Below are 57,671 nucleotides of genomic sequence, written 5' to 3' on the forward strand. Positions count from 1 at the left end.
TCAAGCGCCCGGACTCAAAGTACTCGCCGTCGGTCAAGAAACGGCAGCACGGACCCACCCGCCGGGTCCCGGCCAAGGTCATCACCTTGAAACCGGTGATGCTTCACTAACTCAAACAACGGCATTGTGTCCCCGGCGGCAGGTGGCAGACGCTGATCTCCAGGCCGGTCTCGGTGGCGAGAACGGCGAGATTGGCCTTGCACGCCTTGGCCCGGCTGCTGTTGGAGCCGCCGCCGTCCGCGGTGATCAGCAGTCGCTTTGCGTGCGGATAGGCGGTCCGTCCTTCCTCGGTCCACCAGCGGCGCAGGCCGGCCACGGCGAACGCGGCGGTGTCGTGGTCGGTGCCGACCACGACGAACCCGGTGTTGCGGCCCAGGTCGTAGATGCCGTAGGGGATCGCCGTGCCCGTGGCGTGGGAGGGGAAGTCGTGGTCGAGGACCTTGACGGGGGCGCCCGGCGGGGCCCACTCGCGGCCAGGCCGGGCGAAGAGTCCGATCTGTTCCTTCTTCTTGGTGTTCACGCTGATCACCGGGTAACCGGCCGTCAGGAAGTCGGCCACCGTGGCGTTGAGGTGCTGGAACTGGGCGTCCCGGTCCGGGTGGTGGCTGCCGGCCAGCACCCGCGCGTTGCCGCGCAGGCTGAACCCGGCCGCCTTCAGCAGGGCCGCGACGGTGTCGCGGCCCACCTTCCTGCCCTGGGCGGCGAGTTCGTCCGCGAGGCGGCGCAATGACTTCGTCGTCCACGTCAGCGGCTTTCATCGGATCGCCCTGCGTATGGTCCTCGACCAGCTCCAGCAGGGCCGGCACCAGACCCGTGTCCCGGTCTGCCAGAGCCGGGCGCCCTGCCCCCGGTCGCCGTACTCGCCCGTCCGGCTCCGCGTCGGCGTCGAGTTCGGCCAGGCCGCGGCTGACGCAGCCCTTCGAGACTCCCGCGGCCCGCGCCACCGCGGCAATCCCACCGTGCCCCAGCTGCCGGGCCTCCGCGCCGTACAAGATCCGGCGCTGCCGCTCGTTCAAGTGCGGCGTCACCGTCTCGAACTTCGCTCGTAACGACCCCGTCGATCCATCAAAGCGCCCCATACCGCATCAACGAGCCCAACTACCACAAGCAACCCACTAATTCATCGACGCCCCCCAGGGGGCGGGCGCCCTGCCGCTCAGCGCCCTACCCGCTCCCTGGAGCGCCCCCAAATCCCCTGCCGCGCCCGTGCGCCCGGTAACGGTGAGATAGCCGGAGCCTCCTGACGGTCCGTCTGGGGGCCTTCGGTGCCGACCGTTTCCGGTCCCGCTTGATGACAATAGGACCACTGCGGCCGCATACTCCCGCTGCTCGGTGGTCATCGGCCGGGTCAGCGCCCGCCAGTCACCGTGCAGCCATACCGAACCCCACGCTCCAGCGCTTGCATCCGCCCACGCCGCCGGCTGCATGTCGGTGGTGGCCTTGCCAGTGCGGGGCTGTGCCTCAGGAAAGTCGTCAGGATCCGTGATCACCGCGTCAGCTGGGGGTGGGGGAGCGGCAGTCGCGGCACAATCCCGGCTCCGGGGCGCGGAACGCCCGGTCGCATCCGTCGCACGTCTGCCATGGCGCCACCCTGGCACGGCTCGGCGTGGGCACGTACATCGGAGCAGCAGGCAGGTTGTCCCGATCGAGGCGATGGAGGTAAACCGCGGCGAGAGACTTCGCGTTGCCGGTCTCCGTCGTGAGCTGCTGGTGCAGCGACACCTCGAGCCACCCAGCGGCGAACGCCGCCTCTGCCCGCTCGATCAATTCTGCCCGCTGCTTCCGGCTCGGCATCCGGCCCGCGTACGGCAAGGCGTCGACGAACACCGCACCGCGCGAGTGGTCGTTCCGCTGCGTAGCTTTGCCTCCTCCTCCCACGCCAGGAGAGGCCGCAGCCTGCGCTGTTCCAGAGGGGGGTAGGGGGGAGGGGATCACTACGGGATCAATAAGGGATTGAGCGTCATCCTGGGGCTGGGTAGGCGTCACATTGCGCCGGGGACGGCTCCAATTTGACTCGGGGTAGGCGTCATTCTGACGTATCAGCAGGTCAAAAGGCTCCGGAGAGTCCGGAGTGCCAGCCAGCGAGCCGGCCGGGTCGCCCTGGCTGTCGTCGTCGAAGGTGATGGCCTCGAACAGGTTGTCCTGGTACTGCCGTGGCTCCTGCCGCATGGCCGCCAGCAGCGGCAAGTTCACCCGCGTCAGGTTCGAGATCGGCTCGCCCGTCCTCGGATTCACCCGGCGCACCGACTTCACCAGACCGCGCGCGGCCAGCTTGCGTTTGACCCGCTGCACCGTGCTGCGCGAGGTGCCGCAGTCAGCCGCGAGGCGGCCCTCGCTCGGCCAGCAGTAGCCGTATATGTAGGTGTAGTTGGTCAGTGCCAGCAACAGCAGCTTCTCGCTGCCGTCCAGGTCTTTGGCCTCGAAAACGAGACCTATGTGCGCAGCGCTCACCGTTTCGCCGCTTGGTCGATGGGCCAGCGGGCGCCCTTGCTACTGTGTGCCCACGGAGGCGGGTCGTGGCGCGTTCTGTCGGCGCGCGTGTGTACCATCTGTCCTGCCTTTGTTGTGCGGCGGGTTGCTCCCCGCCGTGGTTCTTTGAGTGGCCGCTGGGATCCGACCCCCGGTGGCCACTCGCCGTTTCAGGCGACCCTTTCGAGCCCCTGACCTGCATGACCTTGCCTTAAGTAAGCACAATTGTACAGTTGAGTTGTACAACTCTTGAGACGCACCGAGGCGGGAAGGGGTGCCCGTGGACGCCGTACTGCTCCTGAGACGGCTACCGTTGTCCCGTTCAATCGGACAACCCGGAGGGTGCGCAGTGACCGACGAGACCGACCCCTACCTCGAAATGGACGAGGTCGCGGATCTCATCGGAGTGGCCCACCCCACCATGCGCACGTACCACAACCGGGCGAAGAGGAAGCGCGAGAACGGCAAGGCCACTGAGAAGGACCTGCCCGAGCCCGACCGCATGTTCGGCCGTACGCCCGCCTGGAAGCGCTCCACGATCGACCGGTGGCGGCAAGCCCGCGCCGGCGAACCCAACGTGAGAGACGTCCCGCCGCCCACCGAGAGGTGATCTTCGCCAAGGCATTTGACTGCAGCTCTTGACACGCCGTAGGTTGTACAAGTCAATTGAACAACCCTCCGCAAGGAGAAGGCCCCACCCGGTGTTGGAGCACTGGGAGGAGCCGGGGCCTCGGCCGGTGTTGGAGCACCGGCCGAGGCTGGCCTGTTCGGTGTTGGAGCACCGGACGGGCCTTGATCACACCGCCTGCCGTCAACAGGAGGAATGACCGTGCCCAACGGTACCGACTCGGGGCGTGACTTAACGCCCCGCCCCAACAAGATCGCCACCGCCCCGGCGACCGTCGAGGCCTGCGCCGCCGACCGAGCCAGCCGTGACAAGACCGGCCAGGCGAACACCCAGCGCGGCGGCGTGTACGCGTCGGCGCAGAACACCATCCCACGCACCACTGGTGGTGCCCGCTGATGGGCCGCTTCTCTCGCCGAGCGAAGACCACCCGCAGCTATCCCGCTGCCGGAGTGTCCGTCACCGGCCGGGCCGACCGCTTCTTCCGCGCCAAGACCACCGGCGCCCGCCGTGCCGCCGACCAGGGCCAGGCGTGGGAGGACCGCGACCGGGCCCAGGACCGCAAGGGCCGCTGGTACCGGCCCGCCAAGTAACCCACTCAGACCGGCGCCCCCGTGACATCCCCCGACGGGGGCGGCCACCTCTTGCTCCGGAGAAGCACGTGAACGCTGACCAGCTCACACGGTGGGCCGCCGCCAGCCCTTGGGCATCCACCCTGGCCGCTGGCCTGCTGCTCCTCGCCCTCATCACCACCTGCTACCTGATCATCCGTCGCGTCGGCGGCTCCGTCTTCACCGCTGGCCTCGGCGCCCTCATCTGCACCGCATACAGCGCCGACACCTCCTGGCGGTTCGCCCGAGACCACCTCGGCATGCACGACACCACCGAGCGACTGGTCATGTTCGGCGCGGGCGAGGGGGCCCTTCTCGCCTGCGCCGTCATGGCACGCGCGAGCAAGAAGGCAACCGCCACGGACGTCAGCGCAGGCACCCCGGGAGTGCCCGGTGTCCTCGTCTGGTGCATCACCAGCGTGCAACTCGTGCCCGCGTTCGCCGAGTCGGGCTTCTGGGCCGGCATCGTGCGCGCCGCGTTCGGGCCCGTCATGGCCGCACTGCTCTGGCACGAGGCGATGGGCCTGGAGATCCGCATCAACAAGCCCAAGGCCCTGTCGTCCGGCCTGCTGGCGCAGATCGGTCACGAGCTGCGCGAACGGCTCCTGTCCTACCTCGGCGTGGCCGTCCGCGGCCGCACCGCCGCCCAGGTCACCCGCGACCGGGCCACCGCCCGCGCTGTCCGCCTCGCTTCCCGCCGCTGGCTCGGCCCCTGGGGAAGGGCCGCACTCAAGGCCTCTGTCGCCCGCTCCGCCGCTGGCACCAGCCCCGAACAGCGCCAACAACTCCTCTTGCTGCTCGCCGCCCGCCGCAGCGCCGCCCAGCTTCGCACCCTCGACGTCACCTCCCCGTGGACCCCCGAGCCCGCCCCGGAGCCGCACCCGGCTACCCCGCTTGGCGTTACGGGGGCGGAACTGCGCCGCATGGACCCGATCGACGCCATCCTTCACATCCGCGCCGCACACCCGGACGCCAGCCCGGCCGAACTCGCCTCTCTGAGCACCGAATACGGCATCCCGGTCACCGACACACAGGTCCGCATCGCCCTGCATCCGCGGGCCGCGGAACGCTCTGCGTATCCGGTGTTCACGGTGCAGCCGCGCCGCGCACTCGCCCCGGCCGCGCAGCCGCAGCCGGATGCAGCCGACGGCACCGCAACCGACGCCGCGCAGCCGCAGCCGGATGCAGCCGACGGCACCGCAACCGACGCCGCGCAGCCGCAGCCGGATGCAGCCGACGGCACCGCAACCGACGCCGCGCAGCCGCAGCCGGATGCAGCCGACAGCACCGGGGCCGACGCCGCGCAGCCGCAGCCGACTACGCAGCCGGATGCACTCATCCTCGACCTGGCCCCGATGCTCCCCCCGCACCTGGACGTGTGCGCACCCGCACTCGCGCAGACGACCCCGCCCCCGGTCCCTCGGCTGCGGCGCAGACCGGTCACCAGCGCCGCCGTAGGCGACCGCGAGGTCGTGAACCTGCGCCTCTCGGATGAGGATGCGGAGCTCCTCGAGCGGGCGAAGAAAGTGAATCTCCAATCGCTGCAGGAGAAGGGGCAGATGGCTTCCCAGCGGCGGCTGGAAAGGGAGCTCAGCATCGGGCAGCGCCGCGCCAAGCGCATCTACCCCCACCTCCCCACGACCCTCGCTGCCGCAGTCGCGGAAGCCCAGCCACACGCCAAGGAGGCGTGACGTGACTACACAGCCGGACGAGAAAGAACTGGCCGTCAAGGCCCGGCTGATCGCACTTATCGACGGGACCGGCACCACGGCTCCGCAGTCGACTACGGGTGCGGTCGACGCCGCCACAGCAGCCGCAGTCGCGCAGCCCGGTGCAGCCACGCGACCGCAGCCGGACAGCCCAGCCGACCCCGACGGCTGGTGGGATGCGCTGTACGCCGACGGCAGCCAGGACACGCACAGCACCGACAACGGCGAGACCGAAGCCCCTGGGCCGGATGCGCAGCCGCACGGCCGCCTTGACCGTCGCCGCATCCAGCCGTGGTGGACCGGCCGGCCCGTCGACTTCACCCCGGACAACGAGGAAGCGGCGGCAGAACCGGAGAACACCAGCACCACGGACATCGTCGACAAGGTCGACGACGAGAACGACGAGGCGGACGCGGCTGCGCAGCCGAAGAAACTGCACCAGCGGCTGCACCGCATCCGCATCCGTATCCCGCACGGCTACGTCACCGACTCCGCGGCCCGGCCCGAAGCACTCGTTGCAGCGCCCGCACCGCGGATGTCCCTCATCGACGCCTACACCAACGTGCCCCGGCGCATCCGCTGGCTGGCCCTCCACGGCAGTGCAGCCGCAGTCGGCTACAAGCTCGGTTGGGTGCAGTTCTCCACCCGCACCGCGGCCTGGATCGCCGACAACGGCTGGCTCAACATCAGCAGCGCGTTCTGGGCCGGCTGCGGCATCAGCTGCGAACTCCTGCGCCGCCGAATGCGCAACCGCCACCTCACTATTCGCTGGCTGGCCGCCGTCCCGATCTCATCCATCATCACCGGCACCCTCCTGTACGGGACCGGTTGGCAGAACCTGGAGCTCCCCCTGTGAACGTCTTTGGCGATCTCGGCGTTGTCGGACTCGCGGCCGCCCTCACCGCCCTGCTGATCTTCGGCATCCCCGGCGGCGGCAAGCTGAAGCCTCTCGGCTGGTGGACGACACTGTTCGTCGCGATGCTCGCGGGCAGCGCCTACGCGGCCGCGGGCGGGCTGTTCGGCATCGTGCCGGATTTGGCCGGTAGCGTCGTCCACTTCATCAACGGCTTCGTCAAGGGCATGACCATGCCTGCCCTGGCCCTCTGCCTCGGCATTTTCATCTTCTTCAAGAAGCTGACGACCAAGCAGCTTGCCGTCGTCGGCTTGCTGTTCTTCTACGTCGCGTCTGGCGCTGGTGGGAACTGGGCCTACATCAGCGACGCCATCGAAAACGCCCGGGTAGGCCTCCAGTGACGTTCATCAGCCTGCGCAGACCGGACCCGGAACCGGACCCGGACGACCCTCTTGAGGCCACAGAGCCGGACGAGGACACCGAAGACGACGGTGCGCAAGAGCAGGAGCCCGAGGGAACGTCCCTCGGGCTCCTGCCCGCGCTCTACCAGGGCGTATGCGGCTGGTGTACCTGGTGCAGTGCCCGAATCGGTGTCGGCTGGACGTACACCGTGCACGGCGTTGCCCTGTGGGCAGCGTGCTACTACGACGCGTGGGTCGCCTTTGGCGTGGCAGGCACTTTCGTACTGGTCACCGTCCTGTTCACGCCGCGGGAACCGTTCGACCGCCTCGCGGACCGCATCGAAGCCCGCGTCGAGGCCCGCGCGACTGGCCCCGACGAGTCGGCCGAGGACTACCTCGACGAGTCGGCCGAGGAGGGCGCCGAGGAACCGCCCGCCGACCCTCTGCTGGAGCTGATGTGGCGGCTGATCGGGGAGGCCCCCGGGGTGCACCTCAAGACGCTCAGGGAGGTACTCGCTGAGTCCTCGGCCAAGGAGGGCCAGCGACCCCCTTCCAAGACCGACGTGGAAGCCGCTCTCGAGGCCCGAGGGATCCCCCTCCGGCCGTCCGTCCGAGACGTCCGGGATAAGGTGAACAAGGGGGTGCACCGGGGCGACCTGGACGAGTGGCAGAAGGCCCTCTCCCAGCCCGAGACAACGCCCCCCGGTACAAGCCCGTAGCAGCTACGTAGTAGCCCGCTGACCTGCGGTGTAGCAAGCCTGCTACAGCCGTAGCAGCACCGTAGTAGCAGCCCCAGCCTGCCCTTCGGAGCGCGTCGTGCCACACCTCTACATCTGCCACCAGTGCCGCACTCGGGCGCCCAAACGATGGGACCGACGGGAGGGCGCCGAGGCCGATCAGCAGCAGCACCGTGACGACGCGCATGGCGGCCACGTCCCCATCGGGGGAGATGGCATCGAGACGGTCCACGCGGACAGCCGGGGCGATGGGCTCCTGCCCCGGCACACCTTCTTCGCCGTCCTGTTCCTGCTCGCCCTGGTCCTGGCGAACTGCTGGCGCGGTTGAGCCCCCTCCGGCCCCGCCGGGCCACGGCCCCGACTCCGCTCACTGCGCCGGCACCCGCGCCCGCCGCGCTGCCGGTCACGGCGGGACCGAGGTCCGCGTGGTTCTCGGTCCCGCGCACCAGTTCGCCGCCAGACTCGACACGCTGCCTGACAGGAGACCCCGCCGTAATCGATGCCCATGAGCCTGTAGACCTCGCCGGGCAGGTCATCTGCGAGGCCGTGACCTGCGAGCGACCCGAGTGCACGCCGGACGACCACCACCGGTTCGTCATCGAGAACGGGCGATTGCAAAGTCGCGGTGATGTCGTGAGTGTGCAGCTCACGGCGGTGTGACGATGCCGGGAGGGCGCGCGACCGGACGCAACGAAGCCCCGTTGTGGAGGTGCCTTGCCAAGTCGCCTGCGCCCAACGGAGCTTCGATGTGCCGTCAGTCTGCCTGGTCAAGTCGCCCACCCGTCAGCACTGTGCGACGGGCCCACTGGCCGAGCGGCTGGCCACGCTGGCCGATCCGCGGTGCCGGCGCGGAAAGCGTCACCCCTTCGTGGCAGTGCCGCAACCGGGGTGGTGTTGGCCGTCATCGGCATGCGGCGTCGAGTCCCATGTACAAAGCCCACCGGAGAGCATCGCCGAAAGCAACCAGGTCAGACCACGCAGCTGCCGTCCCTCAAGTTCTGCTTTCCGGGGGCGTTCAGAAGGTGATGCTCTGTCCTTCCTGCTGGTCTTACTGACCTTGGCGTTATAGCGTCTGGGTCTTCGTCGGGCCGGGTGACAGGGTCTGTCTGGTCTGGTAGCCCGGAAGTATGCGGTATCCGGACGGGGGCGGGCTGACCGCCGAGCAGCGCAAGCGCCGCGAAGAGGTACGCATGCGGGCCGCTGACCTCTTCGCGGAGGACGTGAAAGTCCCGTGCATCGCCCGGGAGTTACGGGTGAGTGAGAAGTCGGTCTATCAGTGGCGCCGTGTCTGGAAGGCGGGCGGGCGGGAAGCGTTGCGTTCTCAGGGGCCGCCGGGCTATGACTGCCGCCTCGGCCCTCACCTGCAGGCCAAGCTTGCGACATGGCTGGAGGAGGGGCCGGCCGCGCACGGCTGGACGGACGACCAGGTGTGGACCGCCGCACGGGTGCGCACGCTGATCGGGCGGAAGTTCCACCTCTCCTACAGCGTCTCCGGCGTCACGCGGCTGCTGCACCGGATGGGCTTCAGCGTGCAGGTGCCCGCCCGGCCCGCCGCCGAACGGGACGAGGACGCGATCACCGCATGGCGGGAGGCGACCTGGCAGGAGGTAAAACCCTCCGGGCGGCGACCGGCGCGTTCGTCTGCTTCGAGGACGAAGCGGGCGTGACCGGCCGTCCGCCCAAGGGCCGCACCTGGGGCCGACGCGGCATCACCCCGACGGTGCGCGTTTCAGGCCGTGGCCGTGGGCGCCTGTCGGTGGCCGGACTGCTGTGTTACCGGCCCGGTCTGCCCGCCCGCCTGTGCTACCGGCTGCGCCGGCACACCGGCCGCAAGGGCGAGCGTCGTTCACTCGGCGAGAGCGACTACATCCGCCTGCTGGATGGCGCCCACCAGCTACTGAAGGCCCCGCTGATCGTGGTGTGGGACCGGCTGAGCACCCACATCTCCAGGGCGATGAAGGCACTCGTGACCGAGCGGGAATGGCTGACGGTGGTTCTGCTGCCCGGGTATGCGCCTGAGCTCAACCCGGTCGAGGGCTTGTGGGCGCATATCAAGCGGAGCCTGGCCAATCTCGCCGCCCGCACCCTCAGCGAGCTGGAGACTCTACTGCGCAGGCGTCTCAAGGCATTGCAGTACCGGCACACCATCCTCGGCGGGTTCCTCGCCGGGACGGGCCTCGCCCTCGACAGACCGAACTGACCCTAAAACGCCGAAGTCAGTAATGTGCGGTGTAGGAGACGCCGTGGACTTTGAGGCCGGCTGGGTTGAGGAGGGTGATGGTGCCGGTGCAAGTCGCGGCATAGACTGTGTCCCCCGCAGCTCGTGTCGCTTTCCCCTCTCCGATTCCGCGGGTGCGTGTTGCATCCATTTCGGTGCCTCGTGTCGCTTTGCCAGAGACGCTGCGGCGCGGCGTCGTGTCGAGTTTCACATCGTCGTTGCCGGCTCACAGGCTGGAGTCAATGGGGGTTCCCACCAGCCGAGTCGCGCTCGCTGGCGTTCTGGCCGCGGGCAACGCCGCCGCCCTGACCTGCCGCACTCGCATCCCGGCAGTCATGCTCGGTCTGGGAGGCAGGCTTTCGTGCGCACTCCAGCGGAGGCGGATCCTAATACCGCTCGTACGGCCCGACGATCCCGTATTTCCTCTTCATACGTTCGCCGATCTTGAGGACGTCTGCCGGCGTCAGGGCCGGGTAGCCGGGGCTGGTGACGATCTCGAACCATTCGGCGTTCCACCCTGCCCGGTGGATCGCCTTGTGCTGCTCGACTCCGATGCTGACGGTGAAGTCGTGGATATCGATGCCCTTCTGCTTGAAGTAGGAGGCGAATGTCTGCGGGAAAACATGATGCTTCTCCCACCCGTTGGCCAGGTCGTAGGCTGTCGGGCCGCCGGGCAGCGCGGGATCGTCGTAGGGATCCGTGGTCCGGTCCGAGGGGAAGTCCGCCGGGGTGTGCGGTACTGGGTCGAGGACGGGCAGTTCCTGCGTCTCCTCTCCGATCGGTACCCAGTCCTTGAGCGGTTCCCGAATGATCCGGTCCACGTCCTGCTGCGCGAGGAAACGGGCGTGGGCGGCCGGGTCCCCGGCGGGCGTGGACCACAACACGATCCCGAGAGCGCCGAGTCGGGAGGCGCCGACGGCGAATTCGAGTGCGGCGGCCCTGCTGATCCCGGCGAAGATTCCGGGAGCGGGCTCGAAGCCACCGCTGGGGCTGGCGCCCGGTGTGGTGCCGGTGGGAGGGCTCGGTGGGGGCCCGGCGGGGCTGTTCGGCTGTAGTGGCACATCGACCGGTGTCTGAATGGATGGTGTGGGGGTCGGGGGTCGTGCCCAGGTCGGCACGACATACGGCTGGGGCATCCACCCCGGGTCCACGTTGACCGAGATCTCGAAGTAGAAGTCCTCCGACTCGATGCGCTGGTGGACACCGATCGGCTCGTGACCGTCCGGGTCGGTGTAGTCCAGCGGAGCGTTGTAGGCGTAGGAGTAGCGGTTGAGTGCTTGCGGGTCGTATGGCCTCGGCACGACGGTGTCGGCCGAGACGAATTTCGCAAGCCCAGGGTCGTAGTGCCGGGAGCCCATGTGGATCAGACCGGTTTCGTCGTCCGGCTTGTGCCCTCCGAAGCCCGTACCGCTGCCTGCCTGTCCGGCTGGTCGGTATGGCGCGCCGTACGGGGCGTAGTTGGACCTGGCGGTCACGGTGCCGGAGGCGTCGGTGGTCATCCGGGGGGAGCCCAGGACGTCCTGGTGGTGGAAGGAGACGTCGCTCCCTCGGCGGGTCGCGATCAGGCGCGGGCCTGCGTAGTACGAGGTCACCAACTGCCCCGCCGCGTCGAACTCGACCAGCGGCCCCAGGGCGTCCACCGTGCCGTTCGGTCCGGCTTTGCGAACTCGGTCGCCGTCCGCGTCATAGACGAAGGTCGTCTTCCCGGCGGGGGTGGTGACCGAGGCGAGGAGATTGTCGTCGGTCCAGCCGAGCGTCCGGTCCACGCCGGTGGTTTGGTTGCCGTTGGCGTCGTAGGCGTACGTGGCGGGTACCTGGCCCGACACCTCGGTGACCGCGTGGACGTGGAGCGGGTCGTCGTAACGGTAGGTGCCAGTCTGCGAGTTGGAGGTCATGTTGCCGATCTCGTCGTACTCGAAGCTCTGTGCGTGCGCTCCGGTGACTTCCAGCAGCCGGTTCAGCTCGTCGTAGCGGAAGTTTTGCTTCTCAGTGTTTGGGTTCCGCGAGATACGGTGGTCCGTCCGTCCGGCCAAGTCGTGGCCGTATGTGCTGTGGAACAGCTCGTTGTGCGCGAGGTCCTCGACCCTCTCGGTGCTGATCCATTGCCGTTGCGGATCGTAGGTGAGAAAGGCTTCGGTGTCGTTGGCGTATCGCAGCCGTTCGAGCCGGTCATGGGTGTCGTACCCGAGGGATGTCACATAGCCGCCGACGCTCTCCAGTCGTCCGGCCGGGTCGTAGGTGTACGGCACCAGTTCGGACGTTGTCGTAACGGCGCCGCTTTGATCCGGATAGCGCACCGATGCCAGCCTGCCTGGCGCGTCGTAGGCGGCCTCGGTCTCCGCGCACCGCAGCTGGACACAGATCCTGTGGAGCGTTACATGCCCTGCGGTGTCGTACGTGAAGTCGTGGGTGGCGGTGCCGTCCGCGTTCTCGGTGCGGGTGATCTGGCCCGTGCTGGCACCGTTGGGCTTGCTGGTCAGTGGGTCGATGTCGTAGAACCACTGGTCACTGCGGGGCGTTCCCTGGGGATCGTGGACCCTTTCGGTGAGACGTCCCAGCTGGTCATAGCGGAACTCGAGCCGTTGCTTCTTGGCGTCGACCTGCCAGTCGGGCAAGTGGTCCTGGTCGTCGTAGCCGATGGTCCAGCAGCCGAGATCCGGGTCACAGCCGCCGTGACGGCGGCCGAGTGAGTCCCACTGGGTCGTCGTGGTGTTCTTCCGTGCATCGACCGTCTCGACGAGACGGTCGAGCGCGTCGTACGCGAATGTCGTGTCATAGGAGCGGAGTTGGCCGTTGACGGTGACGAACTCGCGCACCCGCTCCACGTTGTCGAATCCGTCGCGGAACAGCACCCGATCGTGCTTCAGCTCGTCGGTGTATGTCTCAGTGTTGCTGCCGAAGCTGACTGACCGGTGGCTGCCGTCCGCGTGCTGGATCTGCCTGGCCCGAAGGCGGTAGTCGTAGGTGTACCGCTCGGTGGTCGTGCCGGAGCCGGGCGTCGCCCAGGCGGATTCGGTCTCGACGCGGTCCGTGGCGGCGAAGTACGTGAGCGATCGCTCCGCGCCGCTCGCGCGGCGCAGCAGGATGGTGCGTCCGAGTCCGTCGACGTACTGCTCGATGGGAAGGCCGAGTAGGTCTCGGTTCGAGGCGGACAGGCACTGTTTGACGATGACCCGTTGGCTGAGGGTGCCCCAGCCCGGGTACTGGTAGTCCTCGCAACCGCCGCCGGGGTAGTCGACGTGGCGTATCCGCCCGTGCGGCTCGTAGCGCCGGGTCGTGGTCTGCTGGTCAGGCCCGCGTGACACCGTGGGCTTGCCGAGCGAGTAGTTCCACTCCTGGCCCTCGCAGTACGTGGCATTGCATTTTTGAACGGGGTACAGGCCGTACACCGTGTCGTAGTCGGTACGTGACCAACGCCCGGTGGGTCCGGTCACCTTTGTCGGGTTGCCGTACGAGTCGTGGTCGACGGTCGTCGTGGCATAGCTCTTGCCCACGCCGTCCCACACTTCCAGTTTCGCCAGGTCCCCGACAAGCGGAGGCTGGGTGTAGGCCGTGTTGGTGTCGTACAACAACTGGCTGCGCGTGACGCGCAGGGGCTGGGCGCCGGACGTGTCGAGTACCTCGATGGCTGCGGGGAGCCCGACGATATACGAAGTGACGTTTGGCTTGAACAGCACTGTCTGTTCGCGGTTGTCCTTCTTTATGTCGTCGAGGTTGTCGTTGTCCGAGTCGGCGAACAGCCCGTCGCGGCGGGTCGAGGTGATGTTGCCGTACTGGTCGTGTGCGTACTGCGTTGACAGAGTCCGGCAGCCGTCGGCCTCGCACTGTTCCCGGCGTTCGGTCAGGAGCCTGCAGTGGTGGGGTGGTGGATCATTGGTGCGTGAGTCGTCGTACGTGTAGGTCGTGGTGTCGGAGGGTGCGCCGCCACCGGTACCGCTGACAGCCACCTTGAGCCGGGCCTTGGCGCAGCCTGGCGTTTGGGCGTAGTCCGTCACTATGCGGCTGTACTCATTGGTCTCGGTGACCGTCGCGAAGCCGAGGAACCGATGTTCGAGGGCGGACCACCGTGCACCCTCATATCGGAAGGTAGTTGTGGAGTCCGGGGCAGCCGAAGGACTGGCCGGGCGTGCAAAGGTACGGACAGCTGTGACAACGCGGCGCACCGAACCCGCCGGCATCGAGGCATGTGTCCCCGTGGAGGAGCGGTACTGCACCTCCACGCTGCCGCCGAGCTCATTGGTGTGTCCGACGAGTCGGCCGTCGTCGTAGCGCGAGCGCAGGGCGAGGAAGCGGACCGTCTCAGCGTCCTTGCGTACGATCGCGAGGTCGTTGCGGCCGTCGGCGTTCTCGTCGGTGGGCCGCATGTTCCGTGTGTCATGGACCGGGACGCCGAGATCCCAGCCAGCGGCCGGGACGGCTTCATGGCTTACGGCCCAGCTGCCGTGGCGGTTGAGCAGCGTCCAGATGTGCAGCTCCGTGCCGCTCGCCGCCGCGGTGACCGTCGTCAGGTCGGAGACCCCGTCGCCGTCGATGTCGGTTACCCGCCACGATGTGCTGTCGCTGGGGCCCGCCTCGTTCTTGATGTCGACAGGTACGGAGTCCACGTCCCAGGTGCCCCGGCCGCGGGAGACAAGCTGGTCGATGCGCAGATGACCGGTGACTCCCGTGGGACCTGTAGTCGGCGGCAGGGACTCGACGCTGAGCAGATCGGTCTTTCCGTCGGGATTGAGCTGGGCAGGCTTCCAGTCGGCCGTGTCTGTGCTCGGCAGTTGCCGCGTATCGGCGAATGGCAGCCAGTGCCCGTCACCGCGCGACAACAGGGTACGGACTTCCTGCGTCGCGGCTCCGGTGAAGTGCACATGGACCAGGTCCGCTTCCTTGTCACCGTTGACATCGGCAACGCGCCAGGCTGCTCCGTCGTCCTCCCCGGTGCTACCGAACTGCTGTTCATTGACCGCTGTCCACTGGCCGTTCCCCGCAGACAGCAGCGTTCGAACCATCACGCCCGATGTAGTTGCCGCGGTGTGGGCGAGGTCCGTGTCGCCGTCCCCGTCAACGTCCAGAGCCTTGAGCGACCACGTGTCTTCGAAGGTCGCGCCGGGCCAAGCGGTACCGGCGGTGCCGGGTGCCGGCGTCCATTGGCCTGTGCCGTCCGACAGCAGCGTGTGGATTCGCACCGCCGATGCCCCGGTTCGGCTCTCTTGCGCGTACGGGCAGACCAGATCGGCTTTGCCGTCCGCTCTGCTCTGCGGTCCTCCGACGTCGATGGTGAGGCAGCGCCCCGGTGCCCGGTCGTCGTAGTCGGGCAGCACATCGTCGATCAGCAGCTGATCGAATGAAGTGCTGTTCCTGAGGGCCGTGTAGATCCGCAGGCCCGGGTTGGTGTACTTCACGAACACGCGATCAGCCGCGCCGTCGCCGTTGACGTCGGCATCGTGCCAATTGATGGTGTCTTGACCGTCTGTGTTCCAGGTCGGCTTGACCCGGAACGAGGCGATGCGCATGTTGTTCTGGGCCGTGTGCGGGAAGACGCCTGTCAGGTCGGCTCGGCCGTCGCCGGAAATGTCGGTGAGGAAGTACTGACCGGTGAGTCCCTCCGGGCACACGATGCGGTTCCCGACCCCGGAGGAGCGGCCGGGGCAGTCATGAGTCCAGTCGGTGGGTGCGGGATGGACTGCTTGAAAGGTGCCGTCTTTTTTGGAGATCAGCCAGGTGGCCCTGGTCCGCGAGGGCCAGTTGGGGTTGCGGTAGCTCGTGGGCGTCAGGATCGCTACATCGGTCGCGGTGTCACCGTTGGAGTCGCCGCTGATCCACTGATTCGGGTAGGAGTGCTGCTGCAGTGCGAAGCTCACGCCCAGGTTCGTGTACTCCAGCGGCAGACCGGTGTCCTGCCGTACCACGCGGAATGCGCCGCGCCCGGTGGAGAGCAGGGTGAACAACCGGAGCTTGGGTTGTTCCGTCACCACGGTCAGAGGTTTCTCGCCGACGACGAGGAGGTCTGTGCGGCCGTCGCTGTTGAAGTCCCCGGACTGCACCAGATCGGTGCCCACGTCCCCATACAGCGTGAGATCCGGCTGGTCGACTGAGTTGACCCAGTTCGCTCCGGTAAGAAATGATTTGAGACTCTTGAAGGTGCCATCGCCGAGCGACAGTGCCATGTCGACCGCTGCCTGGTGCTTCGGGCTGGTGTTGGGGTCGAAGTTCTGACGTACGTGGGCTAGGTCGGCGCGGTCGTCGCCGTCGAAGTCCCCGACGAACCAGTGCGCGGCATCGCGTGGGTTATGTGTCCAGTTCGGATCCGACACAGGGTGCGGATCGAGCCCGCCACGCCCTGTCGAGAGTGCGACGAAGAACCGGGCCTCGTCCTTGGGAGGGGATGCGTTCGTGCGGTGGTGCAGTGCGGCCATGACGTCTGCACGGTGATCGCCGTTGGTGTCGGCGAGGAACCAGCGGCTCTGGGGGGCCCACTCATCGACCGCTGTCTGGACCGTGGACGCCGTCCGGAAGGGGGCGGTGGGACGATCCTGGGAGACAGCCGTGGTAAGCAGAACGCGACCGGCGGTCGGGTCCCAGCGCGCGAAAGCGAGATCGCAGCGGCCGTCACCGGTGACATCACCGGGCATGGCCCGCCACTCGGGACGCGAGGCGTTGCCCCAGTCCCAGGACAGTAGCTGGGTCCGGCTGGTCCAGGTGCCGTCGCGCTGGGCCTGGGCCACGCGCAGGGAGGCCCGGCCGTTGTCCTCACGGCCCACACCCAGCATGTCTTGGCGACCATCGGCGTCGAAGTCGCACGGGAACCACTGGACGCGTGCGTCTTTCTGCCAGAGCAGGCCGGGCAGCGGGGCGCCGTTCCAGTCCCCCTGTCCGGGGACTCCGCCGTTGTTCGGCCATGGACCGGTGAATTGAGCGTGTCCGGCACCGGGGGCCCAGCCGCTGCCGCCGGCAGCCCGGAACGTCCTGGCGGGTAGGGGTGTTGTGCCCATGGTGTTGATGGCACCGTCGGCCGCGACGACGGCATCGTTGCCCCATTGTTGGACCTTCTCCAGCAGCACCCGGTCGGGACCCGACTGCGCCCGGTAGGACAGACCGTACACACGCACCAGGCTTCCGGCGTTGTCGACCTCGATGGTCCTGAGCCGCTTTGCAAGGACCCCCAACTCCTTGCCCGTGGCATAAGTGGCGACATCGGGCCGCGGCTCGTAGAAGAAGACGATCGCGCTCTTCAGGGCGTCGGGCGAGTTGCCGTAACTGATCCTGGCGAGGTAGCACTCCCGAACCCCGTCACAGCTGTAGTCGTACGTCACTTCGTTGCCGTGCGTGTCGACACGGCGCGACAGAGCCCACTGGTAGGTGACTGCCGAGCTGCCGATGTGCTGGGCCGTGTAGATGCTCCGGGTCCCGTTCTTCTCGGTGATGACCCAGCTGTCACCCTCTTTGAGGATGCGTGCGTAATTCTCCTGACGCGTGGAGTGGGTCCCCCCGGAAGTACAACTGGGGCTGGCACCTGGCTTCTGCTGGGTGCACGACACAAGTTCAGTGCCGTCCAGCACGAAGAGATCGGCCGCATCGTCGTAGACGGGAGTGCCACCGCCGGTCCCGGCACGGACGATGTGCGACGTCGCGGAGAGCCCCCAGCCGGGCCCCGCGAGGCCGTTCGGGGCGTCGGAGCCGTACGACAGCGAGACTTCGGGCTCCAGACCACGGAAGGCCGGCACCGCGATCGGGATGCTCGTCGCGTACGCACCGTCTGGTCCGGTCTCGGCCCGCGCGGTGCCGCCCAGCAGAAATATCGTCCCCCACACGATGCCTGCGGCCACGGCACTGAGGCCCAATACCCGCCGGACGAGCTCCGATAAATCGCCATGCGGCTCGCAGGTTCTCACGCGAATCACCTTTGCAGGGAGGTCCCAACGGATCCGGCGAACTGATCGGAATGCGACGGTACTCCGGCTGTTCCGCGGCAGCAGCTATTCCGCCAATACCGGTATGTAACAAGCATCCAGAGGCGGTTGGGGATCTTGTGTTCAATGTTCATCTCTGTTTCAGGAGATGAAGTCGCTCATCACGGCGACACCGGCGGTGCCGAATCGACTGTTCCCGATCACGCGCGTTATGGGATCGCGCCGCCAGTCGAGGCCCAGATCTGAGTATCTGGGCACGCCTCCCGCCTAGTGTCCTGCGCCGGTAGTCCGTCGTTAGATCTTGTATGAGTTCTCCTGCCGGGGTGCCGGTACCGCGTCGTGGTCCGAAGCTGGAACCGCTGCTGCTGGCCGATGACGAGCGTGCTGTGCTCGAACGCTGGGCCCGGCGGGCGAACTCCGCCCAGGCGCTGGCGTTGCGGGCGCGGATCGTGCTGGCCTGTGCGGGCCCGGACGTCCCGCCCGTCGTTGAGGTGGCCCGCCACCTGCGCATTTCCGCGGACACGGTCCGCAAGTGGCGGCGGCGGTTCCTCGCACCGAGCGGCTTGACGGCCTGGCCGACGAGCCCCGGCCGGGCCGGCCGCCCACCATCAGCGTTGACCAGGTGGAAGCGGTCGTGGTCGCCACCCTGGAGGAGATCCCGAAGAACGCCACCCACTGGTCGCGAAAGTCGATGGCGGAACACAGCGGCCTGTCAAAGTCCACCGTCGGCCGGATCTGGCGGAAGTTCCAGCTCAAGCCGCACCTGACGGACACCTTCAAGCTGTCGACGGACCCGCTCTTCGTGGAGAAGGTCTACGACGTCGTCGGTCTGTACTTCAACCCGCCCGAGGGCGCGGTGGTCCTCTCGGTGGACGAGAAGTCGCAGATCCAGGCCCTGGACCGGTCCCAGCCAGTGCTGCCGATAATGCCGGGCATGCCCGAGCGGCGCACCCACGACTACGTCCGCAATGGGCTGACCACCTTGTTCGCCGCGTTCGACGTCGCTACCGGCGAAGTCATCAGTGCCCTGCACCGCCGGCACCGGGCAGCGGAGTTCAAGAAATTCCTGATCAGGATCGACAAGGAAGTTCCCGCGCACCTGCAGATCCACCTGATCTGCGACAACTACGGCACCCACAAGACGCCCGCGATCAGGACATGGCTGGCCAAGCACCCACGTTTTCATATGCACTTCACGCCGACCGGCTCCTCCTGGATCAACCAGGTCGAGCGGTGGTTCGGCTTCCTGGCCGACCAGATGATCCGTCGTGGCGCACACAAGAACGTCCAGGCCCTTGAAGCCGACATCCGCCGCTGGGTCAAGGACTGGAACGCAGACCCCAAGCCGTTCATCTGGACCAAGACCGCTGAAGAGATCCTCGAATCCCTCGCCCACTTCTACCGACGGATCTCCGGCGCAGGACACTAGCGTTGACAAGCCAGAAAAGTCGACGCCGGCCGCCACCAGCAGCCCTCCGGCCGAGCTGTCCTCGGCGGACAAGATCAAGGCCTGCACAGACGCGATCGCGGCCGGGAAAGACTCCGGCGCGCCCGAGTGCGCGGACCTGTCGTCCGACGACTACATGAAGGCACTTCAAGACGCGAACCAGGAAGGGCGGGACGCGCTGCAGGACCTGATCGACGATGCATCGGCGTCCGCGCAGCCGTGACTCGGCTTGACACATGATCGAACTGAGGCGACTATCTGATGCGCTAGGTTCATTGCGCTCAAAGGGTCACCCACCGGGTGGCCCTTCCGCATTTCCCCGGGAGCACTGCATGGCGCACACCCCCGTCCTCCTTGCCCCCGGCGATATCGCCCACCTGATCCGCCGCCCCGTCGGCACGGTCACCCGCTGGGCATCCGAAGGCCGGCTCACCTCCTACGACGGCCGCTATGACTGGCTGGAGCTGCAAGACGTCGTCGCTGGCCGGCGCCGGGTCCCGCCCATCCGCCATGCCTCCGCCCGCTCAGCTGCCTGACCCGCCCTCACAGACCAGCCCCCGCATGCCGCTGACGCGGCGGAGGGGCTTTTTGACGCCTGCCGCCGTGTATTGAGGGGTGCCCGGCGGCAGGCCCCCTCTTCCCATGCGCGCGGGCCCCGGCCGACGACTCCACGGCCGGGGCCCGCGCTCTTCCCAGACATCGAAGGGGGCGATGCGCGCCGTGGTCCATCAGTGGCTCTTGGGCCGGGGGAACAGCGAACTGGGCGCCGAAGGCATCTACACGTGGTCGCTGCCCGCGTGGGTCGTCGAACTGCCGTGGGGCGGACACTTCAACGTGTGCCCCTCCGCAGGGGTTTGCGCCCAACTTTGCTACGCAAGACAGGGTGCGTACCGGTTCAGCAACGTACGGGCAGCCCACATGCGGAACCTGCTGCTCACCCTCCAAGACCTGCCGGGCTTCGAGCAGCAGATGACCGAAGAGGTCCAGCACCCCCGCTACCAGGGCGCCCACGTCCGCATCCACGACAGTGGGGACTTCCACAGCCAGGACTACCTGGAAGCCTGGCTGCGCATCATCCGCTCCGCACCCGGCGTTTCGTTCTACTGCTACACCAAGGAAGTCGCCCTCTTCAAAGACGTGGTGGAGCCCGACCCGCCCGCCAACTTCGGATGGTGCTACAGCCTCGGGGGCAAGCAAGACCAGGCCATCGACCTGGACACCATGCGGCACGCCGACGTGTTCCCCAGCGAGGAAGCCGTCGAACACCACGGCTACGCCTCGCAAGACGAGTCCGACCTGCTCGCCGTGTACGGCCCACCTCAGGTCGGCATCCCGGCGAACAACATCCCCCACCTTCGCCGCATCCAAGGCGCGCACTCGTTTGGCGCCTTGCAGCGCATCCGCGACAACCAGGTCCACGCCAAGTCCGGCCGCAACCACCCATCAGACCCCTCCGAGTGACGAGGACCGCTCATGCCTGCCGTCTACCTCGAAACCCGCGACATCCCGATCGCCGACCTCACCCCGTTCCCCGGCAACGCCAAGAAGGGCGACGTCGCAGCGATTCGTGACTCGCTGCGCCGTAACGGCCAGTACCGGTCGCTGATCGTGCGAAAGGCCGGCAAGGGCGCGCTCACCGTGCTCGCCGGGAACCACACGATGCAGGCGCTCGCCGCTGAGGGCGCCGAGACGGCGCGCTGCGAGGTCATCACCTGCGACGACCAGGAAGCCAAGAGGATCAACCTCGCGGACAACAGGCTGTCCGAGCTCGGCACGTGGGATGAAGACGCGCTCGCCGCGCTGCTGAAGGACGTCCAAGACGACCTTGACGGAACCGGCTACTCCAGTGACGACCTGGACGAGCTGTTGCAGACCACGGGCGAACTCGCGGCCAACGCGACCGAGTTCTTGACGGACTTCGTGGCCCCTGCCCCGGCGTCGCCTGCCCCCGCGGCCCCGGCCGCCATACCGGGCGCACCCGCCCCGGCAGCCGCCATACCTGGTGCGCCCGGTATGGCCGAACCCGCCCAGGACGGGCCCGAGCCGCAGGACGGCGTCGTCCCGCCGCCCGCCCCGCTCGCGCCCGCGCAGCCCTATGTACCGCCCCCGCCCGTGCCCGTGCCGACCGGGCCACTGATGACGCCCGTCCAGTGGGTCGTCACCGTCGAGCAGCGCGACACGATCCGGGCCGCCATCAAACACGCCCAAGAGGCGAACGGCCTGGACAACAGCTCCGCCGCCCTCACCGAAGTGTGCCGGGCATACCTCGAAGCACAGGAGAACCCCTCATGAGCCACGACCACGAGCACCACCACGTGCACGAGCACGACGGGCTGAGCATCATCAACCTGCGCGACGCCGCAGAGGCCATCAAGACCGAAGGCGTGCCCGTCCACGGCGCCCCGGCTACCGGCCTGCCGCTGCACTCCAACGGGCACCTCGGGGTCGACATGCTGTCCGTCCCCCCGAACGCCCGGTTCCCCGTCCACACCCATCCCGGCGACCACCTGCTGCTGTGCCTGGAAGGCGAGGGCACCATCAGCATCGGCGAAGTCACCTACAAGGTGAAGCCCGGCGACATCTACATGGTGCCCGGCGAGATCCCGCACGCCGTCGGCGCCGGCGCAGCCGGGCACGTCCTGATCGCCACCGGCTCGCCGCACAAGCCCGTCGAGTCCCCGGAACGGATGACGTTCACCGACTGGCAGGGGAACGCCACCACCGAGCCCCTGTTCGCGGACGAGACCGCGCCCGGGGCCGAGTCGTGACCCAGCGCAAACAGGCTCTCCGCAGCCAGGACGACTGGGCCAAGATGCGCGCCCGGGCCCGCGACGAGTGGCCGGACGACAAGCTGGACAACCTGATCGACCGGACCGTGGAAGAGATCAAGGCGAGCGTCGCCGGCTGCCGCGCAGCGTACGCCTGGTCCGGCGGCAAAGACTCGATCGCCCTCGGGCACGTCGCCGAACTCGCCGGCGTCACCGACTGCTGCTTGGGCATCTCGAACCTCGAGTTCCCGGCGTTCCTCCAGTGGGTCACCGACCACATGCCCGACGGGCTGACCGTGGTGAACACCGGCCAGGACCTGCAGTGGCTGGCGAAGAACCCGAACATGCTGTTCCCGCAAGGCGCGTGGGGATCGAAGTGGTTCACGGCCATCAACCACCGCAGCCAGGCCCGCTACTACCGGGACCAGAAGCTGGACGTGCTCCTGCTTGGCCGCCGCCACTCCGACGGCAACTACACCGGCCCCAAGGGCGCGACCGAGTACACCAACCGGGCGGGCATCACCCGCTCCTCGCCGATCGCCGCCTGGTCGCACACGGCCGTGTTCGCGCTGATCGACCGCGAGGGCCTGGCGATGCCGCCCTGCTACGACTGGCCCCGCGGCTACCAGGTCGGCACCGGCTCGTGGCCCGCCCGCCAGTGGACCAACAGCGTCGACCACGGCTTCGAGGAAGTGTGGGCCATCGACCCGGACGTGGTCCGCCAAGCCGCCCCCGTACTGCCGCAGGCCGCGGACTGGATGACCCGCACCGGCCATGCCTGACCCGGAAGGGACAACACCCCGTGTGCGGGATCTTCGCCTACACCGGGCACGGCGCTCCTGACCGCGAGCTGCTGACCGCCATCACCCGCGCTGCCGCCACCCGAGGCCCACACGCCCACGGCTGGACCACCGGCGAAACAACGCACCGCGCGCTCGGCCCCATGGATCCGGACGCCGCCGTCACGGCCTGCCAGGACGCCCACCAGTGCCTCGGACACGCCCGGCTCGCGACCTTTGGCCGGTACGACGACGAGGACGCCGTCCAGCCCGTCACCGTGGACGGCCACCACGTGGCCTTCAACGGCAACATCTACAACCCCGTCGAGGTCCACCCGGGCACCTGGCCAGCCGACACCCACCATCTCGCCCACGCGTACGCCGCAGAGCGCACCCACGGCCACAGTCCGCACCGAGCCCTCGAACGGGCGTTGGCACCAGCCCGGATGAACGCCTGGGCCGTGGTGATTCTCGACGCCAGCGGGGCCCTCGTCACCTACCGCCAGGGCCTGCCGCTGTTCACGTACCGCGCCGAGGGCGGCCTGTACCTGGCGTCCCGCCACTTCCACCCCGACGCCAGCGAACTCGCCCCCAACACCCTCACCGTGGACACCCCATGACCCAGAACCCCTCCGGCGAATCCGGCCGCGTGCACGTCCACCGCCGCCAACACTTCGACCGCAAGCACCTCTCCGTCGACGTCTATACCCTCGCCCTCGAACGCACCGCCTACATCCTCGACAACCACGACCGGGTGCAGGTGATGTTCTCCGGCGGCAAGGACTCCACCGCCGTCCTCAACGTCGCCCTCGAAGTCGCCCACAGCGACCCGCGGTTCGAACGACACCTGCCGCTGAGCACGATCTTCTTCGACGAAGAAGCCATCCCGCAGGAGACCGCCGACTACGTCGCCAGAACCTTCGCCCGGCCCGACATCGCAGGCGAGTGGTACTGCCTGCCCGTCCAGCACCGCAACGCCTGCTCCCGCACCCACCCCTACTGGTGGCCCTGGGCCCCCGAAGACGAGGAACGCTGGTGCAGGCCGCTGCCCGAGCAGGCGATCACGAACATCCCCGGCTTCCAGGTCTGGCCCCAAGAGGCCCGCATGACCATCCCCGAAATGGCCGGGCTCCTCGCGCCGCCGCCGCACACCACAGCATCGCTGATGGGCATCCGCGCCCAGGAGTCCATCACCCGTCTCCGCGCCGTCAGCAAGAAAGCCGTCGACAACTACATCATCAAGGCCACCGGCAAAACCGCCCGCGGCAACCTGTTCAAGGCCTATCCGGTCTACGACTGGCGCCACGAAGACGTCTGGGCCGGCCCCCGCGTCCACGGCTGGGACTACAACCACGCCTACGACCTGCTCGAGATGGCAGGCGTGGGAATCAGCATCCAGCGCTGCTCACCCGCCTTCGGCGAAGAGCCCCTGCAGAAGCTCTACACCTACGCCCAGTGCTTCCCCGACGTGTGGGCGAAGATGTGCGAGCGTGTCCCCGGCGTCGGCGCCGCCTACCGCTACGCACTCACCGAGCTGTACGCATACAGGGACCGTCCTGACAAGCCCGATGGCATGCCCTGGCAGGACTTCATCTCCCACTATCTGCACAAGTTCCGGCCCAAGGAAGCTGCCTCCGTCGCCGAGCGGATCAAGAAAGAGATCGCCTCCCACTACCGGCGCACCAACAGCCCCCTCGTCTACAAGGCCATGCACCCCATCTCCGGGCTGTGCTGGCACTTCCTGCTGACGATCGCCATGCGCGGCGACTTCAAGAACCGCAAGCAGGCCGGGGCCCGCATCGCGAACCATGCCTACGACAAGCTCTGGCGGGAGTACACCGCCGAAGTCGCCGCCATCCGCGACGCCGGCACTGCCCACGAATACGGCTACCCCCGCCCCTGGCCGACCGACCCGGCCTCCCTCGTCGTCGAAGTCGTCCAGAAGAAGCGGTAGTAACCCGCTGGGCGGAGAAGATGCAGGCCAGAGCCTAACTCGCATTGGTGTAATGAGTAGGCTTAGCTCATGATCGAAACGAACTTGGCCTGGCTCGCAGGCATTTGGGACGGCGAAGGATCTGTTGGCATCACTCGGCAGAACCGAGCGGGCAACACCAATCGGGTCCTCGTCCCTCAAGCGCAAATCCAGATGACCCATGAAGTGACCGTCGCGAAAACCGTAGAGATTCTTCGCGGCCTCGGGCTGAACGCCCTTCAGCACACGTGGCACGAGCGCAAGGCACACCACAAGGACATGTGGGGCTACAACATCACGCGCACTGGCTACGTCCTGACGATGGCGAACGCTCTCCTCCCGTACGCAGTCACCAAGCAGGAGCACTGGACTCTGATCAAGGAGTTCTGCGAACTGCGGGTTGCGCGTGTCGGACTTGACGACCAGGGCCGCCTCAGAAGAGGTGGCACGCCAGGAAAATGGTGGACCCCTTACAGTGACCGAGAACTCGAAATCGCTGACCGCCTCAAAGGCCTCACACGGCGTGGAAAACCAGCCGGTGGGGAACGTGCAATGGCTCCCGCGTAAAGCCCTCTCCAGCAACGACTGGAATCCCAATGTCCAGGCGCCGCCTGAGCATCGGCTGTTGGCCACGAGCATCCTCGAGAACGGGTGGACGCAGCCGATCGTGGCCCGTGAACAGGCCGACGGCACGTACGAGATCGTTGACGGCTTCCACCGCTGGACCGTCGCAGCCCAGGCCGCCATCGCCGCCCTCACCGGAGGTCTCGTCCCGGTCGTTGTGCTCCCGCCGACCGACCCGGCCACTGCCCGCATGGCCACCGTGCGCCACAACCGGGCACGCGGTACGCACCACGTTCTCGGCATGGCATCCATCGTGGACGACCTGCTCAAGCTGGGCATCGAGCCGACCGAGATCGGCCGCCGTCTGGAAATGGACGCCGAGGAGGTCGAGCGGCTCGCTGACCGGGGCGACATGCTCGCCCGGCACGCCCCGGACGGCTTCAACAACGGATGGACCGTCGGATGACCGCCCGCCTTCGGTACGACCGCCTGTACATCAACGGGCAGTGGACCGCCCCGCTCGGACGGGACCGGATCACGGTCATCAGCCCGGTCACCGAGGCCCCCATCGGATCATGCCCGGCAGGCTCGCCCGCCGACATCGACGCCGCGGTGACGGCCGCACGCGACGCCTTCGACTACGGGACCTGGCCGCGCATGACCGTTGCCGAACGGGCCGAGGTCCTCCAGCGGATGGCCCGGCTGTACGCCGACGGTGCTGCCGAGGCCGCTAACCTGATCACGCTGGAGATGGGGGCGCCGGCACGGTTCACCGCCCAGACCGAGCACCCGAAGCAGATCTTCGACTACTACCTTCAGTTGGCGGCCTCCGGGCGGGACCTGTTCACCGAGCATCGTGACCAGCACACCATCACCCGCGAGCCGGTCGGCGTGTGCGCGCTGATCACGCCGTGGAACATGCCCCACAAGACGATCTTGATGAAGGCGGTCCCGGCGCTGCTCGCCGGCTGCACGCTCGTCATCAAGGCCGCCGTCTGGTCGCCGCTGTCCGCGCTGTGGCTCGCCCAGCTCGCCGACGATGCGGGCCTGCCCGCAGGCGTGTTCAACGTGGTCCCGGCCCGCCCGGACGCGGCCGGGCACCTGGTCACGCACCCGGGCATCGACAAGATCGCGTTCACGGGCTCGACGGCCACCGGCATCCGGATCGCTTCCCTCGCCGGCCGGAACCTGACCCGCGTGTCGCTGGAGCTCGGCGGCAAGTCCGCGATGGTCGTCCTGGACGACGCCGACGTCGAGGCCGCCGTCGACAGCGTCCTCGACAACAGCCTCGCCTGCTCCGGACAGATCTGCTCCAACCAGACCCGGATCCTCGTCGCCCGTCCCCTGTACGCGCAGGTCTGCGGGGCGCTCTACGAGCTGCTGGCGGCCCGCCTGACGGTCGGGGACCCCGCGGACCCGAGCACGCAGATCGGGCCGCTGGTGTCCGCAACGCAACTGGAACGTGCGCGCGCCGCGGTGCACGCGCACGACGTCGCGCCCGTCACCGGCGGCTACCGCCCTGCCCGGCCCGGCTGGTTCCTCAAGCCCGCCCTGTTCACCGACGTCGACCCGACCGCCGCCCTGTTCCGCAACGAGGTGTTCGCCCCCGTCCTCGCCGTCACCCCGTTCGACACCGACCTGCAGGCCGTCGACCTGGCGAACGCCACCCCGTACGGACTCGACGGCTCGGTCTGGTCCGCAAGTCCGGACCGGGCGCACGCGGTGGCGGCCGGAATCCGCACCGGCATGATCCACATCAACGGCGCCCCGCACCCGATCAGCGCGCCGATCGGCGGCTTCAAGGCCTCCGGAATCGGCCGCGAGCTCGGGCCCGACGGGCTGCACGCCTTCACCGAGGTCAAAGCCACCATCACCGGCCCGAGGGCCGCGGCCGCCGTCCCCGCAGGCGCGCACCGGGGCGAGACGGGCGCCTGGTAACGCGACCGAGGGCGGGCGACCCCAGCATCCGAAGGAGGAGTGCCCGCCCTCGGGTGGTACCGATGCGAGGAACAGTGACGTCACAATCGGCGGCGACCCGCTCGCCTTCCCGCACCTGCTCCCGCCCCCAACCACGGGGCCCGTCACGGTCGCGGACTATGCCCGCCTGGCCGCTCTCCTCGCCGTCCGTCACCAGCACACCCGCCCGGCCATACCGCAGGTCCTCGTAGACACGGCCCGCACCACACGGCCTGGCTGCTGTCCTGGCCGGGGGGCCACCGGCGACGGCAAGACCCCCAACCCGTGTGCCGGCTGGTCACGGTCCTCGACGGCACGCTGACCGAGGACACCCGCACCACCAGCCGGGCGCTCGCCCCGCACACGCACCGCTTCCACCCCCCAGGCTGCTGGCCCGAGCTGGTCAACGCCACTGCCGAGCCAGCCACAGCCCTGGTCCTCTCCTTCCGCCCCTGACCCCTCGCACCCTCACGGGAGGCAGCCGTGGCCGACGACCTCAACGAGGAAGACCGCGCACGCGCCGTTCAGGCCCTCAACCTGAAGCTGGCGGGCGTGGACTGGCACACCATCGCCAGCAAGCTCAACTACGCCGACGCCGTGGACGCGATCGAGGCGGCCACGGCCGTAGCAGACACCCAGTACGACGGGCTCCCGATGGACCCGCTGCGCGTGCTGGAAGTCCTGCGCTACGACCGGCTCCAGGCCGCGGTCTGGCCGCACGCGATGAAGGGCGACCTCGCCGCCGTAGACCGGGCGTTGACGATTGGTGACCGCCGAGCCCGGCTGCTGCGCCTGAACCGCAGGAGCGAGGATTGAGCAGCCTGCGCCCCGAACGCGCCGAGGGGGACAAGCCCCGCTGTGGCGCGCAGAAACGCCAGGGCGAGCCGGGGGAGACGTGCACGTTCGTCGCCGGATGGGGCACCGACCACGTCGGAACCGGACGGTGCCGCCTGCACGGCGGAAACACCCGCAACCAGCGGGCCGCCGCCCACGCCCAGAAGGCCGAGCAGGAAGCCCGCGCGCTCCTTGCCAGCCTCGACGTCACCCCCGTCGACAACCCGTTCACCGCCCTGTCCCGGCTCGCCGGGCAGGCCGTCGCCTGGCAAGAGACCATCGCCGGCATCGTCAACCAGCTCGGCGACCGAGTCCGGTACGAAGGCGCCGGCGGCAACGAACAACTCCGCGCCGAGATCGTCCTGTACGAACGCGCGATGGACCGCTGCGCCCAAGTCCTCGGCATGATCGCCCGCCTGAACATCGAAGACCGCATGGCCCGTGTCTCCGAACAGCAGGCCGAGATCGTGGTCGCTGCGATCGAGGCTGCGCTCGCCGCCGCAGGAGTGACCGGGCGCGACGCGGACGAGGCCCGCACCGTCGCAGCCCGCCACCTGAGAGCTGTCTAAGTCCCCGTACGGCCTTCTGGCCCTCTCGCAGGAGGCGTTTCATGCTCGCTATCGCTGACCCGCTTGCACTGGCCGCAGACCGCCTTGAGGGCCGTTCAGCAGCCACCGAGCGATACCCGACCCCGCACGACCTGGCCCGCGCCCTGGACCCGCGCGTCGTGCGCACCCCCGCCCTGGCGCTCCTCGATCAGAACCTGATCGACGTGGCCGAAGGCCGCTGCAAGCGGCTCATCTGGACCATGCCCCCGCAGGAGGGCAAGTCCCAGCGCGTCAGCCGCACATTCCCCGCCTGGCTGCTGGCCCGCAACCCCGACCTGCGTATCGCGATCGCCTCGTACGAGACGAACACCGCCCGCCGCTGGGGCCGCGCGATCCGCAACGATATCCAGGCCAACCCCGACAAGCTCGGGCTGCGCGTCCGTCGCGACACCCGGTCGGCGCAGGAATGGCAGATCCAAGACCACGCTGGCGGCGTGTACTCCGTCGGTGTCCAGGGCGCGCTCACCGGCCGCCCGGTCGATGTACTGATCATCGACGACCCGATCAAGGACCGTGCACAGGCCGAGAGCCTGACGTACCGCGAGCGCGTGTGGGACTTCTGGACGGACACGGCAAGGACCCGTCTCGCGCCGGACGCCGTCGTGATCGTCGTGCTCACCCGCTGGCACGAAGACGACCTCGCCGGGCGTCTCCTCGGCCAGGACGTGCGCCGGGAGTGGCGGCACGTCAACATCCCCGCCGAGGCCGACCACGACCCGGAGAAAGGGCAGACCGACCCGCTCGACCGGGAGCCCGGCGAGTTCCTGCTGTCCGCCCGCGGCCGCACAGACCAGGACTGGCGGGACACTCGTCACGACGTCGGCACGCGGACCTGGATCAGCCTGTACCAGGGCCGGCCGTCGCCCGAGTCCGGCAACGTGTGGAAGCGGCAGTGGTGGCGCCGGTACAGCACCCCCCTGTGGTCGCAGCATCCCACGCAGCCGGACGCGTACCAGGTCCGCGACGTCGACCAGATCATCATGAGCTGGGACATGACGTTCAAAGACACCAAGAGCTCGGACTTCGTCGTGGGGCAGGTGTGGGCCCGCAAAGGCGCGGACGCGTTCCTCCTGGACCAGATCCGCAAACGGCTCACCTTCACAGACACACTGACCGCGTTCCAAGCCCTCGTGGCCCGTTGGCCGCAGGCCACCGGGAAGCTCGTCGAAGACAAAGCCAACGGCACCGCGGTCATCAACACCCTGAAAACCAAGATCCCGGGCATCCTGGCGGTCACGCCCACCGAATCCAAGTACGCCCGCGCGAACGCCGTCTCCCCGATCATCGAGGCCGGCAACGCGCACCTGCCGGACAAGACCATCGCCCTGTTTGACACCGACGAACTGATCGAAGAAGCAGCGTCGTTCCCGAACTCGACCCACGACGACCAGGTGGACGCCACCAGCCAGGCCCTCGCTCACCTTCTGCTCGACAGCACCGGCGCAATGGCGTGGATCAACTACGCCCGCAGGCAGGCAGCCGCCAACGCGGCCGCCGCGGCGGCCGCCGCCGAAGCCGGTGGAGAGCCGGACCAGCCCGAGCCGGACGCGCCCCCCAGCCTGCCGCCCGACGCTCCTGAGGATCCGGCCGCCGCCCGCAAACGCGCTCGAGACGCCGCCCAACGGCAACAGAACAACCTCCGAGGAGGCTGAAGTGGACCCCCTCAACCCTCCCCCAGCACCCGTACCCGTCCCCACATTGGCGGGGCCCGCCTGCACGGCGTGCGGGGAGCCAGCCGTCGTGAACTGGCTACGCCGCCCTACCGGGGCCGAGGTCGCGGACGCTATCGCTGCCGAGGAGAAGCGCCGCGAAGACCTGCTCCTCTTGGCCGACCAGCAGCTTCCCACTCCGGAGTTCGGGCCGTTGCCGACCGGCAACGGCATGACCCGCAGCGTGTACGCGTGCGCTACGCACGCCATCACCCTGGACGCCGCCTCTCGCATCCATGCCAGTAGCTGTATGGCACCGGACCCGGCCGTTCTGCCGGGCTGCGACTGCACCCCCGAAGTGCAGGCGCCCACACCGCCGAGCGATTCCGTTCCGGTCAAGCTGCCCGAGCACTGGTTCCCCGCGACCGATGGCCAAGCGTAAACAGGAGGCACAGCAACGATGGGCCTCCGTGACCGTCTCGCCAAGGTGTTCGGTAACCAGCCGCCTGCCACGATGCAGGCTGGTGAAGAAGCCGCGGGCATGACCCCGACGCGGCCGTTCTCGCCGGGCCAGCCGATCGGCCCGTACGACGGCTTCAGCCGCACCCCCCGCACCCACGACTTCGTCTCCGGCTACAACGTGGCCGCTCGGCCGAAGTCGCACGAGCGCGTTTCCTTCGACACGTTGCGGGGCCTGGTGGAGGCCTACGACGTGGCGCAGATGTGCATCTGGCACCGCATCGACTCCATCCGCGCCCTGAACTGGTCCGTCGTACCGGCGCGCGGCTTCAAGGGGGACGCTGACGCGGCAATCAGCCAGGGCATGGCCGCGCTGGAGAAGCCCGACAGGCAGACCCCGTTCGGGAACTGGCTCGCGAAGTGGCTGTACGACGTGCTCGCCTACGATGCGGGCACCTTGTACCGGCTGCGCAACCGCGGCGGCAGGGTCATCGGGCTGCGGCCCGTGGACGGCACGACGATCGCCCCGCTGCTGGACTACTGGGGCCAGATCCCCGAGCCTCCGGCCGAAGGGTTCGTGCAATACGTCAACGGGCTGCCGTGGAACTGGCTGACCAGGAACGATCTGATCTACGAGCCGTTTCGGCCGCGCACCAACAGCCCGTACGGTGTCGCCCCGCTCGAAGCGATCCTGCTGAACGCGAACACCGACCTCCGGTTCCAGGCGTACTTCCTCCAGAGGTTCACGTCGGGGAACATCCCCGAAGCCTTCGCCTCCGCGCCCGAGACGTGGACACCGGAGCAGATCGAGCAGTTCCAGGGCTACTGGGATCAGCTACTCCTCGGCGACCAGGCCGTCAAACATCAGATCAAGTGGATACCGGGCGGCTCCACGATCGCCTGGTCCAACGAGAAGAACTTCGAGGACACGTTCTCCCTGTTCCTGATGAGGAAGACCTGCGCCGCCTACCACGTCACGCCCGCCGACCTCGGGTTCACGGAGAACGTCAACCGGTCCAGCGGCGAAACCCAGGCAGACGTGCAGCACCGCGTTGGTGACCTGCCACTCATCACCTACGTCCAAGGCGTGCTGACCCACTTCCTGCGCCACGACCTCAACCTGCCGGTCGAGTTCAGTTTCGACACCGGCCAGGAAAAAGAGGACAGGCTCACCCTGGCGCAGGCGTGGCAGATCTACATCGAGTCCGGCATGGCCAGCCCGGACGAGGGCCGCGAGACGCTGCTGGGCCTGCCGAGCGACCCGCGCCGGCCGACCCCCCGCTTCTTCAACGCCGGCCGATACGGACCCATCCCACTCTTGTCCCTTAACGGCGCGGGCGGCCACATCAGCCCGGAGACGTTCGCCCCCGCAGACGACCAGCCCATCCTGCCGCAGCCGTTCGTGGCCGCGCCCGGGGTCGTTCCGGCCGAAGGCACCGCAGACGCGGAGGCTGCCGCCGAGGCCGAGGACACCTATCAGACCGCCGTGCGGGAGACGGCTCAGGAGTCGGCGGCCGCCGCGGTGGCCAAGGACGCCTCGGCGGGTGCGACGACAGACGTCACCACCGCAACCGGCATCACCAGCTACGACCTGATCGGCCAGGACGACGAGGAGGAGAACACCCCACTGAACGACGAGCGGGTGCAGTCTGCGAAGGCGGAGACGATCGCGTTCCGACGGTTCGCCAAGGCCCGCCGCCGCGCACGCACGTGGCGAGACTTCGAGTTCCGGCACGTCGATGCGCGCACCGCGCGCCGCCTCAACCAGGCCGGGCGGGCTGCGGTCCGTAAGGACGCCGGGGAGATCGCCGTCGCCGGGCTCGCGGTCCGTGCGGCCGACACCGGCCGGGTTCTCATGCTCCAACGCGCGCTCGACCCGGACGATCCGGCAGGCGGCACGTGGGAGTTCCCCGGCGGCTACCTCGAAGGCAACGAAGTACCGGTCGCCGGGGCTACCCGCGAGTGGAGTGAAGAGACCGGCTTCATCCTGCCGTTCGACCCGGAAGGCATGGCGGCCCTGGCGTTCGCCGCTCCCGCGTGGACGACCGGCATCTACGCCGGGTTCGTCTACACGGTGCCGTCCGAATCCGTGCTCGACCTGACCCGACGCGGCCAGGTCACTAACCCGGACGACCCGGACGGCGACGTGCTGGAGGCCATCGCCTGGTGGGATCCCGCGCAGCTGCGCGGAAATCATGCCGTACGCCCGGAACTCCTTGAGTCGCTGGACCTCGTGCTCGGTGCGCTCGGCTGTAGAACCGGTGAGGAGCCGCAGCCTGGCGAGGAGCGGATGTGCCCGTGCGGCATGACCGCCCGGTTCGACGAGATGGACGGGTGGCAGCACCTCGACGGCTCGCACGGTCACGACGATGACGAATCCGTCGCGGAGAAGCTGGGGTTCGCGAAGGCAGCGGCCGACCCAAAAGGTGACGCCCCCACCCAGGGGGCGCCTCAGTGGCCCGGCTGGGCGCTGGACGAGGAGTGCGCCGGCTACTGGGCGCAGGCCCTCGCCAGCGCCACCGGGGGCGTACTGACCGCAGCACAGGCCGAACAGCTCGCCCGCGACTACCAGGCCGTACAGCCCCCGCCTGATGACAGCGCGGCCGTGGAGGTGCTCGCGGCGGCCGCCGTACTGTGGCTGGCCACCCGCATCAACCTGACCGCACCCCTGACCAGGGTGCTTCAGGCCCTGTACGCCGACGCCTACCTGATCGGTGCAGCCTCTGCCCGTGCATTGCTGGACGGCAGCGTGCCGAACACTGCTGGATGGGCGCCCGGCGACACCGCCACGGCCCGCCGCCTGGTCGCCAGCCTCAACGTCAGCGACGGCCTGCAAGCCCTCGCCAGCACGGTGAGCGACCTGGTGGAGCAGACGACAGCCAGCCGCCTGAAGGACGTTGCCCGCGAGCTCATCAAAGGCGTGCGGGCCGGCCAGGACGATGCCGCGATCGGCCGGGCGATCCGCAATGTGCTCGGCAGCGTGAGCCGGGCGCGCACGGTCGCCCAGACGGAGACGACCCGCGGCTCAAGCCACGCGGCGATCACCGTCTACCGGCAGCAGGGCAAGGCCCTGGGCGTGTGGCTGATCGACCCGAGCAACCCGTGCCGCGTGTGCCAGGCCAACAGCGCAGCGAGCCCGCTGCCGCTCGGGGACCCGTACCCGAGCGGGGACCTGTACCCGCCCGTTCACCCCAACTGCCGCTGTGCCCTGGTCGCCGTCTGACGGAGGTGTGCTCATGCCCGAACAGCGTTACGTCCTCGGTGTCGCCTATCAGGCGGGCCCGGACCCCCGCATCAAGCGCGGAGCCGACGGCGGCCGCGACTACTTCAGCCCGGAGGAACTGGAGAAAGCTGCCTGGTCGTTCCTTCGCAACGGCCCGCAGGTCGGCCTGTTCCACGCCGACGGCACGGAAGGCGCTGCGGAGATCGTCGAGTCGTACATCTGGCGCGGCGACGACTGGGCCCTCGAGGACGGCGTGGTCGTCAAGGCCGGGGACTGGCTCATCGGCGCCATCCTCGACCCCGTCGCCTGGGACCTCTACAAGTCCGGCCGGATCACCGGCTGGTCACCGCAGGGCACAGCACGCCGCATCACTCCAGGGAGTAGGCCATGACCAGCCCGGCAGACGACGAGTTCACCGAGCTGGTGGACGCCACGATTCCCCGCGTGGACCTCGTGGACAAGGCCGCCAACGGCCTGCCGTTCCTGCTCGCCAAGCGCCAGGACGGTGCGGGACTCGTGGACGCCGCCACGGTGCGGGCCCTCATCGGCAAGACCGCCGACCCCGACCCCCAGCCCGCCAACGAGCAGGAGCAGGTGACCATGAGCGGCAGCCCCGCGGCCATCGCGAAACTCATCCATGAAGCCGCCGTCAGGCACGCCGCCCCGGCCGCCGAGTCGGCTGATGCCGACGTGGCCAAGGGCGCGGTGGTTGACGGGCCGACCGGCCCGGAGAACGACCTCGATCCGACCACGATCCTCGCCACCCCCGAAGGCGAGCAGGCGCCCGGAAGCCCGATGGAGCCCGGCTCTCCGGCGTGGGAGGCCGTCGACGCGGCCACCGCCCGCAAGTGGACGGCGATCCTGTCGCGGGCCAAGTCGGCGGTCGCCGTCCTGGCTGAGCGAGAGCTGCTCGAAGCCGCATCCGCCGACCGCAGCGACTACGACAGCGCGCTCGACCTGACCGACGCCGAGTGCGCCATCGACTACGCCATCTCGATCCTCGCGCCGTTCGCGGTGGACGAGCAGGCTGAAGTGGACTGTGCGGCGGACATGGTGGCGGCCGTCGGGAAGGCCCTCACCGACTTCGACGCGACGTCGCTCGACACGATCGAGGCCTTGACGCAGGTCACCAAGGCTGGCCGCGTCCTGTCAGCGAGGAACGAGCAGGCCATCCGCGATGCGGTGGACGCTCTGCAGAAAGTCCTCGCGTCCCTTCCCGCACCCGTACCCGACAGCCCGGAGGGCGGCCTGCCGGTCGCCAAGGAGGAGACCGCCATGCAGCCGCAGACCGAGCCGTCCCAGACGGCCGACACCCCGGACGCCGTCGACAAGGCGGCCGACACCGAAAACGCGGACGCCGTCGACACGGCCACCGACCCCGAGGCCCCGGACGTCGTCGGCAAGGCCGACCAGGCGCCGCAGATCGCGGTGTACGACGCGAAGGGCCGCCTCGTCGGCATCGTGGCTCCCGAGAGCCTGATCCCGGTGGAAAGCCCCGGCGAAGACGACGGTGAGGAGACCCCGGCCGCCGAGGAGCCCGCCGTCGAGCCGGCCGCGGATGACGCGGCCCCGCCGACCGACCTGAACCCGGCACCGGCCGCAGAGGTCGGTACCCCCGCCGACGAGATCGGCAAGAACGAGCACACCGACAACGAGACCGACAACGAGACCGACACCGACGCCACTTCGGACGCCGACGTACTCAAGAGCAGCATCGCGGGCGTGGTCAAGGCGGAACTCGACGCATACAGCGCCACTCAGCAGGAGGTCTTCGCCAAGCAGGCGGAGGCCCTGGCGGAGCTGGCGAGCGTCGTTGAGACGCTGAAGGGCCGCATCGGGACGCTGGAGGAGCAGCCCGCCGAGCCGAAGGTGTTCACCAACGGAGCCGTCCCGCCCGCGGTACTGCGCGGTCAGGACCGAGGCGCCACGCCCCTCGACAGGGGCCGGGCCCTGGAGATGAAGAAGTCCCTGTACGGGGCCGCTGACGCGACCGAGCAGAACCGGGTCGCACAGGACATGCAGGCCAACGCCATCGCCCAGCTCCAGAGCATCCATCAGCAGCGCGCGTAAGCGCCCCCCAAACCACATCCCGCGAGCCCCCGAGACACCAGTTGTCCGGGGGCTTCTTGCATGCCCAGGAGGCATCTCCATGAGCACCGCGCTCAACGAAATGACCGAAGAGACGCTGTCCGCCATCAGCAAGGCCCAGACGACCGGCATTCTCCAGTCGACCGGTATCTACAGCTACGACCTGTCTGGGCTGGTCAGCCTCATCCCGGTCGTCACCCCGTTCCGGGACATCGTGGCCCGCACGCCGTCCCCGGACGGTAACCCGTACGCCGTATGGCGAGCGATCATGGACGTGACCAGCAGCCAGCCGGACCCGTCCATGGGCTTCGACTTCGCCGCACCCGAAGTGCAGTTCTCGGAGCAGGACTTCCAGGCCCGCTACAAGCCGACCGGCTACGCCGGGTTGGTCATGCAGGACGCGTACGACCTGGCCAAGGGCTACGCCGACCCGTACGCCGTCGCGACGTTCCAGGTCCTGAACCAGGTGCTGATCGCGGATGACCGCAAGCTGATGGGCGGCCAGTCCTTCGCGCTCGCCCGCCCAGCCGCCCCCACCCTCACCCAGTCCGCGACCGGTGGCTCCATCGGTTCCGTCACCGCGTATGTCGGTGTCGCGGTCCGCACGGGCAGCGGCTACTACTACGGATCCGGCAACAGCCGAGGCAACTCCAGCTCGACCACGTTCGCGTCCGGCACGACCAACGCAATCATCGCCACAGTGCCGGCCGTCCGGGGCGCGGTCGCCTACGACTGGTTCTACAGCGCGAACGGCACGACCTGGTACTACTACACGACCACGACCGTCAACACTGTCCAGATCACGGCGACGATCACCGCCAACCAGGCCCTGCCTTCCCTGCCGGACATGTCGACCTCGTGGAGGGGCACCGCCAACAGCGTCCCGACCTTCAATGCAGCCTCCGACAACGGCAGCGCGAATGCCGCAGACTACGACGGCTTCCTCGCCTCGCTGACGGGCGACTACAACGGCGCCGGCCAGTGGGTACAGCCTGGCAACGGCACCGGCAACCCGTCCATCTGGAAGAGCCTCGACGGCGCCGCGCTCACCCTGTCCGGCGGCAGCATCGCCGAGATCCAGGACAAGCTGTTCCTGCCGCTGTGGCAGCAGGTCAAGACCTCCCCGACCGCGCTCATGGTCAACGCCGTGCAAGCGCAGCAGATCGCCAACCTGATCCTCGGCTCCACCAGCGCGACGACCTACCTGAACACCGACTCCAGCGGCCGTATCAGCGTCACCGCTGGCGGCCGAGTCGGCGAGATCGTCAACGCCCCCGCTGGCGGTGTGACGGTCCCGATCGAGGTTCACACCTCCCTGCCCCCGGGCACGATCATCGCCCGCACCGACCGGGTTCCGTTCCCGCAGGCCAACATCTCCTCGGTGCTGGAGTACCGGTCCCTGCGCGACACCGCCCAGTTCGACTACGGCATCTCCCGTATCGGGGGCACGGCCGGTGGCGGCCCGCGCAAGGAGTTCGAGATCCGTTCCGTGGGCGCCTTCCTGAACCGTGCCCCGGTCGCGATGGCCGTCCTGTCCAACGTCGGCTGACCCGGGCTCGCAGCCGAGGTCGACAGAGCAGCCACGGGACGGCCCCCCACGGGCACCTGCCCGGGGGGCCGTCCCGGCGCCACCCGAGTTTCAAGGAGAGCAGCAGATGCGCCTTTACACGCGCACGGGCGCGACCGCGGTCGATGACCCCGAGTACGGAAACTTCCAAGCCGACGACGAGGGCGGGTTCGACCTGCCCGACCCCCTGGCCAACCGGCTTCACGGCTTCCACATCAACGGGCGTCCGGCGTGGGAGACCGACCTGGAGCGGCAGAACCGGCTGATCGCCGAGGAGATCGAGCGGCGCAAGGACCCGGCGACGCTGCTGGCAGCAGTGCAGCAGCTCGTGGCCGCGGCACAGTCCCTGCCCCAGGCCGCCGCCGAGCCGCCCGCCACGCCCGCCAAGCGCACGCCCAAGCGTGCCACCGCCCCGTCCAAGTAACCCGACCAACCGGAAGAAGGGGTGACCGTTGCCCACCACCCCGTACGTGACCGCAGCCGAGTTCGCCGCGCACCCCACCTACCTGGACCTCGACGACCTGCGCTCCGGGGTCAGCGACCCGGCGGCACAAACGGCCGAACTGACGAACCTTCTGCTGACGGCGTCGGCGTGGGCCGACGGCGAGTGCAACCAGCCGCTCGCCGCCCACCAGGTCACCACCACGACACGAGGCCGGATCGACCAGGACGGCATCCTGCGCGTGCACGCCTTCAACCATCCCGTCCTGGCCGTATCGTCCCTCGCGTACGGGCCAACCCCGTTTGCGCTGACCACCCCCGACACGTCACGGCAGTGGGCGCTCGAGGGCGAAACGAACAACGTGCTGCTAAACACCGGCCACGCCTTCCCGGCCGGCCAGTGGCTGACGGTCCAGTGGACCTACGTGGCGGGCTGGGTATCCACCGTCCTCACGACGGACGCCCCAGCGGAAGCCGGATCGCTCACGGTGGCCGACCCGACTGGCATCCTCCCGGGCACCTCCTACCGGCTGTGGGAACCCGGCAGCGAGGAAACCATCACAATCTCCCCGTCCTACACCCCGCCAGCAGCCACCACGCCCCCAACAGCGACCGCGGTCCCGCTCGCCCGACCGACCACCTTCGCGCACACCGCGGGCGCCGGCTGGTCAGGCATGCCCGCAGACATGCGCCTGGCGGTCGTCAACTACACGGTCTCGCTGCTGATGCGCCCGGACACCACCGCCGAGGACGCCTACCCGGACACCTCGCTCGCCGCCACCACCCGGCAGCAGGACAGCCGCAGGGACGGCTCCGGCCTCGTCGCCGAGGCCAAACGGATCCTCAACACCTATGCGAGACGCGTATGAGCATCCAGACCGCACTGGACGGCATCTGCCGCTACTTCGGCGGCCCGTACGACCCGCCAACCCGCACCTACCGAACGTCGCCGCTGGCTCAGTACGGCGTCGGCGTGGTCCGGCGCGGCTGGCCCAAGCGGGACGACCACGCCGACTACTTCCACGGCCAGCAGCCCGGCGCCCGCACAGGCTGCCAAATCGTGGTCTACATCCCCCGCAGCACCGAGACCCGCTTCGCAGTCGGCGGCGCCACGGGCGGCCACAAGAACGTGCTGTACGAGGTGCAGTTGTGCTGCTACATCCGCTCCCGCACCCCGCATGCGGAGGACGCGCAGGACGACGTGTACGCACTGCGGGACGCCCTCGTGACACACCTACGCGCTGATCGCACGCTCGGTGGCGCGGTGTTCGAGGCGGGCGAGGCAGTCGACGGCGGTAGCGGCTCCGTCGACTTCGAGTACGGCCAGCCCGAGACGAAAGCCGAGCTGACCAAGTCGTTTCTGCTGATGACGTTCCCGGCGCTGGAGATCGTCCAAGCCTGACCCGGCCCCGCACCCCTCTTTCCCCCAGTTGTCCACCGGACCGGAGTTCCGCATGCCTGCGAAGCCTGCCCCGTCGCCTGAGCCGGACCCGACTCCGGCCGCCGAGGCCACCCCCGCACCCGAGCCCGCGCCGAGGGAGTCGGCCACGGCCGACGGACGGCTCCCGGCCGGGATGTACCAGTTCACCGGCACCCTGCCGACCCAGTACCTCGACGTGCCGCTCACTGCCCGCCCCGCCGACGGCGACAGCCCGGCGACGGTGTTCGCCTGGCCGTTCGGCGCGCCCGCAGACGGCCGCTGGGAGCCCACCAGAAGGAAGCCCAACCAGGTCGCGGACAACGACAACGCCGCGCCGCTCTCCACGGAGGAGTGACCGGTGGTCGCCACGTACGCATCCACAAAGCAGTTCGTCGGCATCGCCCCGGAGGCCGCACAAGGCACACCGGTGGCGATGACCGCCACCCAGCTCCTCACCACGTTCACACCCAGCGACAAGCCCACCTACCTCAAGGACCAGTCGTGGCACGGGTCGATGGGCACCGACGCCTTCGCGCACATCCTCGGCACCGGCACCGCCGACATCAGCCTCGGCGGCCCCGTGTACGGAGACACGGCCGGGTACTGGCTGCGGAACATCCTCGGTGACGTGGCCGTGACCGGCACCCCGACCGGCAGCGGCGCAACCACCCTGTCCACGTCCGCCGCGGCCGGCGCAACGTCGATCACGACCGCGGCCACCATCGCGGCGGGCACGCTCGTGCAGATCGGTACCGGCGCCACCGCCGAGGTCGTCACAACCGGCGCCCCGAGTGGATCGGGCCCGTACACCATCCCGATCACGAGCGCGGGGGCGGGCCTGGCGTACGCGCACGCGTCGACGCAGGCGGTGACCCCGGTCCAGCCGGGCGGCCCGTTCACCTACGCCTGGTCGCTGCTCAACAGTGGTGGCGGGCAGCCGCCGTCGCACAGCATCACGCACTACCTCGGCCCGACCGCCGGGACTGGTGCGCGTCAGTACCCCGGCTTCTGCCTCAGCCAGTACAACTTCACTTTCAACGCCGAGTCGGAGTTGCTCGCATGGACGGGACAGGGCACCTCGTGGCCGTCAGCCATCGCGAGTGCCGCGCCGACCGCGGCCCCCACCACCGTGCTGCCGACCGCCTCGTGGCGTACGCGGGTCGGTATCGGCGGGCCAGCGTCCGGGGGCACCCTCGTGCAGACCGTCACGGACGGCGAGGTCAACCTCACGCGCGAGCTCCAGCCGGTGTTCACCGCCAACGGTTCCCGCACCCCGTACGTCATCCACCGCGGCGGCCTCACCGTCGCCGGGAAACTGAACTTCTCCGCCGTGTCCGACGAGAGCGTGCTGCTCTACATGCTGAACAACACGCAGCCACCCGTGCAGATCGTGTGCGACAACGGCCTGGCCGGTAACGCGCAGATCATCGTGCAGCTCGACATGCAGTCGGCGGCGTTCACGCAGGCCGACCCGGACACCTCGAAGGCCGCCGTCGGCTACCAGGCGTCGTTCGAGGCAAACTTCAACACCACCAACGCAGGCGGGTCCGGGGGCATGTCCCCGATCAAGGTGTCCGTGACCTGCGCTGTCCCGCCCGGCTCCTTCTGACCCCACGGCCGGCTTCCCCCTGTCTGCGGTCCTGGAGAAGGAAGGGCTCCGGGACCGCACCCCCCTTCCACCTGAGAGGTCAAACCCTCATGTCCGACCGTCACTCCCTCGTAGCCGAAGGCTCCTGGGTCCAGCTCCGTGACCCGCGCACCCTCAAGTCCGGCGACAAACGGCGTGTGCTGCGCGCGATCCGCGACACCGGCGAGACCGGCGAAGTCGCGCTCAGCATGCTCGACGCGATCGCCATCGTCGCGATCGAGACGTGGAGCCTGGCACTGCCCGTGCCCGCGGTGGACGTCGCCGCGCTGGACCTCATGGAGATCGCGGACTACGACAAGCTGTCCGACCTCCTCGCCCCGACGCAGGAAGCCCTCTTCCCGACGCCGGTAGACGCCGAGAGCCCGGAACAGGCGGAGGACCCGCAGTCCCCTACCGAGCCTTCCGCCGCATAGTCGCGCGGCTGGAAGGACGCCCCGTCCCAGGCAGCGAGACGCTGCCGCCCACGCTGCTGGAGGAAGCAGCCGACTACGCCTTCTTCGCCGAACGCTGGGGCTGGCCCCCGTCCGTGGTCGACGAACAGCCCGCGTGGATCCTCGATCGGCTACCGACCCTCGCGGCCGCGTGGGACGAAGCCAAGGCCGCCGTCAACGAACGCGCCGCCCAAGAGGCAGAGAGCCAAACGGGGAGGTGACGGGCTGGTGGACGTCCACGTCAACGTCCAGAGCGACGACCCGCTCGCCGCCCTGGACCAGCTCGCGCTGAGGGTACGCACCGCCACCCGCAAAGGCGCCAAGGAAGCCCTTCGCCTCGTGCACCGCCGTGCCTGGGCCCAGCTGTCGCGCTACTACCACCCGCCGAACACGCCCATCCCGTCACCGCCAGGCCAGCCACCAGCCCGAATCACCGGGCACCTGCGCGGCTCGCTGTCCCCGACCGGCCCCTTCCCGACAGCGGGGGGCTTCGGCGGCCGGCTCGGTCCCACGGCCGTGTACTCACGCATCCAAGAACTCGGCGGTCGGGCCGGCCGAGGCCACTCGGTGACGCTGCCGCCCCGCCCCTACATGCGGCCCACCAGGGCGTCGGTCATCGCTGACGGCTCGCTGCGCCGCGCGTTCATCGGCGCCTGGCGCCGCGCCCTGTAGCCCCTGCCCGGCACGAACAACTGAACAAGGGGAGGGCCCGTGTCCGACTACCTGCCCCCCGTGGTCCTGGAGCTCGAGGGCCGGGACGCTCAACTGCGGGCGACCTTGGCAGCGGCCAAGGCGGAGGTGCGCCGGTTCACCACCGATGTCGGCAAGATGCAGGCCTCCGTCAGCCTCAGGGCGGACATCGCCAACGGTGAGATCCAGAAGATCCAGCAGCGCATCGGACGGATCCGCGGCACGGTCCGTGTCGGTCTCCGTGTTGACGAGACGTCGGCCGCCGCCGCACGCACGCGCTTGGACGAGCTGACGCGGGACCGGGACCTGAACGCGAACGTTGGCGTAAGGCTGGATATCGCGGCTGGCGAGGTCCAGAAGCTTCAGCAGCGAATCGGGCGCATCAGGGCCACTGTCCGTGTCGGGCTTCGCCTCGACGAGCCGGCCGTCACCGCCGCACAGACGCGCCTGGACGAGCTGACCCGGGACCGGACGGTAACGATCACCACCCGCACGGTCGGGGGCGCGCCCGGAGGCGGCGGGGGAAGTGCTGGCGGCGGCCGTGGTGCGCTCGTAGCACTGGCGACGCTTGCCCCGGCGCTCGCCCCGATCGCCGCGCGGGCGGCCGCGGTATCGGCCTCGGTCGGCGCCGCCGCCGTGGCCGTGGGCGTGTTCGGTGTGGCGGTCAAGTCACAGCTGTCGGCCCTGAGCGACGCTGCCGACGCGCAGAAGAAGTACAAGGACGCCGTTGACCAGTACGGTCCCGCGTCCCAGCAGGCGGCGAAGGCGCAGCAGGAGCTGGCGCGGACCCTCGCCACGATGCCGCCCGCGAGCCAGCGGGCGGCCGCCGCGTTCTCGAACCTCAAGAGCAGCCACGAGGCCTGGTCGGACTCGCTGTCGCAGTTCACGATGGTCCCGGTAACGCAGGGCATTGGAGTCCTCCAAGCGCTGCTGCCGAAACTGTCGCCGCTGGTGAAGGACACCTCCGTCCAGTTTACCCGGCTCACCACGCTCCTCGGCGGCGGCATCAACTCCGGCGCGTTCGACTCCCTGATGGCCAGGTTCACCGAGTTCGCCGACGGCGCCCTCACCAGGGGCGTCGACAAGGCCGTCCACCTCGCTCGGGTGCTGGCCGAGGGTGGCGGTGACGGCGCTTTCTCCCAGTTCATGGCCTACGCCAAGGCCAACGGGCCACTCGTGGAGGAAACGCTCGGGAACCTCGCCGCCGCCGTCACCAACATCCTGAAGGCGGCTGGGGAGGCCGGGCCGGGCTTGCTCAGCTTGGTCAACGCGTTCGCGCAGCTCGTGGCCGCCGTCCCCCCGTCGGTGCTCGCCACCCTCCTGCAGGTCGCCGCAGCGATGAAGCTCATCGCCCTGACCAGGGCCGGGATCCTCGCGACCACCGGCGCCGTCGCAGGCCTGACGGGGCGCCTCACAACGCTGTCGGCAGCGTCCGCCGCCGCTGGCGGCGGCTTGGCCGGGTTGCGTGCAGCGTTCCTCTCCCTGAGCGCGGCCGCCAAGGGAACAATCATCGTGGCGGCGCTCGTCGCCGTCGGCGTGGCCGTAGCGAAGCTGGCTTCCCTGGGGCGGGAGGCGCCCCCGGACGTCGACCAGCTGTCCAAGTCACTCGGCCGACTCGGCGAAACGGGGAAGGTCAACGGTGAAGCGCTGAAGGCGTTCGGCGCGGACCTGGGCGAGCTGCGAGACAAGGTCAAGTCGTTCGTCGACCCAAGCACCGTCGACAACATTCAGCAGACCCTCGTCAAGATTGCCACGCTCGGCACCACGGATAGCACCCCGGTCAAGGAGGCCAAGGAGAACTTCGAGGCCATCGACAAAGCGCTCGCCAGCCTCGTCCAGAACGGAAACGCTGACCTCGCCGCCGCAGCCCTCGAAAAACTGAAGGCCGCCTACGCCAAGGGCGGCCAGGACGTCGGCCAGTTCTCCTCGCGACTGACGGAGTACAAGAACGCGATCGACGACGCCAAGTTCGCGCAAGAACTGGCGGCCCAGTCGCAAGGCTTGTTCGGGCAGCAGGCACTGGCCACTAAGCAGACCCTCGACGCGCAAAAGGCCAGCGCCGACGGGCTCAGGCAGAGTCTCCAAGCGCTCAACGACGTGCAGCGCTCCGCCCTGGACGGCCAGATCGGCTTCCAGGCAGCGATCGCAGCCGCCACGAGGGCCGCTGAGGAACACGGCCGCGCCCTGAGCGTGAAAGACGGGCAGCTCCAGTTGGGCACGCAGAAGGCCCGCGATCAGGCGCAGGCCCTGTCGGACCTGGCGGCGAAGACCGACGAGGCCGCGGCGACCGCGCGAGAGAACGGCGCCTCCTGGCAAACGGTCAACGGCATCTACGAGCAGGGCCGCAAGAAGCTCATCGAGGTCGCCCAACAGATGGGTCTCGACAAGGACCAGGCCAAGCAACTCGCCGACCAAATCCTGAAGATCCCGGACAAGACGGCGCGCGTGAAGATGGAAGCCGAGGACGCCAGGCGCGACCTCGACGCCTTCATCGCCGCGGTGAAGAGGTCTCCCGGGGCGAAGTCCGTCACGCTCAAGACTTTGTCCGCTCAGGCCGAGAAGATCCTCGAAGGTTTCGGGTACAAGGTCACGCACCTCAAGGACGGCTCCGTCACGGTGTCCGCCAAGACAGGTGCGGCAGTACGGGACATCGGCGCCGTGCAGGCGGCGCGAGACAAGCTGTCCGGCAAGACGATCACGATCACGACCAGAAAAGTCACGGTCTTGTCGACGATCGTGTCGAACGGTGCGTCGAGCCAAGCTGATGCCCTGCGCCGGCAAGCGGAAAGATTCGGCAGGGCCCGCGGCGGGCCGGTGCGGCGGGCGGCTGGCGGCCCGGCGCAGTACTTCGGCGAGGGCGGCTACGTCGACGGCCCGGGCACGCCCACGTCGGACAGCATCCTGGCCACGTTCGGGTCCGGCGCGATGGCCCGGGTGTCGACGACCGAGTATGTGGTGCAGGCGTCCGCCGTGCGGAAGTACGGGGTGCGGCTGCTGGACGAGCTCAACGCCGGGCGTCTGAAACTCCCTGCGTTCGCGAAAGGTGGTCTCACCCAGAAGCAGAAGGCCGCTCGCGAAAAGGAGCAGGCCGCGCGCCGGGAGATATCCGGGCAGATGGGCATCTCCTATTTCGGAAAGGTCGCTGGCTACCAGCGCACTCCGCTTGAGAAGGCACTCGGTAAGCCAGCCGACTTGGGCAGCCTGGTGTCGTCGTTGAACGGGCTGCGGGGCCAGATCAAGACTGCCTTCCACGGCAAGACCGAGTCCTCGCTTCTGAAGCAGTTGGACAAGGCCGGAAAGAGCCTGATCAAGTACGACAAGCAGCTCACCGCGGTCACCTCCAGCCTGGCGAAGGCCAAGGACAAGCTCAACGACCTGAAGACCTCGGCGAAGCAACTGAAGGAGTCCGTCGCCTCGGCCATCCTGTCGGGCAGCAGCGTCGTCACGCAGGCTCCGCAGGAAGGGTTCTCCCTCACCAGCCAGGACGTGGTCAACAACATGCGTGACCGGCTGGCGAAGACCCAGCAGTTCACGGCCCAACTGGAGACACTGAAGAAACGCGGCCTCAGCGCTGACCTGCTGGAGCAGATCGCGTCCGCAGGGGTCGACCAGGGTGGTGCGACGGCGACCGCTTTGGCCGGCGCGAGTGACGCCACCCTCAAGCAGCTCAACCAGATGCAGTCCCGGCTGAAGTCTGCTGCCAACGCGGCAGGCTCGACGGTCTCTGACTCCATGTACGGCGCCGGAATCAGGGCCGCCGAGGGGCTCGTGAAGGGCCTGGAGGCGAAGAAGAAGGCGATCGAGAGCACCATGATGGCCATCGCACTGAGCATGGAGAAGGCCATCCGCAGGGCCCTGGGCATCAAGAGCCCGTCCACCGTGATGGCGAGGGTGGGCGACTTCACGGCGCTGGGCTTCGCCCAGGGCGTCGACCGAAGCCGCAAGCATGCGGTGATCGCCGCGCAGAAGCTGGCCATGTCGGCGCGTCAGGGGGTCACCCTGAAGCACAAGATGATCGCCGCTCGGGGGCTGGCCATGTCGATGGAGCAAGGCGCCGCCCTCACTGGCCAGCCGGTCCCTCTGCCTGCCGTCCGGCCCGACGCCGCCCCGATCGTGCACCACTACTACGAGCCGCACATCACAGTCGAGGGTCATGTCATGACAGAGCGGAATCTTAGGGACGTCGTCGAGAAGCAGATGCTCCGGCTCGGCATGCGTAACCCGACGACGTACGCGCAGTACAAGCGCTGACAGCCGAGGATCGAGCGGCGCCGCCGGGCGCCGGAAAGGTGGCGCCCGGTGGCCAAGCTCGCCGAACTCGTGGACGCGTTCACGGACCCGACGATCAACACCGTGAGGTGGGCTGGTTCCAGCCCTGGACAGTACGCGCTCGATGCGGAGCGGGACCTGGTGACGTTGAACGTGGGCGCCGCGCCGAACACCTACTACAGCTTCGGCTCGGGCGCTACGTACGACGCCACCGGCAGCTCCCTGTACGCGCAGATGTGGCCCGTCTTGAACGGCTCGGCCACGGTGAGCACGTCCTTGAAACTGGATGCGGGCTCCAACAACGCAGCCAGCATCGCGGTCTGGGGCAACGGCACCTTCATGCTCCAGATCACGACCGGGGGCGTGTTCGCAAACACGCCCCTGCCAACCTACGACCCGAGCGCGCACCGCTGGTGGCGGCTGTCGGAGTCGGAGGGCACCTTCCGCGTCGCCACCAGCCCCGACGGCCAGACGTGGACCACCCTGGCGAGCGCACCGTACGCGTGGGACGCGGCCTCTGCTCGCGTGTTCTTCCAGACCGGCACCAGCACCGCCCAGTCGGCCGGCCAGGTCGCAGGGATAGCCCACATCAACACCCTCGCAGGCGGTGACAGCTACCCGAAGGTCTCCACGCTCCAGGAACCGTTCACGGCCACGAGCCTGAACACGGGCGTGTGGAATTCCGTCTCGACGGGCCAGTACTCGCTCGACACGGTGAACGCTCACCTGCTGTTGAACGTGGGCACCACCTCGGGCACGTACCACAGCCTCGGGGCGACCGGCCCCTACAACGCGACCGGCTCAGCTCTGTACGCGCGGGTCACCCCGGCCCCGGTCGGCAACGGCGGCATCACCACGGTCATGAAGCTGGACGCCGGACGGAACAACGCGGTTCAGGTGCTGGCCGCCTCGAACGGCTTCTTCGCCCTACAGGTCCAGCGCCACGGCAACTACGTCACCGTCAACCTGCCTCCGTACGATCCGCACGCCCACCGCTGGTGGCGGCTGACGGAGAAAGACAGCACGCTCGTCTTCGCTGTCAGTGCGGACGGTTGGACGTGGACTGACCTCCGCACGCTGTCGTACGCCTGGCCGTTCACCTCCTGCCAGGTCTACTTCCAGACCGGCACTAACAACGACCAGCCCCCGGGCCTGGCCGCCACCATCGCGCACGTCAACACCCGGCTCGGCGGGCAGCTCAACCCAGCATGGCCCCGCGTCGAGGACGGGTGGGGAGCGTTCTGGAACGCCAACGCCGGCACCCAGCCGCTCGACCGGTACGTCGAGGTCACCGACCGCACCCGCGGCACCGTGTCGGTCAGCCGGGGCCGCCAGTACGAGCTTGACCAGGTGCGGAGTGGCGAGGCGTCGCTGACGCTGGCGAACACAGAAGGGGAGCTGGACCCGGTCAACACCTCAGGGCCCTGGTCCGGGCACATTCAGCCGTACCAGCCCTACCGACGGCGGGCGCAGTGGCCACCGACGGTGAACCTACTGGACCAAGGCCCAGCGACCGGCGGCGACGGCTACCCCACCGGCGCCATCCCGACAGTCGCTGGCGGCCTCAGAATCAGCTCCGCAACCGACTCCAGCGGCGGCAGCATCGTCGCGACGTCGGCGTGGCAGGGCAGCAACGTCTTCCAGTTCTCCGTCCCGAACGGCGCAGCTGGGTTCACCCGAATCGGCTGGACCTTCGGGCCCGGCGTCGTCCCGGGCCAGACGTACACGGTGCAGCTACGAGCCCGGAACATCACCCCGGGAACCACCCTGTCAGTGCGAGCGTTCATCGGCTCGTACACAACCCTGTTCAACTCGAACCTCCTCTTCGGGCCGCCGGCCACGCTGACCGGATCGGCGAATGCCGACTGGACGACGCTCACTGCGACCGTCACCATCCCAGCCGGCCGTGGCGCGATGAGCTGCGGGCTCGCCCTGGACAGCGCTGCGGCCGCGGCCGCCTGCTCCATCCAGGTGGACGGCTGGCAGTTGGAGAAGGGCAGCACGGCCTCCGCCTGGCAGGCGCCCGGCGTCTGGTACTCCGTGTTCGCAGGGTTCCTCGAGCGGTGGCCGTCCTCCTGGGACATGGACGGCCTGTACGGCGTGGTCCAGCCGACCGCAGTGGACGCATTCGCGTTGCTGTCCCAAAAGACGCTGTCGGACCCGCTCACCCAGGAGATCAACAGCAACAGCCCGAGGTTCTTGTTCAAACTGGACGATCCGGCTGGGGCAACGTCGGTGGCGGACTGGACCGGCACGTACCCGCCCGCGCAGCTCGGCATTTCCAAGTACGGTGCCGGGTCGCTCGGGTTCGGCACCGCGATTACCTCGACAGGCTCCGGCGGGGCCTACACGGGCAGCACCGGCACCGTCGCCACCCTCAACAACTCCAACCCGGGCACCAACTTGATCAGCGGCGGTGCGACCTTCATCAAGCTGAATTCGGCGGGCATCACCGGGCCGACGAACCCGACGACGTGGACCCGCATGATCGCCTTCCGGTACACGGGGCCCATCCCGACCGCCGCGGCGTGCCTGTGGTCCTCGATGGACCGTCAGCGCACCAACGGCCCCAGCGGCTCGCACATCTACGTGTACCTGGGAGCCGACGGTAAACCCGTGCTCGCGCTCCAGGGCCCGACGGGCACCGGGTCGAACTTCTATTTCGGTGGCGCTACCAACTGCGCGGATGGCAACTGGCACCTGCTGATCTTCGGCTACAGCGAGTCCAGCGGACAGCTCAGACTCGCGCAGGACGGCGTGACCACCACCGTTTCCGGCCTGACCAGCAGCTACACCCCGACCGGTATCGTCGGCGACAGCCTTGGCGGGTTTGTAGACGTCACCATCGGAAACGGAACCACCTGGAACTTCAAGGGAGACATCAGCTTCGCCGCAGAGTTCCCCGGGTTCCTGTCCCCGACCGCCATCGCCAACCTCTACGCGGCCTGGAAGTCGGCGTGCTCCGGCGAGTCGACCAGTGCCCGTTACGCGCGGATCCTGCGCTACGCCGGGTACACCGGACCGGCCACGCTGCAGAGCGGGCTGACCACCTCGATGGGCCCCGCCAACATCGAGGGACGGGACGCCGTAAGCGCCCTCCAGGCGGTCGTTGAAACCGAGAACGGCCAGCACTTCGTCGGCACAGACAGCTCCGTGCAGTTCAAGGCCCGCTCCGCCCGCTACAACGCCCTCACCCCGACGTTCACGTTCGGGGAGCGGGCGGACCTCGGCGAGTGGCCGTACGAGGACTGCACACTGGACTACGACTCCACACACCTGTCCAACCAGGTCACCGTCACACAGGAGGCCACGGGGCAGGACTTCTACGCCACCGACGCAACCTCAGTCGGCGCCTACTTCCCACGCACCATGTCACGCACGATCAACTCGCAGGACGCGAACGAGTGCAGCGACGCGGCGAACTACCTGCTCTCCCGCTACCGGCAGCCCGCCCAGCGGGTCAGCACCCTGAAGCTGCATCCCAGCGCGAACCCCGCGCTGTGGCCGGTCTGCCTGACCCTGGAACTCGGCACCCGAGTAAGGGTGATGCGCCGCCCGCCGGGCGCGCCGACCGTACAGGTCGACTGCTTCGTTGAAAACCTCCAGTGGAGCTTCAGCGACAACGGCGAGGCGTGGCTGGAACTCCAGTGCTCGCCGGCCGACCTCACGCCCTACGGATTGCTGGCGGCCTGGCACACCACACTCGCCTCGCCGATCGGAGCAGGCGTCACGTCGATCACCGTCAACGCCTCCGAGGACAACACCAACCCACTCGCCGCGCAGCTCGCCCCCGGGCAGCGGCTCGTCCTCGGGCAGAACACGGCGAACCAGGAGACCGTCACGGTGGCGGCGGTCGGTGCGACGAGCCCGGGCTGGAGGACGGCAACGGTCATGCTCACCACGGCCACCACCAGGGCCCACACGGCGGGCGACCCGGTCTGTGAACCGTTGCCCACCGGGACCACGGACCCGACCACCTGGGACTCCGTCGCCGTCTTCGATTCCATCGCGTTTGCCTACTAGGAGGCCAAGTGCCACGCACGGTGCCTGTCATCGCGTCCGAGTCGCCCGGCAACTTCCTGACCGGGGCGTTGTGGAACGCGAACGTCAAGGCCATGGGCGATTGGATGCTCGGCTCTGGCAGTAGCGGGGTGCCCCGATTCTCGGGCTACCAGAACACCGCGCAGTCCATCCCGAGCAACACGTTCATCCCCATCACGCTCGACAGCGAGACCATCGACTCCGACGGCGGGCACTCCACCACCACCAATCCGAGCCGCTACACGGTGCAGGTCGCTGGCACGTACCTGGTCATCGGCGAGGCGTGCTTCCCCGCGAACGCGACGGGCAACCGCGGCAGCCGCATCACTGTCAACGGTGCCAACATCCAGGGCGGCGCATCCATGATCCCCAGCGGTGCCGGGAACACGATGGGCGTGCCGGCTGCCGCCCTCCTCCAGCTCGTTGTCGGTGACTACGTCGAGGTGCTGGGCTGGCAGTCCTCCGGCGCCGCCTTGAACACGGCCGTGGCCACCGACTATGCGTCGTCGCTGAAGGTCCTGTGGGTAGCTGGCTGACCCTTCAACCCTAGGCGTTGCCCCCTCTTGGCATCCGTCCCACGCACCTGCTCTATGCCCCGCGCCGTCTGGCCGGGGCTTTTCTCATGCCCTGGAGGCATCAATGACCCCACCATTGTCCGCTGACCGGTTCCTCGCCGCCCTCCGGGCGGAGGGCCTGAAAGTCGTCGAGGTCGGCGACTGGCGTTCCCGCAACCGCAATCACAAGGGCCCGTGGGGCCCTGTCCACGGCGTGATGATCCATCACACCGTCACCCGAGGCACCCAGCGCACGGTGGAGATCTGCCGTGACGGGCACGCATCGCTGCCCGGCCCGCTCTGCCACGGCGTCATCGCCAAGGACGGCACGGTGCACCTCGTCGGCTACGGCCGCGCCAACCACGCCGGCCTCGGCGACGACGACGTCCTCCGGGCGGTCATCGCCGAAACCTCGCTGCCCTCCGACAACGAGACCACAACCGACGGCAACCGGCACTTCTACGGCTTCGAGTGCGAAAACCTCGGCGACGGCGAGGACCCCTGGCCGGCCGTCCAGTTGGAGGCGATAGAGAAGGTCGCGGCGGCGGTGTGCCGTGCGCACGGCTGGTCGGAGCGCTCGGTGCTCGGGCACCTGGAGTGGCAGCCGGGCAAGGTCGACCCGCGCGGCTTCACCATGGTGAGCATGCGGGCCCGGATCGCAGACCGGCTCGCTAGCGGCAAGCCCGCCCCCACACCCTCCACGCCGAGACCGCTGCCCACGCCCCAGCGGCCGGTCGTCGACCTGTCCAAGCTGGTCGCCGCCGCCAGGTCCAACCCGGCCGCCACCGGCACGCCCGTCACGTACAGCGGCGTAGCCATCGTCGAGACCGCGCTGGTCGACGAAGGACTCCTGGCCACGAAGTACAGCGACGGCCACTGGGGCAGCAAGACCACCCCCAGCTACGCGGCTTGGCAGCGGAAGTGCGGCTACCGCGATGCCGCCGCCGACGGCATCCCGGGCCGCGACAGTCTCACCCGCCTCGGCAACAAGCACCGCTTCGACGTGAAGGAGTAACTCATGACCAGCAAGCTTCTCTTGGACCTCGCCGAGCGTGCGGGGTGGACCGGCGTCCAGGCCGCCCTCGGCCTGGCAGTCGTCGAGCTCGGCGAGCTGCCGGTGTGGTGGGCTGCGCCGACCGCGCTCGTCGCCGCGGCGGCGAAGTCGTGGGTGGCTGGACGCCTCGGCCGGAAGGGCACGGCATCCACCCTGCCCGCGAGTAAGGATCCGGCGTCGCTCGCCAGAAGCGTGTGAGCGGCGAATGAACTTGCTCATCTACCTTGGCGGCGGTGCAGGCGCGATGCTGGCGCTCGGAGCACTGGCCCGCGGGGCGTGGCGCTTCAACCGGCTCATCGTGCAGATCGCCGCGGCCGTGGTGGAGCTGGTCCCCAATGGGGGCGGCTCAATCAAGGACACGGTGCACCGCACAGAACAGAAGGTCGACGACACCACACAGAAGGTCGAGGACAACGCTCGGGAACTGCGTGAGCTGGCAGAACGGTTCGACGCCCACCTCGCCGAGCACACGACGACCCTCAACGAGATCGCGAAACGCTGACAAGGGGCGCGGCCTCTCATCCCTGACCGGGGTGGGAGACCGCGCCCCCTCTTTTATGTTGGCGACCGGCAATGACGCGGAGCGCCCTCGGCAGAAGCGAGGCGACCGGCCGACGTGCCGGGCCCCTTTGCTGGGCCGGTTGGAACAAGTATCCCAATCCCCGCAAGCCACGCGGCGTATGCCATGACCTGGTGTACGTGCTGGCACTGGCGGCCTGCACGGTACAGACCGGCACGTCTCTGGCTTCATCGCCCACCGAAGCCGCCTTGACTGGCGTCTGCAGGAACCCGCCGACCACTCTCCCAGCCCCCAGCGGTGAGCCGGGGCGGGAAAGCCAGCATCGTTAGAACTGGTGCTAACGTTAGCTGTATGTCTAGTAAGACGACTCGAGTTCTCACTACCGAGGCCGAGATCGCGGCGTACTTGCACCGGACGCGCATGGCGATCCTCGATGCCCTGCGCGACGGTGCCGCCACGGCAACGCAGGTCGCCAGAAGGCTCGGCGTCCACCCGGCCAACCTCACCCGGCACATCCGGATACTGGAAAGTGCCGGCCTGGTGGCACTCGTCGAGAAGCGGGACACAGGCCGGAACCTGGAAAAGTACTACGCGGCGTCAGCCGAGCGTTTCACGGTCGCGCCCGCACCGACCGACCTGACCGCACCACACAAGATCGCGCTGACCTTCGCCCGCAGTGAGTTGTCGGCCGCGCTGGCGCGACTGCCCGACAAGTCCAGTGACCCCATCGTGGCCCTGACACTCGGCGTTCGTATCACTCCCAGCGACGCGAGCGCGTTCGCTGACGAGTTGGTCCGGCTCGGTGAACGCTTCTCGGCGGCCGACCAGGAGGACGGTCGGCCCTATCAACTCGTCCTCGCCGTCTACCCCGGGGAGGACGTCACGGCCGACGGGCGGCAGGAGATTCGGCTGCCACCACCGAAGGGCAACAGGGGGTGATGCAGGTGTCACGAGGAACCGAGGCACTGGCGCGGGCAGGACGGGCGGTGACACGCCGAGTCGGCATGCGTGCCCGACCCACCCGCGTCGCGCAGCCGGCCTGGGACGCCTGGCGGGCCGGGGATTTCCCGCTCGCCCGCGAGCTCGCGGCGAACCTGCTCGTTACGGGGCATACCGTGGACGAAGCGCGGCACGTGCTCGTTCTCGCCGAGTCCGTGCTCGGCAACTACGACAGCGCCATCAATACACATCAGATGATCGCCCCTGGTTACCAACGCCTCGATGAACTGAATGAACCGATCCTGTGTGATCACATCCACCGAGGAGACATCGCGGGCGCCGTGGCGTTCGCGGAACAACGGGGTCTTGCACGACTCGGCGCGATCGGAGCACGCCTGCACCTGGCCGTTGAGCGGCCCCTCGGAATCGACATCGACGGTGTCGTCGACGTCCCCTTCACCGACGACCCGCTCACGCCGTTCATGCCCGGTTTCGTCGGGCACCTCAATGACCGAGCGACCGTACTCCGCCTCGACACGGGTGGGTCATTCGTGCACATTTCGCGGGAGCTTGCGGCCGCTCACGGGATCGACACGATTGCCTCGGCACGGGAGTTCGCGGCGCTCGGCCGGCACCGGCTCAGCTACGGACTGGCCGATCTGAAAATCGGGACGATCCGTCTGCGCAATGTGCCCGTGGCCGTGCATGACAAGGGACTTCCACCGGCCGCGGCCTTCGACGTCCCGCTCGGGCCGATCATCGGCACCAACATTCTGGAGCGCTTCCTGACGACGGTCGACGCGCCGAATCGGCGTCTCGTACTGTCCCGCCGTGGCGACAGCATCGCCCGTGCCCGGCATCTGGCCCGCCTCGGTGCGGCACAGCACGTGACACCGTTCGGCCTGTGGAGCGATCATCTGATGATTGCCCGCGGTCGCATCGACGAGATCAGTGGCGTCAACCTGTTCGTCGACTCGGGCCTGGTGGCACTCACTCCCGATCAGGGACAGGTGGCGATGCTCGTCCCACGGCGCACTCTCGCCCGGTGGGGAGTGGCCAGGCCGCAGACCGGCCGGTTCGCCGAGCTCTCTGGCACGCTTGCGATCGGCACGGCATCGAGAGAGGGAATGACCGCTTACCCCGTAACGGATCGCGTCTGGCGTGAGTTCGGCCACTGGGGCGGGATCCGCGTGGACGCGCTGATCTCATGGGGGTACCTCAGCCACTTCACCTGGACGATCGACTTCGAAAGTAGGGAGTACCTGTTCACAGAAGACCAGCCGTGACCGGGATTTCGCGGAACCATAGCCGGATCACTGCCGGGATGACCGCACCGTGAAAGACGTACGCCCCGTTTCATATTCGGTGGCCACGGCAGAAGCCCCCGAGCGCGTTGATGGTGCGCTCGGCCTCGTTCCTGCGGGCAGAGCGCGGCTGGGAGACGGGTGCGGCCACCGCTGATTATCGGCGTGCGAAGGCTAATGATCTCCACGCTGGTCCGCGTCGCCGGATCGAGATAGCGGGTGGAGGAGACCTTCCAGGCCGGAAAGGGCCTCGCGGGACTGGACGAGCACCAACTTCGCCGCTTCTGTAACCCTTTGGGCTCTGGCCTCCAGCTTCTGGTTCTGCTCCGAAGGCTGCATCGCCCTGCCGTCACAACCAAGTTGGGGTGCTCTCCGCGCCTAGGCAGTGTCTTCAATTGATCACGGCTGGTGGATCATGGTGTCGTGATAGGTCGCCATGAACTGTCGGACGCCGAGTGGGAGTTCGTCCGCCCGCTGCTGCCTGTGGCGTTGCGGGGGCGCAAACGACTGAATGACCGCCGGGTCCTGAACGGGATCGTGTGGAAGTTCCGCACCGGGACGGCCTGGCGGGACGTGCCCGAGCGGTACGGGCCCTGGGCCACCCTGCATACACGTTTCCGCAGGTGGGCGGCGAACGGCACGTTCGACCGGATGCTCCGTGCTGCCCAGGCCCGAGCAGGTGCGGCAGGCAACATCGACTGGCTGGTGTCCGTCGACTCCACCATCGTCAGAGCCCACCAACACGCGGTCGGGGCACGAAAAGGGGGCTCCGCGACCCCGCCCTCGGCCGGTCTCGAGGCGGCCTGACCAGCAAAATCCACCTGGCCTGCGACGGGCTGGGGCGCCCGCTCGGCTTCGTCCTCACGGGCGGGAACACCAACGACTGCACCCAGTTCACCGCCGTGATGGAAACGATCCGTGTGCCCCGGTCCGGACCCGGACGGCCCCGGACCCGGCCCGCCCACCTTCTGGGTGACAAGGGCTACAGCTCGAAGGCGATCCGCACCTGGCTCCGCCGCCGCAACATCCCGCACACCATCCCCGAACGGGCGGACCAGGCACGCAACCGGCTCCGGCGCGGCAGCCACGGCGGACGGCCACCGGTCTTCGACCGCCAGGCGTACAAACACCGCAACGTCGTGGAACGCTGCTTCAACCGGCTCAAGCAATGGCGCGGCATCGCAACCCGCTACGACAAGACCGCCCAGTCCTACCAAGCCGCCGTCACCCTGGCATCCCTGCTGATGTGGGCGTGACGATTGACGACAACTCCTGGGCCCCTCAGTTCCACTCAGAGCACTCGTTGCACTGGAAGTGCTGATCTGTGACATGGCGAAGCCCAACAGCATCGCCCATGCCGCCCACCAGGCGCCCAAGAAGCTGCTGCGGACCCGATTTCAGCAATCCGTCATTGGCCAGAGCATCGGCAAAGCTCGCAACTCGCTGAGACGTTGCCCTCTTGCAATGCGAACACCACCTCGTGATGTTGCTTCCGACTTCGTAGGTCATCTTCGCCCCCGCTCAGCGACTGTTCGTTCCACCCCAAGTGTGACTGCGCAGGTCCCGGGCTCGCCAGGGGCAACCAGTCTGAAAGACCTACGTAAAACGCTCCCATCGATATGCGTGTTTGTGACAGGTTTCCATGGCGACGTATCACGACACCATGATCCACCAGCCGTGATCAATTGAAGACACTGCCTAGGGCGGACTGGCGTCATGAGGGCGGCAGGACTCCTCGTAGGCCGGGCCTGCCCAGTCTGCCGGTGCTCATCCACGGGGATCGGGGCGACGCCGGACCGCTTCCGGCCCGAGTACGACTTCCCCTCAAAGTGGTCGACCTCGTGTGCTGAATCAGCCGCGCGAGAGCACGCTCGTAGACGGTGCTCGTCGTGGAGCCATCGAGGTTCGTCGTATCGAGGGTCATCCGCAGGGGGCGGGGAGCAAGACCGTGTACGTCGAAGACGCGGGATCAGAGACCGTCCAAATCGGAGTCGACGTCGAATTCATCGTCTGTGGTCTCCGTGTAGTCGGGATCCGTGTACCCCTGCGCGTCAGTTATTGGCTTATCTGCGTTGTAGTCGGCTGCGTTCGCGTATGCTTTTTGACCGTCAGCGCTCTGCCACACGTCCGCTTCGTTGTAAGTGTAGTTGCTGTCTTCCCATGTCTTTTCTGTGCCGTCAGTGCTCACCGCAGATTACTCCCTTCCAGTGAAGCAGTCGAGTGGACTACGAGTCCAATCTCAACAACCATCCCAGGGAAATACTTGCCTATCGTTCTACCACTCTCTCAGGCTTCACCCTCCACAGGTGGATTTCAACCGGTGCATGTAGCGCAGCCGCACCCCAAGGCTGCTTGGCCGCGTGGCGAATGATCATTCGCGTGCAGGGCGGGATTCAGGGCGCTCGAAGATCCGCGCCACTTTCTCGGTTTGGCCGGCGATGATGGTACCGCTGGCTCTCAGATCTCCACGCCAATGCCCCCTGTAATAGGCTCGGTCTATCCGAGAGGACTGGGTCAGCAACTGCTGGCGCATTTGCATGCGTTTGCCCAGCCACCCCGCTTGAGTAAGGTCCAAGGCTGCAGCCTTGACCTCGTAGCCGCAGCTGTAGCCCATGTTTATCGCCAAGTCAGCGATGGTGCAGGCGCTTTCCATGTCGCCAAGGTCACGGTAGGCCCAGGCTGCGGTTGTCCACGCCGCCCCTTCTTGTTTGATTGTCTTCAGACGTGGGTCAAGCAAGTCGATGTCGCCCGTCCAGCCGGCCTCAAGGCTGTCGATACCATCACCTATCATCTCGCCGGCTGTGCTGAAAGCCTGTTTCAACCCCCCGCGGCGCCAGGCCCCGGCCAGTCGGCGACCTAGGGGCTCTTCACGAGGCAGGGATTCACGTTGCGTACGCGCGACCCGCACTGCCCAGCCTGCGT

At 68.3% G+C, this 57,671-nt stretch carries 47 protein-coding genes and 3 pseudogenes (1 of these 50 running past the window's edge); 45 read left to right on the forward strand and 5 right to left on the reverse strand.

From position 1 onward, the window contains the following. Positions 1-127: 127 nt before the first annotated feature. Positions 128-1,079 (reverse strand): annotated as a pseudogene (locus tag EF387_RS48830) (ISAzo13 family transposase); the annotation flags it as partial. 415 nt (positions 1,080-1,494) lie between these two features. Then, positions 1,495-2,451, reverse strand: a complete 957-nt coding sequence (locus EF387_RS38425) for a helix-turn-helix domain-containing protein (protein WP_128381245.1) — start codon at positions 2,449-2,451, stop codon at positions 1,495-1,497. A gap of 367 nt (positions 2,452-2,818) precedes the next feature. On the opposite strand from EF387_RS38425, the gene EF387_RS38430 reads away from it, so the two are divergent. The 9 genes from EF387_RS38430 to EF387_RS50215 all read left to right on the forward strand — a co-directional run bounded on the left by EF387_RS38430 (position 2,819) and on the right by EF387_RS50215 (position 9,605). Then, the gene (locus EF387_RS38430; protein WP_128381246.1) at positions 2,819-3,079 is read left to right on the forward strand and encodes a helix-turn-helix transcriptional regulator; all 261 of its coding nucleotides are present in this window, start codon (positions 2,819-2,821) and stop codon (positions 3,077-3,079) included. Positions 3,080-3,292: 213 nt separating this feature from the next. Further along, complete coding sequence (locus tag EF387_RS38435; protein ID WP_128381247.1) at positions 3,293-3,493, forward strand: hypothetical protein; 201 nt, start codon at positions 3,293-3,295, stop codon at positions 3,491-3,493. Further along, a complete protein-coding gene (locus EF387_RS38440; RefSeq protein ID WP_128381248.1) occupies positions 3,493-3,687 on the forward strand; it encodes a hypothetical protein in 195 nt (64 codons plus the stop codon). The genes EF387_RS38435 and EF387_RS38440 overlap by 1 nt, the downstream gene beginning before the upstream one ends. Positions 3,688-3,755: 68 nt before the next feature. Further along, positions 3,756-5,396, forward strand: coding sequence for a hypothetical protein (locus EF387_RS38445; RefSeq protein ID WP_128381249.1), 1,641 nt, complete (start codon positions 3,756-3,758; stop codon positions 5,394-5,396). Between the two features lies 1 nt (position 5,397). Further along, on the forward strand, positions 5,398-6,270 hold the full coding sequence (locus tag EF387_RS38450) for a hypothetical protein (protein ID WP_128381250.1): 873 nt from the start codon (positions 5,398-5,400) through the stop codon (positions 6,268-6,270). Next, positions 6,267-6,668, forward strand: a complete 402-nt coding sequence (locus EF387_RS38455) for a hypothetical protein (protein ID WP_128381251.1) — start codon at positions 6,267-6,269, stop codon at positions 6,666-6,668. The genes EF387_RS38450 and EF387_RS38455 overlap by 4 nt, the downstream gene beginning before the upstream one ends. Further along, positions 6,665-7,387, forward strand: a complete 723-nt coding sequence (locus EF387_RS38460) for a hypothetical protein (RefSeq protein WP_128381252.1) — start codon at positions 6,665-6,667, stop codon at positions 7,385-7,387. Before EF387_RS38455 ends, EF387_RS38460 begins: the two co-directional genes overlap by 4 nt. Positions 7,388-7,484: 97 nt before the next feature. Continuing rightward, positions 7,485-7,733 carry a hypothetical protein gene (locus EF387_RS38465; protein WP_128381253.1) on the forward strand — a complete coding sequence of 83 codons (249 nt, stop codon included), beginning with the start codon at positions 7,485-7,487 and terminating at the stop codon, positions 7,731-7,733. Positions 7,734-8,532: 799 nt separating this feature from the next. Further along, positions 8,533-9,605 (forward strand): IS630 family transposase gene (locus EF387_RS50215; protein ID WP_420802674.1). Its coding sequence is split into 2 segments (ribosomal slippage): positions 8,533-9,019 and positions 9,019-9,605, totalling 1,074 coding nucleotides; the frame shifts between segments, so codons are not numbered across the junction. A gap of 404 nt (positions 9,606-10,009) precedes the next feature. On the opposite strand, the gene EF387_RS38480 is transcribed toward EF387_RS50215, so the two are convergent. Further along, positions 10,010-17,440, reverse strand: coding sequence for an RHS repeat-associated core domain-containing protein (locus EF387_RS38480; protein WP_128381255.1), 7,431 nt, complete (start codon positions 17,438-17,440; stop codon positions 10,010-10,012). A 389-nt stretch (positions 17,441-17,829) separates the two neighbouring features. On the opposite strand from EF387_RS38480, the pseudogene EF387_RS38485 reads away from it, so the two are divergent. The 36 genes and pseudogenes from EF387_RS38485 to EF387_RS38655 all read left to right on the forward strand — a co-directional run bounded on the left by EF387_RS38485 (position 17,830) and on the right by EF387_RS38655 (position 56,005). After that, positions 17,830-18,953: pseudogene (locus EF387_RS38485) on the forward strand (IS630 family transposase). Between the two features lie 350 nt (positions 18,954-19,303). Further along, positions 19,304-19,507, forward strand: coding sequence for a DNA-binding protein (locus tag EF387_RS38490; RefSeq protein WP_128381256.1), 204 nt, complete (start codon positions 19,304-19,306; stop codon positions 19,505-19,507). Positions 19,508-19,682: 175 nt separating this feature from the next. Beyond that, on the forward strand, positions 19,683-20,432 hold the full coding sequence (locus tag EF387_RS38495) for a GP88 family protein (RefSeq protein ID WP_162467285.1): 750 nt from the start codon (positions 19,683-19,685) through the stop codon (positions 20,430-20,432). A 12-nt stretch (positions 20,433-20,444) separates the two neighbouring features. After that, complete coding sequence (locus EF387_RS49520; protein WP_128381257.1) at positions 20,445-21,263, forward strand: ParB/RepB/Spo0J family partition protein; 819 nt, start codon at positions 20,445-20,447, stop codon at positions 21,261-21,263. After that, on the forward strand, positions 21,260-21,739 hold the full coding sequence (locus EF387_RS38505; protein WP_128381258.1) for a cupin domain-containing protein: 480 nt from the start codon (positions 21,260-21,262) through the stop codon (positions 21,737-21,739). Before EF387_RS49520 ends, EF387_RS38505 begins: the two co-directional genes overlap by 4 nt. After that, on the forward strand, positions 21,736-22,521 hold the full coding sequence (locus tag EF387_RS38510; protein WP_202918501.1) for a phosphoadenosine phosphosulfate reductase domain-containing protein: 786 nt from the start codon (positions 21,736-21,738) through the stop codon (positions 22,519-22,521). Before EF387_RS38505 ends, EF387_RS38510 begins: the two co-directional genes overlap by 4 nt. A 20-nt stretch (positions 22,522-22,541) precedes the next feature. Beyond that, positions 22,542-23,138: a class II glutamine amidotransferase gene (locus EF387_RS38515; RefSeq protein ID WP_128381259.1), complete on the forward strand. Its 597-nt coding sequence runs from the start codon at positions 22,542-22,544 to the stop codon at positions 23,136-23,138. Continuing rightward, positions 23,135-24,472, forward strand: a complete 1,338-nt coding sequence (locus tag EF387_RS38520; protein WP_128381260.1) for a phosphoadenosine phosphosulfate reductase domain-containing protein — start codon at positions 23,135-23,137, stop codon at positions 24,470-24,472. Before EF387_RS38515 ends, EF387_RS38520 begins: the two co-directional genes overlap by 4 nt. 69 nt (positions 24,473-24,541) lie before the next feature. Then, the gene (locus tag EF387_RS38525; protein WP_128381261.1) at positions 24,542-25,057 is read left to right on the forward strand and encodes a hypothetical protein; all 516 of its coding nucleotides are present in this window, start codon (positions 24,542-24,544) and stop codon (positions 25,055-25,057) included. After that, positions 25,038-25,520 (forward strand): ParB N-terminal domain-containing protein, encoded by a 483-nt coding sequence (locus tag EF387_RS38530; RefSeq protein ID WP_238431940.1) that lies wholly within the window; start codon positions 25,038-25,040, stop codon positions 25,518-25,520. Before EF387_RS38525 ends, EF387_RS38530 begins: the two co-directional genes overlap by 20 nt. Beyond that, positions 25,517-26,992 carry an aldehyde dehydrogenase family protein gene (locus tag EF387_RS38535; protein WP_128381262.1) on the forward strand — a complete coding sequence of 492 codons (1,476 nt, stop codon included), beginning with the start codon at positions 25,517-25,519 and terminating at the stop codon, positions 26,990-26,992. The genes EF387_RS38530 and EF387_RS38535 overlap by 4 nt, the downstream gene beginning before the upstream one ends. Before the next feature lie 303 nt (positions 26,993-27,295). Further along, the gene (locus EF387_RS46860) at positions 27,296-27,466 is read left to right on the forward strand and encodes a hypothetical protein (protein ID WP_155589808.1); all 171 of its coding nucleotides are present in this window, start codon (positions 27,296-27,298) and stop codon (positions 27,464-27,466) included. A gap of 27 nt (positions 27,467-27,493) precedes the next feature. Beyond that, positions 27,494-27,826 (forward strand): hypothetical protein, encoded by a 333-nt coding sequence (locus EF387_RS38540; protein WP_128381263.1) that lies wholly within the window; start codon positions 27,494-27,496, stop codon positions 27,824-27,826. Continuing rightward, entirely contained in the window at positions 27,823-28,413 is a 591-nt protein-coding gene (locus tag EF387_RS38545; RefSeq protein WP_128381264.1) for a hypothetical protein, read from the forward strand. The genes EF387_RS38540 and EF387_RS38545 overlap by 4 nt, the downstream gene beginning before the upstream one ends. A 41-nt stretch (positions 28,414-28,454) precedes the next feature. Continuing rightward, positions 28,455-30,104 (forward strand): phage terminase large subunit, encoded by a 1,650-nt coding sequence (gene terL, locus EF387_RS38550; protein ID WP_128381265.1) that lies wholly within the window; start codon positions 28,455-28,457, stop codon positions 30,102-30,104. 88 nt (positions 30,105-30,192) lie between these two features. Next, entirely contained in the window at positions 30,193-30,543 is a 351-nt protein-coding gene (locus EF387_RS38555) for a hypothetical protein (protein WP_128381266.1), read from the forward strand. Positions 30,544-30,642: 99 nt separating this feature from the next. Continuing rightward, entirely contained in the window at positions 30,643-33,783 is a 3,141-nt protein-coding gene (locus EF387_RS38560) for a phage portal protein (protein ID WP_162467286.1), read from the forward strand. A 13-nt stretch (positions 33,784-33,796) separates the two neighbouring features. Continuing rightward, positions 33,797-34,174: an XkdF-like putative serine protease domain-containing protein gene (locus EF387_RS38565; RefSeq protein ID WP_128381268.1), complete on the forward strand. Its 378-nt coding sequence runs from the start codon at positions 33,797-33,799 to the stop codon at positions 34,172-34,174. Next, positions 34,171-35,853 (forward strand): hypothetical protein, encoded by a 1,683-nt coding sequence (locus EF387_RS38570; protein ID WP_128381269.1) that lies wholly within the window; start codon positions 34,171-34,173, stop codon positions 35,851-35,853. Before EF387_RS38565 ends, EF387_RS38570 begins: the two co-directional genes overlap by 4 nt. Before the next feature lie 79 nt (positions 35,854-35,932). Further along, positions 35,933-37,420 carry a hypothetical protein gene (locus EF387_RS38575; protein WP_128381270.1) on the forward strand — a complete coding sequence of 496 codons (1,488 nt, stop codon included), beginning with the start codon at positions 35,933-35,935 and terminating at the stop codon, positions 37,418-37,420. A gap of 106 nt (positions 37,421-37,526) precedes the next feature. Beyond that, complete coding sequence (locus tag EF387_RS46865) at positions 37,527-37,862, forward strand: hypothetical protein (RefSeq protein ID WP_155589809.1); 336 nt, start codon at positions 37,527-37,529, stop codon at positions 37,860-37,862. Between the two features lie 28 nt (positions 37,863-37,890). Next, positions 37,891-38,748, forward strand: a complete 858-nt coding sequence (locus tag EF387_RS38585; protein ID WP_128381271.1) for a hypothetical protein — start codon at positions 37,891-37,893, stop codon at positions 38,746-38,748. Further along, positions 38,745-39,281, forward strand: a complete 537-nt coding sequence (locus EF387_RS38590; protein ID WP_128381272.1) for a hypothetical protein — start codon at positions 38,745-38,747, stop codon at positions 39,279-39,281. The genes EF387_RS38585 and EF387_RS38590 overlap by 4 nt, the downstream gene beginning before the upstream one ends. Before the next feature lie 52 nt (positions 39,282-39,333). Continuing rightward, positions 39,334-39,654, forward strand: a complete 321-nt coding sequence (locus EF387_RS38595) for a hypothetical protein (RefSeq protein WP_128381273.1) — start codon at positions 39,334-39,336, stop codon at positions 39,652-39,654. Positions 39,655-39,657: 3 nt separating this feature from the next. Further along, a complete protein-coding gene (locus EF387_RS38600; protein WP_128381274.1) occupies positions 39,658-40,908 on the forward strand; it encodes a phage tail tube protein in 1,251 nt (416 codons plus the stop codon). Positions 40,909-40,997: 89 nt separating this feature from the next. Next, positions 40,998-41,360, forward strand: coding sequence for a hypothetical protein (locus EF387_RS38605; RefSeq protein ID WP_128381275.1), 363 nt, complete (start codon positions 40,998-41,000; stop codon positions 41,358-41,360). 246 nt (positions 41,361-41,606) lie between these two features. Beyond that, complete coding sequence (locus tag EF387_RS38610) at positions 41,607-42,050, forward strand: phage virion morphogenesis protein (RefSeq protein WP_128381276.1); 444 nt, start codon at positions 41,607-41,609, stop codon at positions 42,048-42,050. A 126-nt stretch (positions 42,051-42,176) separates the two neighbouring features. After that, complete coding sequence (locus EF387_RS38615) at positions 42,177-46,319, forward strand: phage tail protein (protein WP_238431935.1); 4,143 nt, start codon at positions 42,177-42,179, stop codon at positions 46,317-46,319. Between the two features lie 48 nt (positions 46,320-46,367). Beyond that, complete coding sequence (locus tag EF387_RS38620) at positions 46,368-50,360, forward strand: LamG domain-containing protein (RefSeq protein ID WP_238431936.1); 3,993 nt, start codon at positions 46,368-46,370, stop codon at positions 50,358-50,360. Positions 50,361-50,368: 8 nt separating this feature from the next. Next, complete coding sequence (locus EF387_RS38625; RefSeq protein WP_128381278.1) at positions 50,369-50,914, forward strand: hypothetical protein; 546 nt, start codon at positions 50,369-50,371, stop codon at positions 50,912-50,914. Positions 50,915-51,017: 103 nt separating this feature from the next. Continuing rightward, positions 51,018-51,947 (forward strand): N-acetylmuramoyl-L-alanine amidase, encoded by a 930-nt coding sequence (locus EF387_RS38630; protein ID WP_128381279.1) that lies wholly within the window; start codon positions 51,018-51,020, stop codon positions 51,945-51,947. Positions 51,948-51,950: 3 nt separating this feature from the next. Next, positions 51,951-52,184: a hypothetical protein gene (locus EF387_RS38635; protein ID WP_128381280.1), complete on the forward strand. Its 234-nt coding sequence runs from the start codon at positions 51,951-51,953 to the stop codon at positions 52,182-52,184. 7 nt (positions 52,185-52,191) lie between these two features. Next, positions 52,192-52,488, forward strand: coding sequence for a hypothetical protein (locus EF387_RS38640; protein WP_128381281.1), 297 nt, complete (start codon positions 52,192-52,194; stop codon positions 52,486-52,488). Between the two features lie 369 nt (positions 52,489-52,857). Then, complete coding sequence (locus EF387_RS38645) at positions 52,858-53,445, forward strand: ArsR/SmtB family transcription factor (protein ID WP_128381282.1); 588 nt, start codon at positions 52,858-52,860, stop codon at positions 53,443-53,445. A 65-nt stretch (positions 53,446-53,510) separates the two neighbouring features. Next, positions 53,511-54,731 (forward strand): retropepsin-like aspartic protease, encoded by a 1,221-nt coding sequence (locus EF387_RS38650; RefSeq protein WP_238431937.1) that lies wholly within the window; start codon positions 53,511-53,513, stop codon positions 54,729-54,731. A gap of 501 nt (positions 54,732-55,232) precedes the next feature. Next, positions 55,233-56,005 (forward strand): annotated as a pseudogene (locus tag EF387_RS38655) (IS5 family transposase). A 713-nt stretch (positions 56,006-56,718) separates the two neighbouring features. Here EF387_RS38655 and EF387_RS38660 read toward each other — a convergent pair. Further along, complete coding sequence (locus EF387_RS38660) at positions 56,719-56,937, reverse strand: hypothetical protein (protein WP_128381284.1); 219 nt, start codon at positions 56,935-56,937, stop codon at positions 56,719-56,721. Between the two features lie 183 nt (positions 56,938-57,120). Next, positions 57,121-57,671: the 3' end of a hypothetical protein gene (locus EF387_RS38665; protein ID WP_128381285.1), read on the reverse strand. It continues 568 nt past the right edge of the window; only the last 551 of its 1,119 coding nucleotides appear in the window; its start codon lies beyond the right edge, outside the window; the stop codon is at positions 57,121-57,123.

The sequence above is a fragment of the Streptomyces cavernae genome, from assembly GCF_004023625.1.
Classification (GTDB): Bacteria; Actinomycetota; Actinomycetes; order Streptomycetales; family Streptomycetaceae; genus Streptomyces; species Streptomyces cavernae.

Excerpts from the sequence above, each read along its gene's own strand:
- EF387_RS38435 (WP_128381247.1), top strand. The coding sequence starts at position 3,293 with ATGACCGTGCCCAACGGTACCGACTCGGGGCGTGACTTAACGCCCCGC.
- EF387_RS38440 (WP_128381248.1), top strand. The coding sequence starts at position 3,493 with ATGGGCCGCTTCTCTCGCCGAGCGAAGACCACCCGCAGCTATCCCGCT.
- EF387_RS38490 (WP_128381256.1), top strand. The coding sequence starts at position 19,304 with ATGGCGCACACCCCCGTCCTCCTTGCCCCCGGCGATATCGCCCACCTG.
- EF387_RS38495 (WP_162467285.1), top strand. The coding sequence starts at position 19,683 with ATGCGCGCCGTGGTCCATCAGTGGCTCTTGGGCCGGGGGAACAGCGAA.
- EF387_RS49520 (WP_128381257.1), top strand. The coding sequence starts at position 20,445 with ATGCCTGCCGTCTACCTCGAAACCCGCGACATCCCGATCGCCGACCTC.
- EF387_RS38505 (WP_128381258.1), top strand. The coding sequence starts at position 21,260 with ATGAGCCACGACCACGAGCACCACCACGTGCACGAGCACGACGGGCTG.
- EF387_RS38520 (WP_128381260.1), top strand. The coding sequence starts at position 23,135 with ATGACCCAGAACCCCTCCGGCGAATCCGGCCGCGTGCACGTCCACCGC.
- EF387_RS38525 (WP_128381261.1), top strand. The coding sequence starts at position 24,542 with ATGATCGAAACGAACTTGGCCTGGCTCGCAGGCATTTGGGACGGCGAA.
- EF387_RS38535 (WP_128381262.1), top strand. The coding sequence starts at position 25,517 with ATGACCGCCCGCCTTCGGTACGACCGCCTGTACATCAACGGGCAGTGG.
- terL (WP_128381265.1), top strand. The coding sequence starts at position 28,455 with ATGCTCGCTATCGCTGACCCGCTTGCACTGGCCGCAGACCGCCTTGAG.
- EF387_RS38560 (WP_162467286.1), top strand. The coding sequence starts at position 30,643 with ATGACCCCGACGCGGCCGTTCTCGCCGGGCCAGCCGATCGGCCCGTAC.
- EF387_RS38565 (WP_128381268.1), top strand. The coding sequence starts at position 33,797 with ATGCCCGAACAGCGTTACGTCCTCGGTGTCGCCTATCAGGCGGGCCCG.
- EF387_RS38570 (WP_128381269.1), top strand. The coding sequence starts at position 34,171 with ATGACCAGCCCGGCAGACGACGAGTTCACCGAGCTGGTGGACGCCACG.
- EF387_RS38575 (WP_128381270.1), top strand. The coding sequence starts at position 35,933 with ATGAGCACCGCGCTCAACGAAATGACCGAAGAGACGCTGTCCGCCATC.
- EF387_RS46865 (WP_155589809.1), top strand. The coding sequence starts at position 37,527 with ATGCGCCTTTACACGCGCACGGGCGCGACCGCGGTCGATGACCCCGAG.
- EF387_RS38590 (WP_128381272.1), top strand. The coding sequence starts at position 38,745 with ATGAGCATCCAGACCGCACTGGACGGCATCTGCCGCTACTTCGGCGGC.
- EF387_RS38595 (WP_128381273.1), top strand. The coding sequence starts at position 39,334 with ATGCCTGCGAAGCCTGCCCCGTCGCCTGAGCCGGACCCGACTCCGGCC.
- EF387_RS38605 (WP_128381275.1), top strand. The coding sequence starts at position 40,998 with ATGTCCGACCGTCACTCCCTCGTAGCCGAAGGCTCCTGGGTCCAGCTC.
- EF387_RS38630 (WP_128381279.1), top strand. The coding sequence starts at position 51,018 with ATGACCCCACCATTGTCCGCTGACCGGTTCCTCGCCGCCCTCCGGGCG.
- EF387_RS38635 (WP_128381280.1), top strand. The coding sequence starts at position 51,951 with ATGACCAGCAAGCTTCTCTTGGACCTCGCCGAGCGTGCGGGGTGGACC.
- EF387_RS38640 (WP_128381281.1), top strand. The coding sequence starts at position 52,192 with ATGAACTTGCTCATCTACCTTGGCGGCGGTGCAGGCGCGATGCTGGCG.
- EF387_RS38645 (WP_128381282.1), top strand. The coding sequence starts at position 52,858 with ATGTCTAGTAAGACGACTCGAGTTCTCACTACCGAGGCCGAGATCGCG.
- EF387_RS38650 (WP_238431937.1), top strand. The coding sequence starts at position 53,511 with ATGCGTGCCCGACCCACCCGCGTCGCGCAGCCGGCCTGGGACGCCTGG.